This is a genomic window from Nitrincola alkalisediminis (assembly GCF_009821115.1).
GTDB lineage: Bacteria > Pseudomonadota > Gammaproteobacteria > Pseudomonadales > Balneatricaceae > Nitrincola > Nitrincola alkalisediminis.
The window spans coordinates 173,015-230,685 of record NZ_VYTY01000005.1 but is presented as its reverse complement, the minus strand read 5'-3'; the positions used below and the strand labels follow the sequence as shown (position 1 = coordinate 230,685).

General features: G+C 47.3%; 50 protein-coding genes and 2 tRNA genes (2 of these 52 running past the window's edge). 23 read left to right on the top strand and 29 right to left on the bottom strand.

All coding sequences use genetic code 11. From position 1 onward, the window contains the following. The 3 genes in view from F5971_RS10090 to F5971_RS10080 are tightly spaced (each overlapping or abutting the next) and all read right to left on the bottom strand, a layout consistent with a single transcriptional unit that may run on beyond the window. Positions 1-773: the 5' portion of a substrate-binding domain-containing protein gene (locus tag F5971_RS10090; protein WP_193494892.1), read on the bottom strand. The gene continues 184 nt to the left of window position 1, outside the view; only the first 773 of its 957 coding nucleotides appear in the window; its start codon is at positions 771-773; the stop codon falls past the left edge of the window. Next, on the bottom strand, positions 754-3,423 hold the full coding sequence (locus tag F5971_RS10085; RefSeq protein WP_051514654.1) for a PAS-domain containing protein: 2,670 nt from the start codon (positions 3,421-3,423) through the stop codon (positions 754-756). Before F5971_RS10085 ends, F5971_RS10090 begins: the two co-directional genes overlap by 20 nt. Beyond that, entirely contained in the window at positions 3,417-4,154 is a 738-nt protein-coding gene (locus F5971_RS10080) for a response regulator (protein WP_193494890.1), read from the bottom strand. Before F5971_RS10080 ends, F5971_RS10085 begins: the two co-directional genes overlap by 7 nt. A 208-nt stretch (positions 4,155-4,362) precedes the next feature. On the opposite strand from F5971_RS10080, the gene F5971_RS10075 reads away from it, so the two are divergent. The 3 genes from F5971_RS10075 (at position 4,363) to trmL (ending at position 8,806) form a co-directional block, all read left to right on the top strand. Further along, positions 4,363-5,337, top strand: a complete 975-nt coding sequence (locus tag F5971_RS10075) for a carbohydrate kinase family protein (protein ID WP_193494889.1) — start codon at positions 4,363-4,365, stop codon at positions 5,335-5,337. 262 nt (positions 5,338-5,599) lie between these two features. Next, complete coding sequence (locus F5971_RS10070) at positions 5,600-8,338, top strand: EAL domain-containing protein (protein ID WP_051514653.1); 2,739 nt, start codon at positions 5,600-5,602, stop codon at positions 8,336-8,338. A 3-nt stretch (positions 8,339-8,341) separates the two neighbouring features. Further along, positions 8,342-8,806: a tRNA (uridine(34)/cytosine(34)/5-carboxymethylaminomethyluridine(34)-2'-O)-methyltransferase TrmL gene (trmL, locus tag F5971_RS10065; protein ID WP_036514332.1), complete on the top strand. Its 465-nt coding sequence runs from the start codon at positions 8,342-8,344 to the stop codon at positions 8,804-8,806. A 41-nt stretch (positions 8,807-8,847) separates the two neighbouring features. Here the strand turns inward: trmL and F5971_RS10060 are convergent. The 3 genes from F5971_RS10060 to F5971_RS10050 all read right to left on the bottom strand — a co-directional run bounded on the left by F5971_RS10060 (position 8,848) and on the right by F5971_RS10050 (position 10,234). Beyond that, positions 8,848-8,934 (bottom strand) — tRNA-Leu (locus tag F5971_RS10060). Positions 8,935-8,975: 41 nt separating this feature from the next. Beyond that, positions 8,976-9,062 (bottom strand) — tRNA-Leu (locus F5971_RS10055). Positions 9,063-9,142: 80 nt separating this feature from the next. Further along, positions 9,143-10,234, bottom strand: a complete 1,092-nt coding sequence (locus F5971_RS10050; protein ID WP_193494888.1) for a zinc ABC transporter substrate-binding protein — start codon at positions 10,232-10,234, stop codon at positions 9,143-9,145. A gap of 71 nt (positions 10,235-10,305) precedes the next feature. Between F5971_RS10050 and F5971_RS10045 the strand changes: the two genes are divergently transcribed. The 4 genes from F5971_RS10045 to F5971_RS10030 are packed head-to-tail and all read left to right on the top strand — an operon-like array spanning position 10,306 to position 13,720. Next, complete coding sequence (locus tag F5971_RS10045; RefSeq protein ID WP_193494887.1) at positions 10,306-10,824, top strand: Fur family transcriptional regulator; 519 nt, start codon at positions 10,306-10,308, stop codon at positions 10,822-10,824. Further along, positions 10,808-11,596: a zinc ABC transporter ATP-binding protein ZnuC gene (znuC, locus tag F5971_RS10040; protein WP_223116308.1), complete on the top strand. Its 789-nt coding sequence runs from the start codon at positions 10,808-10,810 to the stop codon at positions 11,594-11,596. The genes F5971_RS10045 and znuC overlap by 17 nt, the downstream gene beginning before the upstream one ends. After that, entirely contained in the window at positions 11,589-12,383 is a 795-nt protein-coding gene (gene znuB / locus F5971_RS10035; protein ID WP_193494886.1) for a zinc ABC transporter permease subunit ZnuB, read from the top strand. Before znuC ends, znuB begins: the two co-directional genes overlap by 8 nt. After that, positions 12,380-13,720, top strand: a complete 1,341-nt coding sequence (locus F5971_RS10030) for an MATE family efflux transporter (protein WP_193494885.1) — start codon at positions 12,380-12,382, stop codon at positions 13,718-13,720. The genes znuB and F5971_RS10030 overlap by 4 nt, the downstream gene beginning before the upstream one ends. Positions 13,721-13,800: 80 nt before the next feature. Here F5971_RS10030 and F5971_RS10025 read toward each other — a convergent pair whose 3' ends face one another. Both F5971_RS10025 and prlC read right to left on the bottom strand, forming a co-directional pair. Then, positions 13,801-14,094, bottom strand: coding sequence for a YheV family putative zinc ribbon protein (locus F5971_RS10025; protein WP_036512699.1), 294 nt, complete (start codon positions 14,092-14,094; stop codon positions 13,801-13,803). Between the two features lie 4 nt (positions 14,095-14,098). Next, positions 14,099-16,135: an oligopeptidase A gene (prlC, locus tag F5971_RS10020; RefSeq protein WP_193494884.1), complete on the bottom strand. Its 2,037-nt coding sequence runs from the start codon at positions 16,133-16,135 to the stop codon at positions 14,099-14,101. Positions 16,136-16,239: 104 nt separating this feature from the next. Here prlC and F5971_RS10015 point away from each other — a divergent pair, with 104 nt between their 5' ends. Beyond that, complete coding sequence (locus F5971_RS10015; RefSeq protein WP_193494883.1) at positions 16,240-16,782, top strand: gamma carbonic anhydrase family protein; 543 nt, start codon at positions 16,240-16,242, stop codon at positions 16,780-16,782. 108 nt (positions 16,783-16,890) lie between these two features. On the opposite strand, the gene F5971_RS10010 is transcribed toward F5971_RS10015, so the two are convergent. From F5971_RS10010 to F5971_RS09960, 11 genes are all read right to left on the bottom strand, one after another. After that, on the bottom strand, positions 16,891-18,990 hold the full coding sequence (locus tag F5971_RS10010; RefSeq protein ID WP_193494882.1) for an ATP-binding protein: 2,100 nt from the start codon (positions 18,988-18,990) through the stop codon (positions 16,891-16,893). A 221-nt stretch (positions 18,991-19,211) separates the two neighbouring features. After that, positions 19,212-19,931 carry an LrgB family protein gene (locus tag F5971_RS10005; protein WP_193494881.1) on the bottom strand — a complete coding sequence of 240 codons (720 nt, stop codon included), beginning with the start codon at positions 19,929-19,931 and terminating at the stop codon, positions 19,212-19,214. Further along, positions 19,925-20,296, bottom strand: a complete 372-nt coding sequence (locus F5971_RS10000; protein WP_193494880.1) for a CidA/LrgA family protein — start codon at positions 20,294-20,296, stop codon at positions 19,925-19,927. Before F5971_RS10000 ends, F5971_RS10005 begins: the two co-directional genes overlap by 7 nt. A 9-nt stretch (positions 20,297-20,305) precedes the next feature. After that, positions 20,306-22,684 carry a Lon protease family protein gene (locus F5971_RS09995; protein ID WP_193494879.1) on the bottom strand — a complete coding sequence of 793 codons (2,379 nt, stop codon included), beginning with the start codon at positions 22,682-22,684 and terminating at the stop codon, positions 20,306-20,308. Between the two features lie 74 nt (positions 22,685-22,758). Beyond that, complete coding sequence (aroE, locus tag F5971_RS09990) at positions 22,759-23,601, bottom strand: shikimate dehydrogenase (RefSeq protein WP_193494878.1); 843 nt, start codon at positions 23,599-23,601, stop codon at positions 22,759-22,761. Beyond that, the gene (gene hemF, locus F5971_RS09985; protein WP_193494877.1) at positions 23,594-24,517 is read right to left on the bottom strand and encodes an oxygen-dependent coproporphyrinogen oxidase; all 924 of its coding nucleotides are present in this window, start codon (positions 24,515-24,517) and stop codon (positions 23,594-23,596) included. The genes aroE and hemF overlap by 8 nt, the downstream gene beginning before the upstream one ends. Before the next feature lie 26 nt (positions 24,518-24,543). Further along, the gene (tsaC, locus tag F5971_RS09980; protein WP_036512713.1) at positions 24,544-25,101 is read right to left on the bottom strand and encodes an L-threonylcarbamoyladenylate synthase type 1 TsaC; all 558 of its coding nucleotides are present in this window, start codon (positions 25,099-25,101) and stop codon (positions 24,544-24,546) included. A gap of 20 nt (positions 25,102-25,121) precedes the next feature. After that, a complete protein-coding gene (locus F5971_RS09975) occupies positions 25,122-26,246 on the bottom strand; it encodes a 5-(carboxyamino)imidazole ribonucleotide synthase (RefSeq protein ID WP_193494876.1) in 1,125 nt (374 codons plus the stop codon). A gap of 21 nt (positions 26,247-26,267) precedes the next feature. Next, the gene (gene purE, locus F5971_RS09970; RefSeq protein WP_036512715.1) at positions 26,268-26,756 is read right to left on the bottom strand and encodes a 5-(carboxyamino)imidazole ribonucleotide mutase; all 489 of its coding nucleotides are present in this window, start codon (positions 26,754-26,756) and stop codon (positions 26,268-26,270) included. A gap of 83 nt (positions 26,757-26,839) precedes the next feature. After that, positions 26,840-27,958, bottom strand: coding sequence for a DNA-processing protein DprA (gene dprA / locus F5971_RS09965; protein ID WP_193494875.1), 1,119 nt, complete (start codon positions 27,956-27,958; stop codon positions 26,840-26,842). 23 nt (positions 27,959-27,981) lie between these two features. Then, positions 27,982-29,013 (bottom strand): LysM peptidoglycan-binding domain-containing protein, encoded by a 1,032-nt coding sequence (locus F5971_RS09960; RefSeq protein ID WP_036512718.1) that lies wholly within the window; start codon positions 29,011-29,013, stop codon positions 27,982-27,984. Positions 29,014-29,175: 162 nt separating this feature from the next. Here F5971_RS09960 and def point away from each other — a divergent pair, with 162 nt between their 5' ends. The 3 genes from def to rsmB are packed head-to-tail and all read left to right on the top strand — an operon-like array spanning position 29,176 to position 31,951. Next, positions 29,176-29,694, top strand: coding sequence for a peptide deformylase (gene def / locus F5971_RS09955; protein WP_036512721.1), 519 nt, complete (start codon positions 29,176-29,178; stop codon positions 29,692-29,694). Next, on the top strand, positions 29,695-30,642 hold the full coding sequence (gene fmt / locus F5971_RS09950; protein WP_193494874.1) for a methionyl-tRNA formyltransferase: 948 nt from the start codon (positions 29,695-29,697) through the stop codon (positions 30,640-30,642). Between the two features lies 1 nt (position 30,643). Beyond that, a complete protein-coding gene (rsmB, locus tag F5971_RS09945; protein ID WP_193494873.1) occupies positions 30,644-31,951 on the top strand; it encodes a 16S rRNA (cytosine(967)-C(5))-methyltransferase RsmB in 1,308 nt (435 codons plus the stop codon). Between the two features lie 48 nt (positions 31,952-31,999). Here rsmB and F5971_RS09940 read toward each other — a convergent pair whose 3' ends face one another. Continuing rightward, on the bottom strand, positions 32,000-32,896 hold the full coding sequence (locus tag F5971_RS09940; RefSeq protein WP_036512727.1) for a lysophospholipid acyltransferase family protein: 897 nt from the start codon (positions 32,894-32,896) through the stop codon (positions 32,000-32,002). 150 nt (positions 32,897-33,046) lie between these two features. Here F5971_RS09940 and glyQ point away from each other — a divergent pair, with 150 nt between their 5' ends. Next, the gene (gene glyQ / locus F5971_RS09935; RefSeq protein WP_420329346.1) at positions 33,047-34,000 is read left to right on the top strand and encodes a glycine--tRNA ligase subunit alpha; all 954 of its coding nucleotides are present in this window, start codon (positions 33,047-33,049) and stop codon (positions 33,998-34,000) included. Beyond that, positions 34,000-36,045: a glycine--tRNA ligase subunit beta gene (glyS, locus tag F5971_RS09930; RefSeq protein ID WP_193494872.1), complete on the top strand. Its 2,046-nt coding sequence runs from the start codon at positions 34,000-34,002 to the stop codon at positions 36,043-36,045. Before glyQ ends, glyS begins: the two co-directional genes overlap by 1 nt. A gap of 77 nt (positions 36,046-36,122) precedes the next feature. Here the strand turns inward: glyS and F5971_RS09925 are convergent, their stop codons facing one another. Beyond that, positions 36,123-36,815 carry a P-loop NTPase family protein gene (locus F5971_RS09925; protein WP_036512736.1) on the bottom strand — a complete coding sequence of 231 codons (693 nt, stop codon included), beginning with the start codon at positions 36,813-36,815 and terminating at the stop codon, positions 36,123-36,125. 473 nt (positions 36,816-37,288) lie between these two features. Here F5971_RS09925 and F5971_RS09920 point away from each other — a divergent pair, with 473 nt between their 5' ends. Continuing rightward, on the top strand, positions 37,289-37,594 hold the full coding sequence (locus tag F5971_RS09920) for a type II toxin-antitoxin system TacA family antitoxin (RefSeq protein ID WP_051514535.1): 306 nt from the start codon (positions 37,289-37,291) through the stop codon (positions 37,592-37,594). Further along, the gene (locus tag F5971_RS09915; RefSeq protein WP_051514536.1) at positions 37,572-38,093 is read left to right on the top strand and encodes a GNAT family N-acetyltransferase; all 522 of its coding nucleotides are present in this window, start codon (positions 37,572-37,574) and stop codon (positions 38,091-38,093) included. Before F5971_RS09920 ends, F5971_RS09915 begins: the two co-directional genes overlap by 23 nt. Positions 38,094-38,440: 347 nt before the next feature. Here the strand turns inward: F5971_RS09915 and gyrB are convergent, their stop codons facing one another. The 4 genes from gyrB to dnaA are packed head-to-tail and all read right to left on the bottom strand — an operon-like array spanning position 38,441 to position 44,743. Next, a complete protein-coding gene (gene gyrB / locus F5971_RS09910) occupies positions 38,441-40,867 on the bottom strand; it encodes a DNA topoisomerase (ATP-hydrolyzing) subunit B (protein ID WP_036512739.1) in 2,427 nt (808 codons plus the stop codon). Between the two features lies 1 nt (position 40,868). Continuing rightward, entirely contained in the window at positions 40,869-41,972 is a 1,104-nt protein-coding gene (gene recF, locus F5971_RS09905) for a DNA replication/repair protein RecF (protein WP_193494871.1), read from the bottom strand. Between the two features lie 56 nt (positions 41,973-42,028). After that, positions 42,029-43,132, bottom strand: coding sequence for a DNA polymerase III subunit beta (dnaN, locus tag F5971_RS09900; protein ID WP_036512745.1), 1,104 nt, complete (start codon positions 43,130-43,132; stop codon positions 42,029-42,031). Between the two features lie 30 nt (positions 43,133-43,162). Continuing rightward, positions 43,163-44,743 (bottom strand): chromosomal replication initiator protein DnaA, encoded by a 1,581-nt coding sequence (gene dnaA / locus F5971_RS09895; RefSeq protein WP_036512747.1) that lies wholly within the window; start codon positions 44,741-44,743, stop codon positions 43,163-43,165. Between the two features lie 294 nt (positions 44,744-45,037). Between dnaA and rpmH the strand changes: the two genes are divergently transcribed. From rpmH to F5971_RS09870, 5 genes are all read left to right on the top strand, one after another. Continuing rightward, entirely contained in the window at positions 45,038-45,172 is a 135-nt protein-coding gene (gene rpmH, locus F5971_RS09890; protein WP_036512751.1) for a 50S ribosomal protein L34, read from the top strand. 24 nt (positions 45,173-45,196) lie between these two features. Beyond that, positions 45,197-45,571 carry a ribonuclease P protein component gene (gene rnpA / locus F5971_RS09885; protein ID WP_036512754.1) on the top strand — a complete coding sequence of 125 codons (375 nt, stop codon included), beginning with the start codon at positions 45,197-45,199 and terminating at the stop codon, positions 45,569-45,571. Positions 45,572-45,584: 13 nt separating this feature from the next. Beyond that, the gene (yidC, locus tag F5971_RS09880) at positions 45,585-47,255 is read left to right on the top strand and encodes a membrane protein insertase YidC (protein WP_036512756.1); all 1,671 of its coding nucleotides are present in this window, start codon (positions 45,585-45,587) and stop codon (positions 47,253-47,255) included. Positions 47,256-47,338: 83 nt separating this feature from the next. Next, complete coding sequence (mnmE, locus tag F5971_RS09875) at positions 47,339-48,706, top strand: tRNA uridine-5-carboxymethylaminomethyl(34) synthesis GTPase MnmE (RefSeq protein ID WP_193494870.1); 1,368 nt, start codon at positions 47,339-47,341, stop codon at positions 48,704-48,706. Positions 48,707-48,785: 79 nt separating this feature from the next. Continuing rightward, the gene (locus F5971_RS09870; protein ID WP_193494869.1) at positions 48,786-49,250 is read left to right on the top strand and encodes an EVE domain-containing protein; all 465 of its coding nucleotides are present in this window, start codon (positions 48,786-48,788) and stop codon (positions 49,248-49,250) included. Here F5971_RS09870 and F5971_RS09865 read toward each other — a convergent pair. The 3 genes from F5971_RS09865 to F5971_RS09855 all read right to left on the bottom strand — a co-directional run bounded on the left by F5971_RS09865 (position 49,233) and on the right by F5971_RS09855 (position 51,448). Further along, positions 49,233-50,078: an MOSC domain-containing protein gene (locus F5971_RS09865; RefSeq protein ID WP_193494868.1), complete on the bottom strand. Its 846-nt coding sequence runs from the start codon at positions 50,076-50,078 to the stop codon at positions 49,233-49,235. The two genes, F5971_RS09870 and F5971_RS09865, sit on opposite strands and share 18 nt — an antisense overlap. A gap of 8 nt (positions 50,079-50,086) precedes the next feature. Continuing rightward, the gene (locus F5971_RS09860; RefSeq protein ID WP_036512771.1) at positions 50,087-50,335 is read right to left on the bottom strand and encodes a GNAT family N-acetyltransferase; all 249 of its coding nucleotides are present in this window, start codon (positions 50,333-50,335) and stop codon (positions 50,087-50,089) included. A 78-nt stretch (positions 50,336-50,413) separates the two neighbouring features. Then, the gene (locus tag F5971_RS09855; protein WP_223116307.1) at positions 50,414-51,448 is read right to left on the bottom strand and encodes an NAD(P)H-dependent flavin oxidoreductase; all 1,035 of its coding nucleotides are present in this window, start codon (positions 51,446-51,448) and stop codon (positions 50,414-50,416) included. Positions 51,449-51,644: 196 nt separating this feature from the next. On the opposite strand from F5971_RS09855, the gene F5971_RS09850 reads away from it, so the two are divergent. Continuing rightward, positions 51,645-52,241 (top strand): LemA family protein, encoded by a 597-nt coding sequence (locus F5971_RS09850; RefSeq protein ID WP_193494867.1) that lies wholly within the window; start codon positions 51,645-51,647, stop codon positions 52,239-52,241. A gap of 29 nt (positions 52,242-52,270) precedes the next feature. Continuing rightward, positions 52,271-54,211: a M48 family metallopeptidase gene (locus F5971_RS09845; protein ID WP_193494866.1), complete on the top strand. Its 1,941-nt coding sequence runs from the start codon at positions 52,271-52,273 to the stop codon at positions 54,209-54,211. Between the two features lie 12 nt (positions 54,212-54,223). Here F5971_RS09845 and F5971_RS09840 read toward each other — a convergent pair whose 3' ends face one another. Then, complete coding sequence (locus F5971_RS09840) at positions 54,224-56,203, bottom strand: sigma-54-dependent Fis family transcriptional regulator (protein WP_193494865.1); 1,980 nt, start codon at positions 56,201-56,203, stop codon at positions 54,224-54,226. Positions 56,204-56,597: 394 nt separating this feature from the next. Between F5971_RS09840 and F5971_RS09835 the strand changes: the two genes are divergently transcribed. Next, a protein-coding gene (locus tag F5971_RS09835; protein ID WP_193494864.1) for an NAD(P)/FAD-dependent oxidoreductase crosses the window boundary here: on the top strand, positions 56,598-57,671 show its 5' portion. The gene runs 741 nt beyond the window's last position; 1,074 of the gene's 1,815 nt are visible here — the first part of the coding sequence; it begins with the start codon at positions 56,598-56,600; its stop codon lies beyond the right edge, outside the window.

Sequence of the window (57,671 nt, the reverse complement as noted above, 5' to 3'; positions counted from 1 at the left end):
CTGATAAAGCTGGGCGCACCGTCGACACTGGCAATCACAAAATCACGTTTGCCCGCTTGCTGGCCTGCCATTTCGGCGCCAAGGGCGGCTGGATCATTAATGCTGAAGACCCCTTGAATGTCAGGATATCGGGTCAGAACATGGGTCATGGTTTCCAATCCGCCTTCACGACTGCCGCCCGTGTTTAAGTCAGATGAAATCAGGCGAATGGCTGGGTACTGCGCTAAAGCCTGCTGACACCCCTCGACACGTTCTATAATCGACGAAACGGGTGGGCCGTTGAGTATCACCACGTCTCCTTGAAAGTTGAGATGCTGCGCTAACTGATCACAGGCAAGATGCCCTGCTTGATAATTGTGTGTCGTCACCGTCGCGTCCGCCCCCAAGGCTTTAACATCGACGGCAAGTACCGGGATACCTCGCGACTGCGCGCGATCGATAACCGCTTCAAACGCGTCAAACACAGCGGCGGACACTAAAATCATATCAACAGACTGCTCAATAAAGGACTCTATTTGCTGTGTCTGACGCTCAACATCATACGCACTGGAATAGAGCAGTGTTTCAACCTGATCGCTCTCAACCAATGCCTGTGCTTGCCGCTTTGCGCCTTGAGCCAATGCAGCAAAGTAGGGATTACCCAGATCTGACACCGAAATGCCCAAACGTAGGTACGCCAGTCTATCCAATGTTTCTGCCTGTACCCAAGAAGTCATAGACAGCAGGAATATACTCAGGATAAAAGGGCAGTGCCTAGTTTTCAGTCGGCTCATGATGCTCCTTAGGGTCACAGAAAATAAGTTGTGTGATGGCAGCCGCTAAGGCTTCTCGAGAATATGGCTTTGCGATAAACGCAACCTCCTCGGTTAAACCATAGCGTTGCTGTAATAAAAATGGGTGTAAGCCCGACGTCAGTAACACTGGAAGCTCTGGATAGAGCTGGGCTAAGTGTTGCTGCAAGGCAAGGCCATGCCATTGGCTACCCAAATTGATATCCGAAAAAACCAATGCCACGCTCTGATCAGATTGGAGTACAGATAGGGCCTGCTCAGCGCCTGTAACAGGCACAACACCATAGCCCAAACCTTCCAGCAGATCTTGCGACATTTGACCTACCTGCGGATCATCTTCAACCAAGAGTATTCTCTGACCTTGCCCCAACATTAACGGGCTCACCGTCTCTGGCTCCGTGGATGGATTGGGCAGCGCCATTTCGCAAGGCAGCAGAACATCCACCTCTGTCCCTTGCCCTACATGGCTGCGAATCTGGATATCGCCCTGAGACTGCTTCACAAAGCCATAGACCATACTTAACCCTAAGCCACTGCCTTCACCTATCTCCTTGGTGGTAAAAAAGGGCTCAAAGACGCGTCGAATCAAGGCGTCAGGAATACCACACCCCGTATCACGAACACAAATGCGGATGACCGCCTGTCGCTCGCCATTCAGCATGGCCAGCGGCTCATAGGTGGTTTCAAAGCAGAGCTGCCCACTCCCTTGCATGGCCGCACTGCTGTTAATCGACAAATTAAGCAAGGCATTTTCGAGCTGGCTAGGATCAACGGACACAAGAGCGGGATCAGCCTCCAATGCTAACTGCAAAGTAATGCCATCACCAACACTGTACTCTATTAGATCGAGCATACCCTCAATCAGGGCATTCACATCAACCACTTCTGGCTGTAGGTACTGCTTACGAGAAAAAGCTAAGAGTCGCTGGGTCAAATGACGCCCGCGATCTGCGGCCGCTAAGGCTCGGTGCGCATAAACAGCTGCAGGGCTGTCTGCAGCCAAGTGGTCGCCTAATAACTGGAGATTACCAAACATGGCGGCAAGTAGATTGTTAAAGTCATGCGCAACACCTCCTGTCAGTTGGCCAAGAACCTCCATTTTTTGAGATTGGCGTAACTGGGCCTCGATGGCTTTGCGCTCAGTTAGATCGGAGTAGAGTGTCACAAACCCACCTTCGGGCATGGGATTGCTTCTAAATTCAACCACCCGCCCACCTGGGAAATTGCGCTCAAAACGCTGGGTACTTTGTTGACGCAATTGATTCACTTCGTCTCGATTCAGCATGATTCCATTCAGCGCCCAACCTTCTTGAGCTTCGACAGATAAACGCGCATAAACCTCTTCAATTGACATGCCTTTATGCAACTCTTCTTCTGACAAGTCTAGCATGGCAGCGTATTGAGGATTCCAAGCAATTAAGCGGTTTTGCTGATCAAAGACGCTCAAGCCATCATTGATATGGTTGAAAATTGTTTCCAGCAGGTGTGACTGTTCCTGGAGATCTTGGCGCATGCTATCGATGGCGACTGCATTTTCCCGAAACACAGCAAAAGCACGCGCCAACTCACCCATTTCATCGCGACGTTCAATGGCTGGCGTCGGCAACAGAGTGTCACCCTTCGCAAGGCGCGACATAACCGCCGTCACACGCCCTAAACTCTCAGTGAGCTCACGCACAATCCAAATACCAGCCAACGCTGCGGTAAAACACAGCAAAGCAATCATTAAAATCCCTGTTTTACCTGAGTTCACCGCCAATCCCATGCGTTGACTTTGGTGCGTAATCTGCTGCTGAACTTGATCGACAAAGTCTTTCACTTCAAGACTTAACTGATTGGAAATCGCTCGGGTTGACGCCAGCAAAAAGGCACGACGCTGTTGTAGCTCGACCTGTTCAATGCGTTGTCTGAACAAATTTGAGTCAGCGATCCCTAAGGTTTTCAAATCAGAGACTAGGGTAGAGAGGGGACGGTGCACATCGTCGTGTTTAAACGAAAAAAACTGCGCTGAAAAGGTCGTCTCTAACTCTTCAATTGCTTCAATATCATCAAGATAGAGTGCTTGGTTCAGTTGGTCAAACAGCACGAATAATGTGAGAGACAAAGGCTCAATTGACGCGGACTGACTCAACACTTTCAGTTCGTCACGTAGCTGATTCAAGCTGTACTCGTATTGGCGCACATCCTCGCGCAAGAGTAAGTGTGCTCGGGTTAGACCCATTAATTCCGTGATGGTCAACTCAAGCTGATTTAACAAGGGCTGTAAATTGGGTGCCGCTTCCTCTAACTGAGGAATCTGTACAGATAAGTCCAACACTTGGTTAATTTTTTCTTCGAGCGAACGATTGAGCTCACTGAGCATAGAAGGGCTACTGGTATTGGCCACATAGGGCGCGACAGCGGCCAAATTTGCTGTGCGTTCGGCCAAGGCCAAGGACTGAAGAATCGTTGGCAATGCCTGCTGTTCAAACTCTTTGAAGGCCGTGTCTGTATTACTTAGCCCTGTCCAACCCACCAATGCCAGCAAGGTCGATGAGCTCGCTAAAATCACAAACGCAATCATCAGCCGAGAGCGCACGCCTAAACCTTGAAAGGGAGACGCTCGTCGCCAAGATGCCAGCGACATTAGCATTGTGTCACACTGGCGCAAAACATATAGCCGACACCTCGCTCTGTCTTAATGTAAGACGGCTGTCTTGGATTGGGCTCGATTTTTCGTCGTAGACGCAGGATGAGTACATCGATTGTTCGATCAAACACATCACTGTTAAAACCGCGTGTCGCCTCCAACAGTTGGTCGCGACTAAACGCTCGCTGCGGTGCGCGTACAAAGACCTCCAATAGCGCGTATTCCCCTTGTGTCAGGAGCTCTTGCTGACCGTCAGGTCGATAGAGCTGTCGGCTGGTCAGATCCAACACCCAATGCTCAAAACATACACGCTCATGGCTGTGTAAATCGTCTCGACGCGCAATGGGTGCACTCAGCTCGAGCGTGCGACGCAGCATCGCGCGCACTCGAGCGATGAGTTCACGATTATTAAAGGGCTTCATCAAAAAATCATCTGCGGCTAACTCTAGACCCAGAATACGATCTGTTTCATCGCCCTTGCCTGTTAGCATCATGATGGGAATACTCGATTTGGATCGAACCTCTTTAGCCAATTGAATACCGTCTTCACCGCGCAAACGCAGATCAAGAATGATAAGAGAGCAGGGGTTGTCCACTAAAGCTTGTCGCATTTCAGGGCCATTGGCCGCTTGCAGCACGCTGTAGCCATTCTCTTCGAGCAGGGACTGCAACAATTCACGCATTGGGGCTTCGTCATCTACGACTAAGACTCGCTGTCGTAATGGATCACTCATGGTGTGTCCTCTTATTTTTATTTCTGTAATAGCACATTCAAGGCAAAAAAGTATTTCAATTGTTACAAACATCTGTGGTTAGATTCATTTTCTATTTATTTGAACCTGTTTTAATAGCCGATTATTTGTCCCAGATCCCAATCTGTGCAACACGCTGCCAACAGAGCGTCCTAATAATAATGAATGATCATACGCAGAGGAGCACTTAATGTTAAAAGTGATAGCGTTTGGAGAGGCTTTAATCGATATGCTCTCGACCAACACCGATTCCGGAAACTTCGCGGGCCATGAAGCCTTTATTAAATTTCCAGGTGGAGCACCCGCAAACGTTGCCGCCGCCGTGGCCAAACTCGGTGGTGAGAGTTATTTTGCTGGGAAGGTGGGTCACGATATGTTCGGTGACTTTTTAGTCAAAACGCTAGCGGATTGTGGCGTTCACACCGATTACATGTTGCAAACACATGAGGCAAAGACCGCACTCGCGTTTGTATCTTTAGATGCTCAGGGCGAGCGAAGTTTTGAGTTCTATCGCTCCCCCTCTGCTGACTTGTTTTTTCAAGCAACCGATTTTGCCGACGCATGGTTTACAGATGCGGGTATTTTCCATTTTTGCTCTAACACCTTGACCCATGCCAATATTCGCCAAGCCACGTATGCTGGCATACAAAAAGCGCAGCAAGCGGGCTACCTCGTCAGCTTTGATGTCAATCTGCGCCATAACCTGTGGCCTGAAGGTGAAGATACCCGTAGCGCCGTCATGCAGTGCTTAGCCAACACAGATGTTATCAAGCTCTGTGCGGAGGAATTACATTTTCTGCGTGGGCAGCAAAGTGAAACTCTGTTTATCAACGAGCTGTTAGCATCAGGTCCAAGCTTAGTACTCATCACCGATGGCGGGCACCCCCTTAAATTCTACTCAGCTACGGCTCAGGGAGAACTTGCTCCGCCTAAAGTGAGCATGGTCGACAGTACCGCCGCTGGCGATGCTTTTATGGGCGGTTTTTTATATTCACTCGCCAAAGCGAACATAGACCGCCGCGAGTTTTTAAAGCTGACTAAAACACCCACTGCATTCAGTCCCATGCTGAACTTTGCGAATGCGTGCGGAGCATTCACGGTTACCCAAAAAGGGGCCATTAACAGCCTGCCAACTCTGTCCAATCTTGACGCGTTATTGTCATAAATCCTATCTAAACTTCAAGACAGCGTTCAATCTACTGAAAGGTGTTTGAACGCTAGCACTACGACTTACGTATAAAACAAACTAACGACGTAGGAAGGGCTGTTAATTCTGCCAAAATGGGTTAATATCCTTAAAAAAGCAGGGTAAAGGAGTACTGATTCATTCATCACAATTGGTAAACCAACGTTTTGAACTTACTCCATCTAACTCGTTGTTCAGTTCTTTCTTCTCTCCGGCTTGTTTCAAACAAGAGGCTCTCTTTATGAGCCAACGTGGCACACCGATCAAACACGCAGATCACCCCTCAACAAATCATGACCTCAGATACTCAACCCGTTTAGTGTTAATTTTTGGTCTGATCAGTATTTTTGCGTTTGGTCTTTCTGCGGCGTTCTCATTTCGTACGGCAGAAAAGCAACTGGAACAAGAGGTTCAGAAAAGTCTTGAGCAGAAACATCGCTCAATCGCTAGCGCGTTAAACAACCGCTTAGATTTATTGAATGCTTACCTGAAGGGGACAACATCCAATTTAGCGATTCTGTCTGAAAGTGCGGATGCACACTCCTTCGAATCCATGATCGACAATATGGCTCATCTATTCCAAGATTCAGAAACAGGTAGTGTCTTGGATATTTTTTTTCTGGTCAGCACTGAGCAAGAGGTCTTACTCAACGCCAACCATCCAAAGTATCGCCTTGAAACCTTCATCGACCAACTCAAATCGCCGATTCACTATACCCACCAATGGCACTTAATTCCAAACGATGAATTTTCGGTCCTCATCAAAGCGGCACCTATTTTTGATCCATTGACCATCGATTTAAAAGGTTATATGTATGTAGGGTTGGCCTTGCATGCCAGTCATCCTCTTATGTTATACCTGCTCGAACAAACTCAGACAAAGTCTCTGAGTTTAAGTACTCAGCAACGCAATCTACTGAGCAACCCTGTGGATAAAGCCAATCGATTTTCAATCATTGAAACACGCAAAGAAAATCATCAAACAGGGACTGATAATACTTGCTATCTTTTTCACGACCAACTTCACTTAAAAAATGTAGACACTGACATTTGGCTTGATATAGCCGTCGATAAAAGCCACTTCCAAGTCGCGGATCGTGAGTACTGGGAGTCCTTCATGCTGCTGTCGGGTGGCTTTATTTTCTTGTTAACCATGACTGGCTGGCTCTTTCAAACCAATAATCAGCGTGCGATCAACTACCTTATTGCCTACATAGAACGTATCCAAAGAGGAGGTCACGGACTGACCTTCAAGTCCACGGGTATCTACGAGTACAATAAGATCGGCTCTGCCATTCGCAATATGTTTGCCGACCTTCACATCGCCGCAACCGTTTTTGAATCCTCAGAAGGGATGATCGTCACTGATCGACACAAAACAATTCTGAGAGTCAATCAGGCCTTTACACAGATCACCGGGTTTGAAGCGACTGATGTGATTGGTCAATCGATCGAAGTGATTTACCCTTATCATGTTTATAGCTCGGTTTATGATCAACTTATCGAAGCCATGAACGAAGGTAAAGCTTGGCAAGGCGAAATCTGGAGCACTCGCAAAGAGGGTGAAGAGTATTTACTCTGGATTAACGTCTCTGCGGTTGAAAACAAGTCTGATCAAAGCGTTTTAAATTTTGTGATCACCCTCAGTGATATCACTCAACGTAAGGAATCTGAAAATAGAATTAAACAGCTGGCATTCTACGACCAGCTTACCCACTTGCCCAATCGTCAGCTATTAATGGATCGAGTGAAACAGGCACTGCTTAACAGCCAACGAAAACACTGTATTGGTGCCTTACTCTATATTGATTTAGATGATTTCAAGACCTTAAATGACACTCGTGGACATCATGCCGGAGATCAATTATTAAAAATGGTGTCTGAGCGTTTAATTAACTGCGTACGCAAAACCGACACCGTTTCCCGCATTGGCGGCGATGAGTTTATTATTCTACTGGAAGAGTTGGGCAGTTGCAGAGATTCGGCTTCCAATATGGCTGACCTCGTTAGTCAGAAAATACTCAGTAAGTTGTCCCAGCCTTTCTGGTTTGATGGCATTGAACACTTTAATACGCTTAGCATTGGTATCACCTTGTTTGATCAAGAAAATGCTGGGATTGATGATGTCTTCGCACAGGCCGATTTAGCCATGTATCAGGCAAAAGCGGCAGGGCGTAACACCCATCGTTTCTTTAATCCCGATATGCAAGCACGTGTCCACGAGCACGCCAGTTTGGCCAACGACATTAGACAGGGGATTCAACGCGGTGAATTTACCCTCGCGTATCAAATTCAAGTTAATCATCTGGGAAAAATGCTCGGCGCCGAGGCCCTATTACGCTGGCATCATCCAGAACGCGGCAACGTATCCCCAGTAGACTTTATTCCTGTGGCAGAGAAAACAGGCCTTATTCTTCCCTTGGGAGAGTGGGTACTGCATACGGCTTGTCAACAACTCGCGGAATGGCAACTCAATCCCGCCACTCAACACCTCACCCTTGCTATCAATATCAGTGCCAAGCAACTCCACCAACCCGAGTTTGTCAGCCAAGTCATTGCTATTGTTGAACAATATCAGATTAACCCAACGCGTATGAAGCTTGAAATCACCGAGAGTATGCTCTTGGTCGATATTGAAGACACGGTGGATAAAATGGTTCAGCTGCAAGCTCTTGGCATTAGCTTTTCACTGGATGATTTTGGCACTGGCTATTCATCCCTCATGTATTTAAAACGCCTACCGATTGATCAACTCAAAATCGATAAGTCCTTCGTCAAGGACATGTTAACGAACCTACAAGACTCAGATATTGCCAGAACCGTGGTATCCTTAGCGAATAGCATGAGTCTATCGGTCATTGCTGAGGGGGTCGAAACCGACGATCAACGGTCACTGCTCGCCAGTTACGGTTGTCTAGCCTACCAAGGTTATTTATTTGGCAAACCTGTCAGCGCCGATCAATTAATCAAGAGCGCATAATGCATGATGAACATCGTTCTCTTTGAACCTGAAATTCCACCCAATACGGGTAATATTATTCGTTTGTGTGCCAACACTGGCTGCCAACTCCACTTAATTCAACCACTTGGCTTCTCGATGGACGAAAAATCCTTACGCCGAGCGGGTCTGGACTATCATGAATTTGCAAAGATACAACTGTGGGATAATTACGAGCATTTCATGAACGTTGCTCAGCCTAAACGCCTCTTTGCTTTATCCACAAAGGGCACACACAATTACACCGAGACACAATTTGAATCTGACGATTTTTTTATTTTCGGCCCAGAGACGCGAGGACTACCGGCGGAGATTTTAAATCAATTTACGCCCGAAAACCTTCTGCGTTTACCAATGTTAGCGGGCAGCCGTAGTATGAATTTATCCAATTGCGTCGCGATTGTGGTATTCGAAGCTTGGAGACAACTTGGATTTGTTGGCGGAAGATAGGAAGATATTCGAAAAACAAGGAAAGGGTTATGTCTTCAAAATGGTGCAGATGGGGAGACTCGAACTCCCACGCCGGTGAAGGCACTAGCACCTGAAGCTAGCGTGTCTACCAATTCCACCACATCTGCAAGTATTTTGACTTTTGACCCGTGTTTGCACCCATTGTAGATGGTGCAGATGGGGAGACTCGAACTCCCACGCCGATGAAGGCACTAGCACCTGAAGCTAGCGTGTCTACCAATTCCACCACATCTGCGTCAAAAGTGGGGCGAATTATATCCGCCCGACCCCGTCTTGGGAAGACCCGACTGGAGAATATTTATACACAGAGTCCGGCTATCCGCGTGCTAAACACTCATGAAACGCCCCAGCGAGGCCTCTTAAATACTCAACATACGCCGTTGCTGAGGGTGTGATGTCCCTTGCTAAAGGGTCCAGAACCGCATGACCCACATCAAGACCACGAGTGATTGAGGTTACCACTGCGCTGGTAAACTGAGGCTCACTAAACACACAAGCCACTTCTCCTTCCTGAAGTTGATTGCGAATGGCCGTTAAATGACGAGCTCCGGGCTGACGCGCTGGATCAACCGTGAAATAGCCCAATTGATTTAACTGATAGTGATGTACAAAATGCCCATAGGCATCATGAAAAACATAAAACCCTTTATCTTTAACAGGGGTTAGTGTCGCACTTAATTCGGCATCTAACTGGCGAACATCTGCAGAAAAGCGTTCTAGGTTCGCCTTTAAAGCCGCTTCGTGATCAGGCATGATCGGCACGAGAGCATTGACCATCGTTTGTGCTATTTTGATTGCGTTCACTGGATCTAACCAAATATGTGCATCGTGATCATGGTCATGATGTTCTTCATGCTTGGCATGATCATGGTCGTGGCCGTGATGCTCTTCGTGCTTAGCATGATCATGGTCGTGGCCGTGATGCGCTTCGTGCTTGGCATGATCGTGGTCGTGGCCGTGATGTTCTTCGTGCTTGGCATGATCGTGGTCGTGGCCGTGATGCGCTTCGTGCTTGGCATGATCGTGGTCGTGGCCGTGATGCGCTTCGTGCTTGGCATGATCATGATCATGATCGTGGTCGTGGTCATCTGAATGATAAAGTGCGACAACCTGAGCGGACGTTCTTTCTAGAGGACGTGTTAAAAACTGCTCCATGTCAGGCCCTATCCAAAAAAACACGTCCGCTTGTGTCAACACTTGCATATCGGATGGCTTCAACGCATACGTATGAGGAGATGCATTTGAAGGCAGAAGCTGAACGGGCTCAACAATTCCATCGGTAACCGCAGTTGCGATCAAATGTATTGGCTTGATACTTGATACAATCGACTGAGCGGATACGGATGCTGAAAAAAACAATGCGGCGGCTAAGGGTAAAATACGGACGCAAGGAAATAGTTTTGGCATGATAGTATTTGATCCCAATTAAACTTTTTTAAAGTTATACTATAACATTGTTAATCGGAACTTAGGTGACCATGTCTAAAAAAAATCCGACATTTATTTGCCATCATGATCATCAACACTGCATTGACGATGCGCTGACATCCGCAAAACGTATTTGTAAAGATCGACAGCAACGTCTCACACCCATCCGAGAGTTAGTCTTACGTATGATCTGGTCAAGCCACAAACCCCTTGGGGCTTACGATCTTTTACCGAGCTTGGCCAATGCTGGTTTTAACTCGGCACCGCCAACCGTCTACCGCGCATTGGAGTTTTTACAAGAACTGGGCCTCGTGCATCGTTTAGCATCATTGAATGCATTTGTTGGCTGTGCTCATCCTGAAAAGGCACACTCAGGCCATTTTTTTATCTGCAAACAATGCCAACAAGCCCATGAAATCACATCATCTGACGTAAACTTAGCGCTAGAAACGCACGCTCAACAACTCGGTTTTTCAATTGAACAAGAAACCGTTGAAATACTGGGAACCTGTCCAGAATGCCAGTTAGCCAATCAAAAGAGTGAAGAACACAATGCCAATCCATCCTGACTTGGTTAGGCTTGAACAGGTCAGCGTTCGTTTCGGACGCCAAGAAACACTTAAAAACATTTCCTTATCCTTGCATGATAACTGTATTACCACGCTCATTGGGCCTAACGGAGCAGGTAAAACCACTCTGGTTAGGGTCGTGCTCGGTCTTATCAAGCCTACCTCTGGAAATCTATGGTGTACTCCTGGATTGAAAGTCGGCTACATGCCACAAAAGCTACAAATTGATAAAACCATGCCGCTGACCGTTAAACGTTTTTTAACCCTGGGGGCTCAAAACGCATCAGCAGCTGTCTTGGAAAAAACCCTGGATCAGGTGGGCGCACAACATCTCTTGATGCACTCATTCCATGATCTCTCCGGTGGTGAAACGCAACGAGTGATGCTGGCACGTGCATTGTTACGTGATCCCAAACTACTGGTCTTGGATGAGCCCGTTCAAGGAGTCGATGTGAATGGACAAACCGAGCTTTACGCGCTCATTACAGCCATCCGCGAACAACGCAAATGCGGTATTTTAATGATCTCTCACGATTTGCATTTGGTCATGTCATCGACGGATCACGTCATCTGCTTAAATCAGCACGTCTGCTGCTCAGGCCACCCTGCACGCGTTAGCAATGATCCTTCATTTATTGAGCTGTTTGGCCGCTCACAAGCGGATGCATTTGCGCTGTATAATCATCAACATGATCATTGTCACGATACGCACGGTGAAGTGATTATTGATCATCCCTCATTATCCGAAAAAGAGGTCACAACGCGTGCCTGATTTTTTATTACTGGCTCTATTCGGTGGGCTTGGTGTTGCCGCCATTACAGGTCCCTTAGGTGCGTTTGTTGTCTGGCGACGCATGGCCTATTTCGGTGACACCTTAGCGCACTCAGCGTTGATGGGCGTCGCGTTAGGGTTTTTGTTCAGTATTAACCTTAATTTAGCGGTTATGGTCTGCTGCGTATTGCTATCGATTCTACTTGTCGCGTTACAAAAGCAACACTGGGTTGCAACCGATACCTTACTGGGAATCATGGCGCACAGTGCTCTATCAATCGGCTTAGTCGCTGTATCCCTTCTCGACCATATTCGTATTGATTTGATGGAGTACTTATTTGGTGATTTATTGGCCATTGCTCCTACCGATCTGCTTTGGGTCTATGGTGGCGGGAGTGTTGTTCTGATACTCCTGTGGCGATTATGGAATCCATTATTGGCAATTACGATCAATGAAGAGCTAGCCAGAGTTGAAGGCGTCCCCGTCACACGGGTGCGGCTTCTCTTAATGTTAATGATCGCCATCGTGATTGCTGTCGCAATGAAACTGGTGGGTATTTTATTAATCACCTCTTTATTGATCATTCCTGCCGCTGCGGCGCGTAAGTTATCCACAACGCCTGAACAAATGGCTTGTATTGCTTCCGCTTTAGGAATGCTATCGGTCACTGGCGGGATATGGGCTTCCTGGACATTTGATACGCCAGCAGGTCCTTCGGTTGTCGTCACATCCTTACTTGTCTTTTTAATCCTATACACCTTACCTGCTCGCCGTTCATCTTCATGAAAACCTCATACCCGTATTGGCCAGATAAAGTGCTAAACAAGCAAGTTTGGCAACTTGCCTGGCCAATAATGCTATCGAACATGACCGTTCCTTTACTGGGTCTAGCAGATACCGCAATACTTGGTCACCTACCAGACCCTCGCTATTTAGCGGCAATTGCCGTTGCTGGCGTTCTGTTTTCGACCTTGTTTTGGGCGTTCGGTTTTTTACGCATGGGTACTACGGGCTTGGTTGCACAGGCGGTGGGACGTGACGATGGTTCATCAAACCGTACTACACTGGCGCAATCGCTTATTTTAGCCTTGGCCATTGCAAGTACGATTCTGTTGCTACAAGCCCCATTAATCCAGCTTGCATTGACACTTGCCGCCGCCAGTCCCGATGTAACAGAGCAAGCGTGGGCCTATGCCAATATTCGGATTTGGGGAGCACCTGCTGTCTTGTGCAATTATGTTTTACTGGGCTGGTTTGTTGGCAATCAAAACACTCGCATTCCTCTGCTTTTGTTAACGCTGACCAACCTCATTAATATTTTATTAAACCTCCTCTTTGTCTTAGGCTTTTCAATGAGGGCAGAAGGTGTGGCATTCGGTACTGTGATTGCCGAATACATTAGCTTGCTGCTTGGCTTGTTTTTCTGCCGACGGCATCTACGTTTAATACCAGGTCATTTTATCCTTGCCAAACTTCGATATTTAGCGGAATACACACAACTACTTAAGATTAATCGTTATTTATTTATTCGGACGCTGAGTCTATTGCTGTGTTTTGCTTTTTTTACCGCTCAGGGTTCCCGACAAGGTGCCGATGTCCTCGCCGCGAATGCCGTCTTACTGACCTTTCTCATGCTCATTTCAAATGCATTAGATGGATTTGCGCATGCAACTGAAGCACTCTCTGGGCGTATTTTAGGTGAGCGAAATACCATCCGATTTTACCAACTGGTGACAGCCACCGCGTTATGGTCATTGGCAAGTGCAGTACTGCTGACACTGGCATTTGGTGTCTTCGGCATTCCAATTATTCATTTACTGACCAATATTGCGAGCGTACGTGAGCTTGCTAGCCTGTATCTGCCTTGGCTGATCATCTTACCACTGGTAGGGGTTTGGGGGTTTTTACTGGATGGGATTTTTATTGGTACATCTCAAGCCAAAGCCATGCAAAATACCATGCTGGTCTCTGTGTTCTTTGTATTTTTTCCCGTTTGGTGGCTAACCCAAAGCTATGGCAATCATGGCTTATGGTCAGCCCTAGTCTGCCTATTTATCGCGCGCGCCCTGACGGGACTTTGGGTCTACCGTCAATTATGTCGACACAACCGCTGGGGGTTTTAACGAAGGTGACTGGGTAGAAAGGCTCCAAAAAAGAGGGGGCAAATCGGCCCCCCCAGTCATCACTCTCTGTCAAACAATCGTTAATGACGATTGTTCCCCTCATCAGCCGCCTTTTTCGGTTTCGTAAAAAACTTGATCGGCTGAGCTTTCACTTCCGGCTCTGACCTGATGCTCGCTGGCGTTTTTGTGTCGCCATTCACACGAGTATTCAGCTCAGAGGGTTCAGGACGCCCATCCAAACGAAGCGAATCGGCAAATCCACACTCAATGCACTCTCGATGCTCGCGTTCTTCATCGCGGTACATTCGAACACAATCCATTTTTCCACAGCGTGGACACACCGCACCTGCAATAAATCGCTTTATCTGACTCATGGCGTTACCTTGTAATCCCGTTATGGCGAAGAAGGGCATCGACACTCGGTTCCCGACCTCTAAACGCGACGAATAGATTCATCGGTTCGTCAGAGCCGCCTTTTTCCAATACCTGTGTTCTAAAATCAGCCCCCGCTTGACTGTTAAAAATCCCTTCTTCTTCAAAGCGAGAAAAGGCGTCAGCCGATAAAACTTCAGCCCACTTATAACTGTAATAGCCTGCAGCATAACCGCCGGAAAAGATGTGGCCAAAACTGTGTTGAAAGCGATTTTCAGCAGGGGGCAGCAAGACAGACACCTGTGATCTAACCTCATCCAAGAGAGTTTGTACCTCTGTAACACCTGGCTGATATTCGGAATGAAGACGGAAATCAAATAATGAGAACTCTAATTGACGCACCATCATCATACCCGCTTGAAAATGCTTAGCCGCTAGCATCTTGTCGAGCAACTCTTGCGGCAAGGCATCTCCCGTTTCGTAATGCCCTGACATCAAGGCTAGCCCTTCAGGCTCCCAACACCAATTCTCCATAAATTGGCTGGGTAGCTCGACAGCATCCCATGCCACACCATGAATACCACTGATATCGGAGTATTCCATTTTTGTCAGCATATGATGCAATCCATGACCAAACTCATGGAAGAGGGTGGTCACTTCATCATGGGTCAAGAGGGCAGGTTTATCGCCGACAGGCGGCGTAAAATTACAGACAAGATATGCCACTGGCAGCTGTATCGAGCCCTCTAAACGACGACGGCGGCCACGACAATCGCCCATCCAAGCGCCTCCCCGTTTATTCGCGCGCGCAAAGGGATCTAGATAACAGTAAGCAATGACCTCGCCCTGACGTGACACTTCAAAAAAGCGAACGTCCTTATGCCAAACCTCTGAATTGGGTTGTTCGGTTAATGTCACGCCAAACAAACGCTGCACTATCTCAAACAGTCCAGACAAAACCTTTGGTAAAGGGAAGTAGGGTTTCAGCATTTGCTGAGACACTTGGTAGCGCTGCTGCTTCAGCTTTTCAGCATAAAAACTGATATCCCATGGCATGAGCTCCGTGCAACCATCAAGTTCCTGTGCAAAGGCTTTTAACTCGGCTAAGTCTTGCTCCGCCACAGGTTTGCTGCGAATGGCGAGGTCTTCTAAAAACTGAATGACTTGCGCGGGCGAGTCCGCCATTTTGGTGGCTAAGGAGTAATCGGCATACGAGGCAAAGCCTAATAACGAGGCAAGCTCATGACGAAGCGTCAGAATCTCATTAATAATCTCGGTATTATCCCACTGACCAGCGGTAGGCCCTTGATCTGAGGCACGGGTCGAGTACGCGCGATATAGGGTTTCACGCAGCTTTGCATCCTCGGCATAGGTCATCACCGCGTAGTACGCAGGGAAGTCCAAGGTAATCACATAACCTTGTAAATCTCGACTGCTCGCTGCCGATTTTGCCGCCGCTATCGCATCTTCGGGTAAGCCCGCTAAGGACGCTATGTCATCGGTGGCATAATACCAGCCTTGTGTTGCATCCAGCACATTCTCAGAGAACTTGTTGGTCAGCTCAGACAGGCGCTTTTGAATCTCAGCGTAACGCACCTTGTCATCTCCCTCTAATGCAATGCCTGACAACTTAAAGTCTCTAAGCGCATTATCAATAACACGTTTTTGAATGGCATTGAGTGTTTGATACTCCTCACTCTCGGCTAAGCGTGCGTAGGCATAGAACAATGCCTTGTTTTGCCCCATTTCTGTCCAGTATTCAGAAAGCTTAGGTAAGCAGCGATTGTAGACTTCTCTTAATTCGTCAGAATTCATCACGCTGTTTAAATGCGATGCAACCGACCAGGCATTCGATAAACGATCCCCGGCTTCATCCAACGTCATCACCAACGATTGCCAATCATGTGCATCTGTCTTCGCCGTAATGTCTTCGATCAACAACCTGTTCTCGGCCAACAAATGATCAAGCGCTGGTTCTATATGTGACGCTTGAATGCTAGAGAAAGGCGGTAACTGATGCTGCTCTAATAACGGATTACTCATAACTCTGGATGCTCCAATTCGATGATCGCAAGAAGTGCGCATACACGATTTACTATACAATGAGGCAGGCTTTCTCGCTTTTCAACTCATTAAGGGTTTTTATTATGTCTATACGTACCTATCAGGGTATTACGCCCAAGATTGGAAAAAAAGTTTTTATTGACGCAACCGCCGTGATCATTGGTGACGTATCGATTGGCGATGATTCATCCATTTGGCCATTAGTGGTGATTCGCGGCGATATGCATCATATAAAGATTGGCGCAAAAACCAGTATTCAAGATGGGTCTGTATTGCATATCACGCATGCGGGACCTTTTAATCCCGACGGTTATCCATTAATTATCGGGGATGAAGTGACCGTGGGGCATCAAGCCATGTTGCATGGCTGCACCCTTGGCAATCGTATCTTGGTTGGCATGGGCAGCATGGTCATGGACGGCGCGGTTGTAGAGGATGAGGTGGTGATTGGAGCGGGCAGTCTGGTGCCGCCTGGCAAACGACTCGAGTCCGGTTTTTTATACGTGGGTCGTCCGGTGAAGCAAATCCGAGCACTCAGCGATCAAGAAAAGGCCTTTTTTTCCTACAGTGCACAGAATTACTCGCGTCTAAAAGATACCTATCTAGACGAACAGGAGCCTCGTTGATCAGGTGCTGGTTGAAACACTAAACACCATGCAATCGGTAAGAAAGGCGACGCAAACACCGCCGTCAGCTCCATCCCTGAGGATGAAAACACACTGGCGGCAGACTACTCAGAAACGCGCTTGGATATTAAACGCTCCCTCTTGAGCTTCTGGTAACCAGCGTAGCAAGGTTTGAGCTAAGTCATTTGCATTTAAAGGTTTTGTTAAATAATCACTCATTCCAGCAGCTAAACACTGTTCTTTATCCTCAAGAAAAGCTCCCGCTGTTAAGGCGATAATCGGTACCGGATTGAATCCCATCTCAGCTTCCCAAGACCGGATCCCCTGAGTCGCACCAAGACCATCTAATACAGGCATCTGAACATCCATTAATACTGCATTAAAAGGTTGCGTTGCCGTCATAACTTTTTCAATCGCGATTTGCCCGTTATCCGCCACACTAATATCAAGTCCTAGCTTTTTAAGCAGTATAGTCGCAACCATTTGATTCGTTTTATTATCTTCAACGAGTAAAATTCGACCTTCCAACCGAATACCCGCAGGATTGATCCCTTTATGGCTCATGTTAGTCTTTAATGGTGCTTGCTCAGCTTGATCAGTTAGAAGCGTTTCTTCCAAAACTTCCAGTTTTACCCTAAACCAGAAACGAGATCCTTTATTTTCTTCACTTTGGATACCGACTTCTCCATCCATCAGTTGAGCCAAACTTTTTACAATCGATAACCCAAGACCCGTACCACCAAACTGACGCGTACTAGAGTCATCCACTTGACTAAAAGGCCGAAACAATAAATTTTGTTTTTCCTCAGGAATCCCCATACCCGTATCGGCCACTGAAAACTCAACGACCGCCCAATTGTTTTCTCGACTGATTTCAGTCGCTTCAATCATCACATCACCGCTAAGCGTAAATTTTATGGCGTTATTCGTTAAATTAGACAACATTTGCTGCAAACGATTTGCATCGCCTTGATAGCGACGATCAACGGGACCTTTCCAAGCCGTAGACATGTTGAGACCTTTTGCATTGGCGTTACTAATAAATAACGCATAGATGCTTTGCAGTAAGTCTTCTGGTGCTAATACGTTTTTATGGAGTGTTTGATTACCTGACTCTACTTTCGAAAGATCAAGAATATCATTTAACAACACAAGCAGTGACTGCCCCGAGTGCAAGATGGTTCGGGCATAGTGATTCACTTCCTCATTTGTTGCTGGTTTATCTAACAAGAGTTGCGCCATTCCCAAAACTCCATTCATTGGTGTTCTAAGCTCATGACTCATGGTTGCTAAAAAACGACTTTTCGCTTGATTTGCCGCTTCAGCAGCTTCCAAGGCATGACTTAATTCTGCCGTACGTTGCTCCACTATTTCTTCTAAATGTTCGCGATTTCGAGCCAACTCATTGGATCTATTTTCTACAAGTACCATCATTCGATCAAAGGCAGCTGCCGTTTTAGCGACCTCATCCTCACCAACGACAGCCACTCGTTTGGTATAGTCACCGCTTTGTTCTACCTGAATAATCGTGTTGAATAAACTTGTCAGTGGGTTGGTGATGGAATAGACCAGACGTGCGAGAAAGAAGCTAACAAAAATCAATAACAAGGTGATAACTACCGCCAATACAATCTTTACCTGAGCAATAATATCTCTTGCATCTGTTAATGTTTGGTTCATTAGATAGCGCTGCCACTCTTTTTGATCAGCAATATACTCAAGCATACGATTGCGAGCAGGCACAATTTCACGTGTTAAAAGTGCATAGGCATCGGCAGTTTGTCCCGCTTTCGCCAACTCAACGATTTGTTGAGAAAGCTGCCAAAACACCGTATCAGCTTCACGAATGCTAGAGATGATATCTCTTCCTACATCCGTTGATAAATTCGCTTCCGTTTCATTAATCAAGCTGATTAAAGTCTGACGATCGTCGGCCACACGAACCAGAGTCGCCGACAGTTCTTGCTCATCATCAACAGAAAGTATGGCATGACGAGCTTCTAGTGAAATTTTAACTAATAGCAACTCAGCCCGTGTCATCCTGTCTACTTGGGGTTCAAACATTTCGATAATTTGCTCAGCATGTGATTGGACTTTATTAAGTGCAAGCCAACTTAACGCAGCTACACCGATCAAGAAAAAACCCAATAATGCAAAACCGAAGAGAAGTCTGAAGCGAATGGACAAGTTTGCAAAATATTTTTTCATAAGACGCCCAATGACGAAAATGACATTAAGTCAAATGCTTGAGCTGAAAGCGTATTAACGGGTTCAAAGAAGGCAATACGATGTCAGCTTTTCAAATCATCTTAGCACCAAAACCTCAAAGACACGTATCATTCACTGCAACCTTAATTGAACTCGATTAACCTGTTCTTGACGTTGTCAAAAACCACGATGAACCAACACGCTTTCTAGTCTGACACGGGTTAAAACACCAAACGCCATGCAATCGGTAAGAAAAGCGCCGTGAACACCGCCGTGAGTCCCATCCCTAAGGATGAAAACGCGCCAGCAGTCGGGCTTAACTCGAAGGCTCTAACCGTCCCGATGGCATGGCCATTAATGCCCAACGCAAAGCCAATTACACGGTGATCCTGAATATTCAGAATTTTAACCAAAACGGACACCCAAAAGGTTGCCATCACACCTGTAATCAACAGTCCACCCATTAGAACCGGGATTGAGCCGCCCAATTGCTCCGTAATACTAATGGCAATCGGTGCGGTCACGGATTTAGGAGCAAGGGAGGCCATGACTTCGGGGGTCGCGCCCGCCAGCCATGCCAGCAGCACAGAATACACGGCCGCCAATATTGCAGCCGGGGGGAGGGTGAAGAGTATAGGCTTCCACAGGGCACGAATATGATGCATTTGCTGATACAAGGGTATCCCAAGTGCAACGGTCGCTGGCCCCAAGAGCAACACCAACCAAGCAGCGCCTTGCTGATAGACTTCATAGTTAACGGACAACAAGACAAGCGTTAACACGACGATCAGCGCCGCAATTAAAATGCCCGGACACCAACTGGGCCGTCCCATCCATTGAAACACTTGGTTACCTGCAAAAAAGGCCAACAAGGTCAGCGCGATAGCCGCTATCGGCGTTTCGAACAGATGATTGGGTAAGGCTAGTAGGCTGTCTAACATGACCTATCCTCATCCTTTGTAGGCTCTTTGGGGGTAAAGCGCGACATCAGAATCAAGGTCGTGAGCACACTCAGAAACGTGCCGACCACTAACGCCGCAACAAACGCCAACCATTGATCAGCGTAACGCCCCGCCACAAAGAACACACCCACAACCCCTGGCATAATGAGCATGGCCAACACAGCAATCAGAGGCTGACTGGCAAGCGCAACATCCTCTTGCATGCGCCCACGCAACATGAACCAAAGCGTAATCAGCAGCATACCCGCGACCCCAGCTGAAATTGGAAGATTCAGCAGGGTCACCAGTGCATCGCCCGACAACAAAAACAATAATAGAATCAAAAACCCTTTAATGACGTGCACGTGTCAATCTCATGCTTTTGCCTTGGCCACTTCTCTTAAGCGTTTAACCACTTCGGCGTTAATGCTGCGTTGGGAAAAACTACCATCTGCTTTGAGTTGGCCGGCTTTACGCCCCATGAGCAACTCTAAGCACTCATCCACATTGCTAACGGCATAAATAGCAAAGTCTCCGTCAGCGACCGCTTTGACGACCTCTTTTTTTAACATTAAGTTACGCACATTCGCTTTCGGAATAATGACAGACTGTTTGCCCGTCAGACCCCGCATTTGGCAAAGTTTAAAGAAGCCCTCAATTTTTTCATTCACGCCCCCTATGGCTTGTACCTCACCATATTGGTTTATTGAACCCGTTGTTGCAAAAGACTGTCGGATCGGAATGTCCGTGAGCGCGGAAATTAAGGTGCAAATTTCGGCCAGCGATGCACTGTCACCATCGATATAACCGTAGGATTGTTCCATAGCGATACTCGCCGACAGGCTAATCGGGAACTGCCGTGCGTATTTATGCCCTAAGTACCCAGATAGAATCAGAACGCCTTTCGAATGAATCGGCTGTCCTAACGTGACCTCGCGCTCAATATCGACAATACCCTTACTGCCAGGATGCACCGTCACGGTAATTCTAGCAGGTGTACCAAACGCGACATCCCCGACTTGCAGAACGGTCAGGCCATTCGCGCACCCCACACTTTCACCATCGGTATCTATCAAAACTGTACGATTTAAAATCCCTTCAAGGATTTTTTCCGAAAGTCGACCCGTGCGCTTTTCTTTTGCTTGGAGCGCGGCTTCAACATGTGGGGCATTAATGAGTTCGTCCCCTTTTTGCTTGCGTCGAAAATCGGCTTCACATAACAAGTCCACCAATTCACCTATGTGTGCTGACAGCATCTCCTGGTCTTCGGCTAAGCGAGAACTGTGCTCAACCAAGCGTGCAACGGCTTCACGTTTAAGCGGAGCTAAACCTTCCTCTGTTGCAAGCGTCTTCATTAAACGTGCGTAATTACGAATACTGGAAGGGGTACGGCGCACATCTTCGTCGAAATCCACCACTACGCGAAACATCTTTTCAAAATCGTGGTCAAGTTCTTGCAGCAAGTAATAGGTATCACGTCCGCCCACCAGCACCACCTTCACATTCAACTTGATGGGCTGAGGGTTCAGCGTAATGGTACTGACGCCCGTGTATTCATTGATCGGATTTTCAATGCGTATTTCATGTGATTTAAGCGCACGCTTCAACGCACTGTACACAAACGGCTGCTCGATCAACTTTTCGGCTTCTAAAAGCAGATAACCGCCATTTGCACGATGCAAGGCACCGGGGCGAATGAGTTGATAATTGGTCACCAGCGCGCCCATTTCACTGTTGTACTCAACACGTCCAAACAAGTTCTCGTAACTTGGATGTGCCTCATACACAACCGGAGCACCTTTGGTTTTATGGTTATCCACCATTAAGTTGATGCCATAGTTTTCCTGAAAAAAGTTAATACGCATTTGATCGGTGCGGGTTTCCAGTGTGCCCCCTTCACCAGCAATATCAGACGCATTTTTAATCAAATCGCGTTCAATGTGCGTCAAGTAATTCACAACATTCGCTTGATGCACATAGCGCTCTTTAAGGCCCGCAAACAAAGGGGCTAAGGAACGTTGCGCCGTTTCTCGATCCAGCGCTTTGATCTGACCTGCCGCCTCACGCCGCCATTTCGGCAGTTCGGTTAAGGCTTCATTGAGCTCTTCTTCGAGGAAATCGATGTTTCGCTGAAAGGCTTCACGCTCATCTTCTGGCAATTGCGAAAATCCAGCCTCATCCATCGCTTGGCCTTCCGAGACGGGTGTAAAGCCGATGCTGCCCGCATCTCGATACACAGCAATACTAAACTCACGTGCTTTGCGCTCAACCGAATCCACTGCTTGGTCATAACGTCGAGTAAAATCACGCTCAATTCGACTCTTACTGCGTTGGTAACCTGGGCTTTCAAATGCGGCGGGCAAGTCCGTTAAAATACTTTCGAGAAGCGTATCAACATCTTTACGCAACTGCGCCGCCTTTCCTGCGGGCAACTCTAATATAACAGGGTAACGGGAATCAGATAAATTATTGAGGTAGCACCAGTCACTCGGCTTGGAGTTTTCTTTTTTAGCGTAATTCTTAAGATTTTCAATCGCAAACGAAAAACGACCCGTATGAGGGTTGCCCATCACAAATAGATTATAACCGGGCCGACGCATGCTAACGCCAAACTCCATCGCCTCAATGGCACGCTCCTGACCAAAAAAACCACTAAAATTCTCAAGGGTTTCAGTGGTTCGGAAAGGAAGGTCTTGGTGATCGCAGACCTTGTACAACTGATCGACGCTTAATGCTTGCATTGTCTCTGACATTATCAATATCCAGTACTCAACCTTGTTTAGCAAGGTTATAGCTCGTATTAAGCGTTTGATTCAAGCCCTGTTTATTATTGATGACTTAAACTTTGTCGCAATAGCTCAATAACCGGAGCCGTATCAGGTTTAACGCCGCGCCAAATTGAGAAGGACTCTGCCGCTTGTTCAACCAACATGCCAAGTCCATCAAACACACGCTCAGCTCCTTGTGAGCGTGCCCAGCGACAGAAGGCCGTTTGCGTGTTGGAATACATCATGTCATAACAGAGTGTGTGAGCACTCACTACACCATCTGGAACAGGCGGTACATCACCCTGGATACTGGCAGAGGTTCCATTAATGACAATGTCTACGCGAGGGCTTGGAGATAACGCCGCAAACTCACATGCGTCAACGCTAACGCCAGATTGTGCCAGTTCACTGAAGATGTCAGCCAGCTGTTTTGCTTTGGCAAAGGTTCGGTTCGCGATCACGATGGATGCACAACCGCTGTCCAACAAAGGTTTGATCACACCTCTAACAGCTCCACCCGCACCCAACACGACTAGGTGACGTCCTTTTAACGTTGCACCACAGTTATTTAATAAATCGTTTACCAAGCCTACGCCATCGGTATTGTCGGCATGCAGAAGGTTGTCCTGCATCCAAAGGGTATTGGCGGCACCGGCCAATTGCGCTGCCTCACTTAAGCGCTCAGCCATTTTCCAAGCCATTTCTTTGAACGGCAGTGTTACGTTCGTGCCTTTTCCACCTTCTGCAAAAAAGTGCTGAATGTCCTGTTCAAACCTATCCACATCCGACAGATGAGCCGAATACTCCAAACGTTGCTGCAACTGCTCAGCAAACAAGCGATGGATGGTCGGTGATTTACTATGGGAAATAGGGTTACCAAAGACGGCGTACTGATCAATCATTCTCTGTTTCCTCTGCCCAGTTTCGTGGCACTAAATACCGCTCATACAGGTTCGCCTCGGCGGTATCGTGCGCGGGTTTCCAGTCATAGCTCCAGCGGACCTCAGGTGGCAATGACATCAGGATCGATTCTGTTCGGCCACCGGACTGCAAACCAAACAGTGTGCCCCGATCATACACCAGATTAAATTCGACATAGCGCCCACGACGATGCAGTTGAAAGTCTCGTTCAACGTCGGAGTAGGGAAGGTGATGACGCTTTTTGACGATTGGCACATAGGCCTCAAGGTACGCATCACCGATGGCAGACATTAAAGCAAAACTGGTCTCAAAATCTGGCTCATTCAAGTCATCAAAAAAGAGTCCGCCGACACCGCGAGGCTCCCCTCTGTGTCGAAGGTAGAAATACTCATCGCACCAAGTCTTAAATTTTGGATAAATATCCGTACCAAAAGGATCGCACGCGGCTTTCGCCGTTTTATGCCAATGAATGCAGTCTTCATCAAAGCCATAATAAGGCGTGAGATCAAATCCGCCGCCAAACCACCAAACAGGCGCTTCACCGTCTTTCTCCGCAATAAAAAAGCGGACATTGGCATGTGAGGTGGGTACAAATGGGTTACGTGGATGAATGACTAAAGAAACACCCATCGCTTGAAAATTCCGTCCCGCCAACTCGGGCCGATGCGCTGTTGCTGAGGCGGGCAGCTTGTCACCAAACACATGAGAAAAATTCACGCCGCCTTTTTCAATAATCTGCCCATTTGCCTGTACGCGTGTCCGTCCACCACCACCCGCTTCACGGTTCCATTGGTCCTCAACGAATTTAACACCATCTAATATCTCGAGCTCTCGACAAATACGATCCTGAAGCGATAACAGATAGTCTTTTACACGTGCGATATCGGGCTGAGACACAAACATCCTCCGTAGTAAGTATTCACTTACATTCTAATAACTTTAAAATCTAGAATTGAACGTATGGTACTTGGCTTGTCTGCTCCGCCCGTTGCACCATTCAATATATAATCGACATTAGAGCCGAAGTAAGTCATTACTTTCATCTTATTTCTTGCTGGAAGAGCCGTTGACCGATTTGCAGAGGTTGAGACTACAGGCCCTCCCCAACGCTCACACAGCGACCTCACAAGTGAGTGATTGCTCACTCTCACAGCAACTGATGTATGTTGTCCTTTAATCCAGCGTGGAATACAATTTTTTGGATCAGGCAACAACCATGTATTCGGGCCAGGCCAGGTTGCATCCAATTCAGCACGCTGTGCCGATGATAGCCCATCCAACAAGGGTTGAATTTGCTCAATAGACGATGCAACCAGAATCAATCCTTTATGTTCAGGTCGGTGTTTAATCGCCAACAGGCGCTGTACAGCGGCCTCATTGTAAGGGTCACACCCTAACCCCCAAACAGCTTCCGTCGGGTAGGCGATAATCCCCCCTTGATGCATCACTTCACAGGCTTTTTGAATCTGCCAAGGCTTCATAATGACTCACCCTAATGCAATTAAAAACTGAATTCAGGAGCGGGCGCATCGGGCAATAACTGCGCGACCTGATCAACTTTGCGTTTTAAGTCATCAATACTATCGGCAACGAGATTGATATGTCCGAGTTTGCGACCCGCGCGCTCACTTTTACCATAGAGATGCAGATGGCTATCCTCTATTTTGAGGATATCATCGTAGTTACCATTTTTACCGATGATGTTAATCATACAGGTCAGCGCTTTTGCATGTGTCGAGCCCAAAGGCAAACCTTGAACTGCGCGCAAATGGTTTTCAAACTGGCTGGTCATCGATCCATTTTGAGTCCAGTGGCCAGAATTATGGACACGCGGAGCCATTTCGTTGGCAAGCAAGCGACCATCCGCCTGTTGGAACAGCTCCAGAGTTAAAACGCCTACATACTCCAGCTCATCAAGCAATGCATGAATGTAGTCCTCGGCCTGCGCTTGAGCCTCTTGGCTGAAATTGGGAACTGGCGCCAAGGAATAGCGTAAAATACCTTCAACATGATGATTTTCAGCAACAGGATAAAACACAACATCACCGGACTGACCTCGTACGGCAATAATTGATACTTCCCGAACAAAATCGACAAAGGCTTCAACGATTAAACGAGGGTGGCCAATACGCTGCCAAGCTGCAGTAGCCTCGCCAGGCCCCCTTAAGACCGCTTGTCCCTTGCCGTCATATCCCTCTGTGATTGACTTGGCAACAACAGCCTGCGCACCTGCGGCCATCAACTCTTGGCAGGCTTGCGCCAGCTCATCGGCTGAGTTAACCAGACGATAGTCAGCGACGGGAATACGCAATTGATCAAAGAGAGCCTTCTCGGCTTCTCTATTTTGGCAAACCTGCAAGGCCTTAACACTGGGAAACAAAGGCTTTTGCTCGGCAATGACTTTTACCAATGGTAAGGGCAGATGTTCAAACTCGTAGGTGACACAATCCACCTGTGCCAAAAAATCGGCTAGGGCGCTGTCAGCTTCACTATGGGTAAACAAACATCCTATATCAGCACTTGCATTTGAACTGGTATCCAAAAAGGAAAAACGACTCCCTAACGGATAACCTGCTAGCGCCAACATTTGGCCCAATTGACCTGCACCAAGAATACCGATTTTCATGTAAAACTCTCTCTTTACCGCTTAACCACGAGGGTCGGGATTGTCTATAACCGTTTGTGTTTGCTGTTGACGAAATGCAACGAGTGCTGCTTTAACTGCGGGATCGTGTAATGCCACAATTTGAGCAGCCATAATGCCTGCATTGGTCGCACCTGCTTTTCCAATCGCTAAAGTGCCGACAGGAATCCCGCCGGGCATTTGAACGATGGATAATAATGAATCCATGCCACTTAGGGCCTTCGATTCAACAGGCACACCTAAAACGGGCAAGGCCGTTTGTGATGCCACCATGCCGGGTAAATGCGCTGCACCACCGGCACCAGCAATAATCACTTGCAGACCGCGCGCATCAGCAGACTTAGCATATTCAAATAGTAAATCGGGTGTTCTGTGAGCAGACACAACTCGTGTTTCATACGCAACACCTAACTGGTCCAACATCGCAACGGCATGCTCCATTGTTGGCCAATCAGACTTGGATCCCATTATTACGCCCACTTTTGGTTGCATTGTTTTCGTCCTGTTAATAAGTTCTCAATCTGTAAAACAAGCCAAGCAGGATACCGCTAAAAGCCGTTCGGGAAAAGTCAAACCTAGGTAATTCCTGCCGAATCCGTTTGAATCAAATAGACGCCATCTTGTGTCACAAGACCCGCTAAAACCAATTCCATTATGACATTTTGCAGAGCCGAATACTGCATATTCGTTTTCTGCATCAAATCGTCAAACGTCATTTGATCGTAGGACAGTGTGTGTAGGACTGGCGCCCATTCGGGTTTGATGGAGATAGATACTCTAGGCTTTTCAGTGCTCTGGCTTTCACTTAAATAGCCCAACAATGCCCCCAAATGCTCAGTGATATGCTGTGTGGAATCCACCAAAGTGGCCCCTTGGCGGATTAACTCATGGCAACCTTTACTCATCGGATTGCTGATAGGTCCAGGAAGGGCGAATACCTCACGACCTTGCTCCATGGCCAAGCGTGCCGTAATCAGAGATCCACTGCGCGTTGCCGCTTCCACAACGAGTGTTCCAACGCTTAACCCACTAATAATTCGATTACGGCGAGGAAAGTGGGCACTCAATGGGGCAGATCCCGGCATCAACTCGGAGACTAAACACCCGCCGTTGTCTAGAATCTCACTCGCGAGGTTCGCATTGCTTTTAGGATACATTAACTCAGGACTCGTCCCCATCACCGCTAATGTAATGCCACCTGAGGACAAACACCCTTTATGTGCTTGAGTATCAATGCCCAAGGCTAAGCCACTGGTTATCGCAAAACCTGACTTCGCCAGTTCAGCGGCAAAATGATAGGCAAGACGTGCACCAGACTGACTTGGTTTGCGGCTACCAACCACCGCTAGCTGGGGTAAATACAGTGACGGTTTACGTCCTTTAAACCAGAGTACAGGGGGAGGATCAGGAAGGTTTTTGAGCAGAGGAGGATAATCTTCAGCACCAAGACAGACACATTCAATCTGATGTTGGTCCGCTTGGTCCTGTATGTGTTGCGCTTGATCTAACCAAAAACTTGCCGGCTTCTGGCGCAAGGCCATGGCCGTATCTGGACGTAATCGAATACCTTCCGGTAGATTTCCGTCTAAAAGATCACGTAAATTGACATCGAATTCTACAAGTCGCGAAAGCGTACCGGGGCCAAGCCCAGGTACGAGGAGTAACGCGATCCATTCCCTTGGATCTATCTTCATAATTCCCTCTGAGGGTTAAGCGTTTAAGGACGTGTTATTTCATCACCAATCGATATCGCATTCGTTGCGCGCATCACCAAGCCATAGCTTACTTTGTCGTATACTTTAAAAATCATCATAATACCGGCGCGCTCAGACGGTAACTGAATCACTTCATTGGTCACTGGGTCATTGAGCACTTCACCCTTACGGCGAATACTAAAGACATGGCCTGACTCTAAACCATCACGCTCACCTAAGTTCACAACAACAGCATCAAACTGGCCAATATACCCCACTCCTTGAAGCACATCGATGATCAAACCATCTGTATCAAAAGGTGCTGGTTTAGGGTAAAACACAGATTGAACGCGGGTGGTCTCGGATGGAAGCAAACGGTAACCCGCGCGAACCTCTTCAGTCGTGCCTAATAAGCGCAGCGTGGTAATGTCATTCTCAGTTCCGGTGATCCGTGCATCTGCAACCTTGAACAGTTCGTAACCTAAAAACTCACCCGTAACTGGATCGATATACTCCGTGGATGGGCGATATAGAATCTGCTGCGCATCCTCACTCAACAGCTCACCGCGAATATAGACACGATCCCCTGCACCCGAAACCAAGCGACGATTGTCACCCGCTACAACATAGGGTGCGTTCGATAAAACATCATCATCTGCCACACGGTTATCATTAAGGAAGCTGACAATATCCTTTAAAGGAATGGCTGGCACCGCCTGATCTAAGGCCGTTTCACGAATTTGGGGGGAGAGTTTACGCACGCCGGGGGTGAGTCCTAACCTTGGACGACCATCAACCCACGTCAGATACACGGTATCACCTGGATAGATTAAGTGCGGATTTTGTATTTGAGGATTCACCCCCCAAATTTCAGGCCACTGCCAAGGTTGGTCCAAAAATCGACCCGATATTCCCCATAGTGTGTCGCCTCTCACTACGGTGTATTCGGTTGGGTGTCCCTCTCTCAGCTGAAGTGGTGCTTCGTTGCGTTGAGCCTGTGCATTACCGGTTAGAATACAGGCAGCTGCCAGTAATCCTATTAGCAGTTGTTTCATTTGCAGTTCCCTATGATGAGACACCTTCGAACACCTTTTCTATCTGTGACGCAGGCATCATAACAATGCATTCAATTGAGTATTCAGTATAATATGACTTATACGCATTGGCGTCACCTATCTGACGACATTATATAGACACTTTATGAAAGTTTGAGACCTATGGCTATATTAACAATTCTTGAATTTCCTGACCCTCGGCTCCGGACAATTGCAACCCCTGTCGAGCAGGTTGACGATTCCGTTCGTCAGATTATAGACGATATGTTCGAAACCATGTACGACGCTCCCGGTATCGGCTTAGCGGCGTCACAAGTCAACATCCATAAACAGATTGTAGTGATTGATATTTCGGAAGACAAATCTGAACCCTTGGTGCTCATTAATCCGAGTTTTAAGGTGGTTGACCCCGAGCTTGAAGAGATGCAAGAGGGTTGCTTGTCCGTGCCTGGCTTTTATGAAACGGTCAAACGCCCAAATAAAATTGAAGTCACGTCATTGGATCGCGAGGGTAACCCACAAAACTTCATTGCTGAAGATCTGTTGGCGGTTTGTATTCAGCACGAGCTAGACCACTTGAACGGAAAACTGTTTGTTGATTATTTATCGACCCTGAAGCGCAATCGAATTCGCTCCAAGCTTGAAAAAAAACATAAGTTAGAACAAATGGATAATGCCTGAATGACAGCTCCCTTGCGTATTATTTTTGCAGGCACGCCGGAGTTTGCCGCCACGAGCCTCGCCAGCTTGCTCAAGACCTCGCATGACATTGTTGCAGTCTATACTCAACCGGATCGTCCGGCAGGCCGAGGTCGAAAGTTAACCGCAAGCCCTGTTAAACAATTGGCACTTGAGCATAACCTGCCAGTGATTCAGCCTCTTTCTTTAAAAACCGAAAGTGCTCAAGCTGAGTTGGCGGACTTTAATGCCGATCTGATGATTGTCGTAGCCTACGGTCTTATTCTTCCCAAAATCGTGTTAGACACCCCTCGGTTTGGTTGCATCAATGTGCATGCATCCCTACTGCCCAGATGGCGTGGTGCCGCACCTATTCACCGCGCCTTATTGGCTGGGGATCAGGAAACCGGCATTACCATCATGCAGATGGATGTCGGCCTGGATACTGGCAACATGCTGTGCAAATCAACAACGCCCATCTATGACACAGACACCAGTCAGTCGTTACATGACCGTTTAGCGGCGCTCGGCGCTGAGACCTTACTCCAGTCATTAGATCAGCTGGCCGAAGGCTCATGGATAGGCGAAGTTCAAGATGAAGCGCTCGCCTGTTACGCCGAAAAACTGCAAAAAGAAGAGGGGCGTTTAGACTGGACACAATCGGCTGTGCACTTGGCGCGTCACGTTCGAGGTCTAAATCCTTGGCCCGTGGCCTGGTGTCAGCTCGACGACCAGATCCTTCGTGTATGGGATGCTCAGGCGATTGATACCTATGCACCCCATGCTGAACCGGGCACGCTAGTGGCAATAACAAAAGAACAGTTAATCATTGCAGCAGGTGAGGGCGCGCTTGCGCTTAACACCATCCAACTACCCGGACACAAAGCGCAACCCGTATCCGCTTTATTAAACGGTAAACATCCTTTCTTACTTCAGCAGAGATTTTATTAATTTGAAGAATGTTCGTGAAGCAGCGGCAATTGTCATCAGCCACCTCATTCAGCAGCAGGGGTCACTATCGACCCTTCTCTCTGATCAGTTTGAGGCGATTCCTGAAAGAGACAAAGCGCTGCTGCAACAACTTTGCTATGGAACGGCTCGCGATTACTATCGACTCTATGCCTTGGCAGGCCAGTTCTTAAAGCAACCCTGTGACCAAACAGATACAGATGTTCTTGCATTGGTGTTACTGGGCTTGTATCAGCTGCGTGACATGCGTATTCCTGCCCATGCAGCCATCAGTGAAACCGTCTCGGCAATCAGCGCACTGGGTAAACCTTGGGCCAAGGGCTTGATCAATGCCATCTTACGTCGCTATCAGCGAGAGGGGGCTGACATTGAGAAAACACTGGCACTTAACGATGCGTCCTATCAGTTTAACCATCCTACGTGGATGATCGAAAAGCTCCGCCATAACTGGCCGGAGCACTGGCAAAGCCTATTGCAAAACAATGATGTTAAAGGTCCACTTTGCCTCAGGATCAACGCACTGAGATCATCCATGGATCAGTGGGATGCGCAGGCGCAAGCCCATAGTATCGCTTATCAATCGGGGCGTTTTAGTGAGCATGCGATCTATCTTGAGGAAGCCACCGATGTTCATCTGATCCCAGGGTTTGATGAAGGGCTTCTGAGCATTCAGGATGAAGCTGCCCAGTTAGCGTCACCGTTATTAATGCTCGCGCCTGGACAACGCGTCTTAGACGCCTGTGCGGCACCGGGTGGTAAGCTTTGCCATTTACTCGAATCTGAGGCCGAATTATCAGATGTCATCGCTCTGGAGCTTAACGAAGGCCGCATAGACCGGATATATCAAAACCTAGAGCGTTTAGGCTTACAAACCCGCTGTCAGGTTTTGCAAGCGGATGCATCAAGCCTGGACTGGTGGGATGGGCAACTCTTCGATCGCATTTTGCTGGATACTCCTTGCAGTGGCACGGGCGTCATTCGACGCAATCCCGACATAAAGATTTTAAGGCAGAATGAAAATATCCTGCATCTGGCTAAGTTGCAGTTGGATATTTTGGAAAATCTTTGGCAAGTTCTGAAAGTGGATGGTGTGCTGGTTTACGCAACCTGCTCAGTTTTCCCACAAGAGAATGAGCGCATTATCGAGCGCTTTTGCAAACTGCACAGTGATGCACATCACGATCCCATCGAAGCCGAGTGGGGGATTGAAAGACCCTATGGAAGACAACTCTTTCCGCAGACAGCAGGCCATGATGGTTTTTTCTACGCGCGCTTAATTAAAAAGGCGTAATGGCTGACGCTCGGGGTGTAAAGTCCCGAGCAAGCTGTAGCGTTCAATTTATTGGTAAATATCCACTTCACCTTCCGGCCGTGAACTAAAGCGTTTGTATTCCCATTGATACTGCCAAGGCGCCTGTCGTACACAGTGCTCAACCGTTCGATTCATTGCCGCAGCGGCAACGGATACGTCTTTTTGATTGATATCTGGGTCTCCCTCATAAAAATAAATCTCAAAGCCCTGTGCATCTGGCAGACGCTTAGCAAAACCACATACCACACTCGCACCGGTTTGCGCCGCCAACTGGGGTAGGAGCTTCATCGTAAGGGCAGGCGAGTTAAAAAATGGAACGTAGACACCACTTTCTAGATCCGGCTCTTGATCCGGCAAAATACCCACCATTTCTCCACGCTTCAACGCCTTCATAACCATCCTCACGCCCTGCACATTCGCAGGCGCCATCCGTGAACCTAGACGTGCTCGCATACGTTTAATCAGCTTATCCATAGCGGGTTGTTTAGGTGGCTTATACATGGCGGTGAAACTGTACTTATTGGATAGGTATAAATTTAACACTTCCCAATTGCCTAGATGCGGTGCTATAAAAATAACGCCTTTGCCCTTCGCTAACGCATTTGTAATGAGTTCTTCATGGTGTATCTTGACGATCTTCTTCAAGGTTCGCTGGGGTGGCCATAGCCAAGACATGCCCATTTCAGACACAGACTTACCTGTTTCAATCAGACTGGCTTGCACGGCCGCCTGACGCTCAACATCGCTCAATTCAGGAAAGCAGTGCGCAATATTACTCTGCGTAAATCGGTACCATTTATTTTTATCCCCTTGTCGATAAAAATAACGTCCTAGTCGTATCCCCAAGCACTGAGCCCAAGACAACGGCAACAGCGCCATTAATCCCAGAAAACTGATGGCCAAAATACTCTTAATTTTCTTCACGGCATAATCCTGTATTTTTTCATTGCAAAAGTATACCTCTTCGTAAGGGTCGACTAAACCAAGATAATGACCTTAGATAGACGCTTAGCGCTTCATGTTGATGTATAATTTGGCCTTTATTTTGATCAATTAATAGCTAAGGTGATTCTCGTGACTGACAAGGCGACTCCAGACGTTAGCACATTTCAGGGGCTTATCCTCGCATTGCAGCAATACTGGGGCGACCAGGGTTGTGTTCTGGTGCAGCCTCTGGATCTTGAAGTAGGGGCCGGAACCTTCCATCCCGCTACCTTTTTACGTGCCATTGGCCCTGAGTATTGGCGTTCGGCCTATGTACAACCCAGTCGACGTCCTACGGACGGTCGCTATGGTGAAAACCCAAATCGACTTCAACATTACTATCAGTTTCAGGTGGTGATGAAGCCCTCACCTGATAACTTTCAGGATCTTTTTTTAGGATCCTTGATGCACATAGGCTTAGACCCCAGCGTTCATGACATTCGCTTTGTTGAGGATAACTGGGAATCACCAACACTCGGTGCGTGGGGCCTGGGTTGGGAGATTTGGTTAAACGGCATGGAAGTGACCCAATTCACCTATTTCCAGCAAGCCGGTGGCTTGGAATGTTACCCCGTCACAGGTGAGTTAACCTACGGCTTAGAGCGTATCGCCATGTACCTTCAGGAAGTGGACAGTGTCTATGATCTGATCTGGGCCAAGCAACCTGACGGCAGTGTTGTTACCTACGGTGATGTGTATCATCAAAATGAAGTCGAGATGTCGACGTACAATTTTGAACACGCTGATGTTCCTCAACTTTTCCTCAACTTCGACCACTATGAAAAAGAGTGCCTAAAGTTGCTTGAGGCGTCGCTTCCTTTACCCGCGTACGAAATGGTATTAAAAGCCTCTCATACCTTTAACCTGCTCGATTCACGCCATGCGATATCCGTCACGGAGCGTCAGCGCTTTATTCTTCGAGTGCGCACACTTGCCCGAAATGTTGCCCACGCGTACTTTGATAAACGTCGAGCATTAGGCTTCCCCTTGGCACCTGAAGCCTTGCGTCTAGAAGTGTTATCGGCTTATGAGGAGTCTAAATAATGGTTGATCAACAAGATTTTCTCGTTGAATTAGGAACAGAAGAGCTGCCTCCCAAGGCACTTAAAACTCTATCCAATGCGTTTTTAGCTGGCATCGAAAGTGGTTTACAGCAAAATGCCATTCAATATGATTCAGCACGCGCCTATGCATCTCCTCGCCGTTTAGCTGTGATTGTATCGGGTTTAAGCACCCAGCAACCGGACCGTGTTTTTGAAAAGCGCGGTCCCGCCACTTCAGCTCCTGAAAAAGCCGTTCAGGGTTTTGCTGGGTCCTGCGGTGTAACCCTTGCCGAACTTGAGACCATGGAGGTTGGGAAGGGGACGTATTATGTGTATCGTGGCACTGAAGCCGGAAAGCAAACACAAGATCTGTTACCTGAAATTGTGGCCCAGTCACTCAACGCGCTGCCCATTCCAAAACGGATGCGCTGGGGCGCACGTCGTACTGAGTTTGTAAGACCCGTTCATTGGCTGGTCATGTTGATGGGTGACCAAGTCATCCCCTGTGAAATTCTCGGCTTAACCTCCGGCAATACAACCCGCGGGCATCGCTTCCACTTTAATCAAACAATTGAACTTGCGTCAGCGGCTGAGTACGAAGCCAAACTGCTGAGCCCAGGTAAAGTCATTGTTGATTTTGATCGCCGTATGCAGACCATTGAAGCGCGAGTTCTGGCTGAAGCTCGGAAACTCAATGCAAGAGTTGTCATTGATCCCAGCTTACTGGAAGAGGTGGCGGCACTGAATGAGTGGCCAGTCGCACTGACAGGACGTTTTGAAGAGCGTTTTCTTGATGTGCCTTCAGAGGCATTAATCTCGTCAATGAAAGCCAACCAGAAGTACTTCCATTTGGTGGATACAAACAACCAACTGCTTCCGTACTTCATTACAGTGGCCAACATTGAATCCAACGATCCAGCTCAGATTATTTCCGGTAATGAAAAGGTTATTCGCCCGCGCTTAGCGGATGCCGCTTTCTTCTTTAACCAAGATAAGCAGCACCCACTCATTTCTCGTACCGAGAAGCTGAAAAGCATCGTCTTCCAACATGACCTGGGCACGGTCTTTGAAAAGACACAGCGTATTGAGACGTTAGCTACAGCGATTTCTGAACGCATTGGTGGCAACCCTGCGTTTGCAGCACGTGCGGCTCAGTTATCAAAGTGTGATTTAATGACCGATATGGTTTTTGAGTTCACCGAGTTGCAAGGGCTCATGGGCTATCATTATGCACTGCATGATGGCGAGCCAGCCGAGGTTGCCAGCGCCTTGAACGAGCAGTATATGCCACGCTTCTCTGGTGACGAACTGCCGCACACACGTACAGGCATTGCCTTAGCCTTAGCGGATCGTTTAGACACGCTGACAGGCTTATTTGGCATCAATCAGCCACCCACAGGTTCTAAAGATCCATTTGCCTTGCGTCGGCAGTCACTCGGCATTCTTAGAATCATCATCGAGCATCAGCTGGATTTAGACCTAGTTGAATTAACCAACCTAGCGGCAAGTCAATATGGCCAGCTTCCTGGCCAAGCGGATGTCGCTCAGCGTGTAGTTGATTTCATGCTAGATCGTTTTAAAGCCTGGTACGATGAGCAAGCGATTTCGGCTGAGATCTACTTATCCGTCCATGCTTTACGGCCCACACAGCCACTCGATTTTGATAAACGTATTCAGGCTGTTGCTGCATTTACTCAGCTGCCAGAAGCAAAAGACCTTGCTGCAGCGAATAAGCGCGTATCAAATATTTTATCTAAGCAGGGCACTAGCGATGCTGAGGTTAACGAAAACCTGCTTGTCGAGGTTGCAGAGAAGACTCTCTATCAACTGATGTCTGAAATCGAGCCTGACGTTAATCACTTGTTTTCGACGGGTGCCTATACGGAAGCCATGCAGCGTTTAGCAAAACTGAATGACCCAATCAATCAGTTCTTTGATGATGTGATGGTAATGGCCGAAGATGAAGCGCTGCGTTTGAATCGTCTTGCGCTCCTCTCCAAGCTACGTAAACTCTTCTTGGGCGTTGCAGATATTTCTTTGCTCTAACCCTCTATATGCTCCACAAAAAAACCGTATCAACTGATACGGTTTTTTTTGCTTCACGTGAAGCATTTCAGATCATTTTAAACTGACTTGGACTCAAGCGCAGAGTTCAATGCGGCATAGGCTTTTTTCAACCACACTTTCACACGTTGACGTTCCATAATACCAAGATGGTTTTCACCTTCTTTAATATTGGCTGCACCCCAAAAACTGAAGGAGGAGTGTTCAATTTTGCGCATGGTCGCTGCATGTAAGCAGGGCAGCTCAATCGAGGTCGCCTTAGTTAAGTCACTTGTTAGAAAGGCATCAACCTTTGAAAAATCAGAACCTCTGCCCAAATTTTTGACTACGACACACTTCAACTGATCAGAGTAACGTTGACTGAATGCTTTTAATAACGACAAGGAATCCAGACCATCATCCACCACATACCATGCCAGCAATTCAATATTTAACTCTTCGCAAAGTTCCGCCACACCATTCTCGTTCATCCAAAGGTCAAGAAATCGTTCACTCTGAGCTGGCAAGTCAATTAGGACATCAACATCCTTTTCAACAACCGTTTCAATAATCTGGTCGGCACCTTCAAAATCGTCCAACACAATACGCCGTGTAGACTGTCCGTACGACCGCGTTAAGGTTGCATGGGACTGATCGGCATCCATACCGATAAAAGGCATAGCATTATCCAAAAAATACTGCGACAGTAAGCGCGAAAGAACCGATTTACCAACTCCGCCTTTCTCTCCGCCAACAAAATGAACACGACGCATATCGATCTCCTAAAGAGCATAAATTCATTAATGGGGCAGGTCTAATCATATTATTAGTATATGAAGGTTAGTGTACAAAGAAATGGCTATAGATGCAGAATTAATTTTCGGCATCTTAGCTAAATCTAGAATGAAGCTCTTATGATCGAGGCAATATGAAGGGGGAAGGGATTAAGATAATGTCAAAGCTGGAAACTAACACACCCGAATAGAATAAAGATCTATCTGTGCAGATAAAACCCGTTTGTCGACTCACAAATAGAGTGAAATTAATCGAGAACGTTTTTCACCGATCAGGTAAATAACCACCTTAGCGATCTTTTTAATCTTGTGTGCCTATATAGCACACACCCTTGACAACTTGGATTCGTATGCCATAATGACACACAATGCTGATTAATATGATTAACCCTAGTGAATGACAGCATTCGCCACTTATGGCGAAAAACTAAGACCAAAAATAGGAGAAAACAATGACCGTCGTAGCACCAAAGGACGCAAGGCTAGTTGCACGTGTTTCGCAGGATGTTCAGGAATTTGTAAAAAATGCTGCGGATCTGTCTGGTGCAACACTGTCTCAATTTATCGTAGAGGCCGTAACAACCAAGGCCCGATCGGTTTACGAAAGTGAGCATAGCATTCGCCTCTCAATGCAGGGAGCAGAAACTGTTTTTGCCGCTCTAGACAATCCGCCACCAATCAATAGCAAACTTTTGGCCGCTGCCAAAACGTTTAACGAAAAAGGTGGTTTTAAATATGCTGAAGACAGTGCAACTTGATAAGAAACAACACGACCGTAACAACTTTGATTGCGGTGTTGAAGCTTTAAACGTCTACCTAGCGAAACATGCCAGCAGTTCAGATCAACGCTCACTGACTAAAACGTTTGTTCTCGTTGATTCTGAACAACCTAAGAGAGTCATCGGTTTTTATACACTGGCTTATGCAACTGTATCTGTACGAGATGGCTTTCCTCGACTCAAAAACTATCCTCACCCCGTGCCAGCCTTAAAGCTAGCTCGTATGGCTGTAGATAAAAATTTCAAAAACCATCGCTTCGGTGAACAGCTGCTACTTGAATGCATTAGAAAAACAGCACTTGCTGCTCAACCTGATAGTCCTGCAGCAGTAATAGGACTCTTTGTTGACGCGAAAGAAGATACTGTTGATTTTTACAAACAATATGGCTTTATCGAAGCTAGCTGCGAAAACACACACAGCCTCTACCTCCCCATAAAGACTTGCGAGAAGACAGCTTTAGCCATGGAAAACGGTTAAACGTGAAAATTGATCAGGCTTGTGATCCACCTGATCGCAGTCGTCTTCGCCTGATAATCGCTTTCGAGGAAAGAGTTAAGCAGACTCTATCCATTCAACAGGGGTATTGGAGGAGAGTTGAATGATCTGAGAATGAATGGAGCTCATCGATGCTGAGAAATAACTGCTGAATAGACACAAAAAATCCGATTAAAAAGCTTAATCGGATTTTCTGAGGCTATTTAACTAAATGCATTTCTTAAGTGAACAGCATTAGCCATTCGACTGTTTTTTTTATTCCGGTTTCATTTTATACGAAACGCCATTTCACTATAGAAAGCGTTTTACTTCAAATGAGATCTGATAGCTTAAACATCCAAGTTAGAAACATTCAGCGCATTATGCTCAATAAACGCTCTACGGGGCTCAACATCATCACCCATCAATGTCGCGAATAGCTGGTCAGCTGCAATTGCATCATCAATGGTAACCTGCAGCATGCGTCTTGCATCGGGGTCCATGGTGGTTTCCCAGAGTTGATCTGGGTTCATTTCACCCAATCCTTTGTAACGCTGAATCGAGTTTCCTTTACGAGAGATTTCCAACAACCACTTGATACCATCGCCCAAGTTTCTTAGGGGATACTTACGTTCGCCACGCTGCAAGAAAGCGCCTTCTTCTAGCAAGGCTTGCATCTCGGCACCTAACTCGGCAATTGCCTTGTAATCTCTTGATCTAAAGAAGTCTTGGTCAAATGTATAACGCGTATCCACACCGTGCTGCGTCAAAATCACTTGAGGAATAAACTGGCTATGCTCGCGGTCTTCAATGACTGAGCAGCCGTACCAAGCAGAGCTTGAACTCACGTAGTCCATTAAGTAGGTCGACAGGGTATCTACCCATGCTTGGACTGCTTCACGTGAAGCAAGTGAATCAACGCTCAGCTGCGGCAAATACAGCAACTGTGATAAAACTGAACTCGGATACACACGACTGATACGTGCAATAAGCGACTCAACATGACGATAACGTGAGATCAAAGACTCCAGTGCTGCACCGAGAATTGGAGGCGCTTCAGCACTTGGGAACAGGGATGTGCCATCTAAAGCACCTTGGAGAAGGTACTGTTCCAGTGCGGCTTCATCTTTTAGGTATTGCTCTTGCTTACCTTTCTTCACTTTATACAAAGGTGGCTGAGCAATGTAGATATGCCCGCGCTCGATGATGGATGGCATTTGACGGAAGAAAAAGGTCAAGAGCAGGGTGCGGATATGCGAACCATCGACGTCAGCATCTGTCATGATAATGATGCTGTGATAACGCAATTTATCGGCATTAAACTCTTCACGACCTATCCCACAGCCTAACGCCGTGATCAAGGTACCCACTTCAGTTGAGGTCAGCATCTTATCAAAACGTGCTTTTTCAACATTCAAGATTTTACCTTTGAGTGGCAAAATAGCTTGTGTACGGCGGTCACGACCTTGCTTAGCAGAACCACCCGCCGAGTCACCCTCCACAAGGTAGAGTTCAGACAACGCAGGGTCTTTTTCTTGGCAGTCAGCCAATTTACCAGGCAAGCCTGCGATATCCAACGCACCTTTACGACGCGTCATTTCACGCGCCTTGCGGGCAGCCTCACGCGCACGTGCTGCATCAATCATTTTAGACACGATGGCTTTGGCATCTGAAGGGCTCTCCAACAGATAATCAGACAAGTGCTGTGCCATCAGCTGTTCAACCGCCGTCTTCACTTCAGATGAAACCAGTTTATCTTTGGTTTGCGAGGAGAACTTTGGATCAGGCACTTTAACCGAAATGATGGCATTTAAGCCTTCACGGCTATCATCACCCGTGGTTGCCACTTTGCCGTTTTTATTCAGCTGCTCAGACTCAATGTAGTTGTTTAAACAACGTGTCAGCGATGCTCTAAAGCCCGACAGGTGAGTCCCGCCATCACGCTGAGGAATGTTGTTTGCAAAACAGTGAATGCTCTCCTGGAAACCGTCATTCCACTGCATGGCTACTTCAACACCCACACCGTTCTCATGCATGGCATTAAAATGAAATACAGAGTTAACCGTGGATTTATTCTGGTTGAGATAGGCAACAAAAGACGCAAGGCCCCCTTCGTATTCGAAAATCTCTTCGCGGCCTGCACGCTCATCTTTTAAGCGGATACGAACACCCGAATTTAGAAAAGACAGCTCACGCAAACGCTTTGCCAAGATATCAAATTGGAAGTGGATATTGCTAAACGTTTCTTCAGACGGCTTGAAGCGAACAATCGTTCCTGTGGAATCTGTTTCACCTACGATTTTCAAAGGCGCTTGTGGCACACCGTGGTGATAGATCTGCTCATGCACCTTACCATCACGACGTATGGACAGTTTAAGCTCACTGGAGAGCGCATTTACAACGGATACACCCACACCATGCAAACCACCCGACACCTTGTAAGTATTGTCATCAAACTTACCGCCGGCGTGCAAAACAGTCATAATCACTTCAGCGGCTGAAACACCTTCACCTTCGTGAATGTCCGTTGGAATACCACGACCATTGTCGGCAACAGAGACGCTTTCATCCGGATGGATAATTACCGTCACTTCAGAACAGTAACCCGCCAGCGCTTCGTCAATTCCATTATCAACTAACTCAAACACCATATGATGAAGGCCACTGCCATCATCGGTATCACCGATATACATACCCGGGCGTTTTCTAACCGCATCAAGCCCTTTTAGGACTTTAATACTAGTTGAGTCATAACTATTATGGTTTTCACCACTCATTTTAATCTCCTAGCGCAACCTTGTGCGATAACCGTCCAGAATCCAGATGAAAGAGCGACAGATCGATATCCGCAGCCCAAAATTGCGTCATAGTGTCAGGATCGACACAGGTTATAAAACATTGATCCAAACTTTGACTGATAAAATCACAGAATAAACGACAGTGTTTATCATCAAGCTCAGAAGGCAAATCATCGAATAAATAAATACAGGGGCGATTCGAATATCGACGATACAGGGATCCTTGTGCCAACTTCAGGGCGCTGACAACCAGTTTCTTCTGACCACGTGATAGGATATCAGCCGCATTCTTCTGCTCCAGGCGAAAACGCAAATCAGCTCTCTGTGGCCCCAAATGTGTGAAGCCATGCTGTAGATCACGAGCAAAGTTTTCTTCAAGCATATCAGCCAACGCACGCTTGCGATCCCAGCCAGCCGAAAAGCCAAGTCGTATTGGAACGTCACCTAATAAAACAGACAGAATCTGCTCGAACTCAGGAATCAGCGCTTGAATGTATCGGTCTCGAAGATCCGTTAGGGCTTGCCCTTGCTCGACAAATTCTCGGTTCCACACCTGCATTTGTACTGGGTCTATCTTACCATATTTCAGCAATGAATTCCGTTGTTTCAGCGCACGTTTAAAGCTCCTCCAGCGCGTAATAAACGCTGACTCAGAGTGAAAACAACCCCAATCCAAAAACTGTCGGCGTACCGTGGGACTTCCGTCTAGTAACTCAAAGGTACCTGAGTGAATTACTTGCACTGGCAACAATGCGGCCAGCTCTGCCGAGTCGAGCGTACGACCATCGTAACGCGCTTTAACACCGCCTTGATCGTCACGCTCAACACCTAGCGCCGACAAGCGCTGCTCAGAAAATGGATCAATACGCGCAAACACCAGAGCGTGATGAGCCCCTTGAGACATTAGATGACGAAACTGGCTGGTGCGAAAAGAACGTGTGGTGGCTAGAAAATGAATGGCCTCCAAGACACTGGTTTTACCACTGCCATTCGCACCATACAGAATATTAACACGAGAGACAGGTGTTAAATCAGCCTGACTTAAATTGCGGATATTCGTAATTTTAATTCGTTTTAGGGTCATTGATGAGATCATAACGAGCGACTGCAGGTATCAGTCGCTCGCTGTCAGACGGTTAGCTACATGCGCATCGGCATTACAACATACATAGCATCGGTTTCATCAAACCCTTGGATCAATGCACTGCTATTGGAATCCGATAAGTTAAAACGTACAACGTCAGTATTCAGAATTGACAAGACATCTAGAAGGTAATTGACGTTAAACCCTATCTCGATACTTTGCCCCTCAAAATCAACGGACAAAGACTCTTCCGCTTCTTCCTGCTCAGGGTTGTTTGCCGACACTTGCAGCAAGCCGTCATTGATGTTTAAACGCACGCCACGATACTTCTCATTGGATAAAATCGCGATACGCGTAAATACCTGACGTAACTCCAAACGATCACCCAGCAGCGTTTTATCACTGTTACGCGGAATAACGCGGTTGTAATCCGGAAACTTGCCATCTACGAGTTTAGAGGTAAAAGTGAAATCTCCGACAACGGCACGAATGTGGTTTGCACCAATCACCAACTGAACGGGGGTGTCACCACCTTGCAATAAGCGAGCAAGTTCAAGAATACCTTTTCTTGGCACAATGATTTGGTGGAACAGTGTCGAATCCACATCAACCGCCGCAGAACAGGTCGCTAGTCGATGGCCATCTGTGGAGACAGCTCGAAGCAGACCGTCTTTAACTTCCAACAGCATTCCGTTCAAATAATAACGAACGTCCTGTTGCGCCATAGAAAAGCCAGTTCGCTCAATAAGATGACGCAAGGATGATTGAGGCAACGAAAGGGTTAAGGCTTCAGGGCTGTCTTCAACATTTGGAAAGTCAGCCGCTGGCAAGGTCGACAAAGAGAATCGACTGCGACCCGAACGTAACGACGCCTTCGCACCATCACACTCGATCTCGATGCGCGCATCGTCGGCTAAGGACTTACAGATATCCATCAGTTTTCGAGCAGGAAGTGTAACAGCTCCCGGTTCAACCACTTCGGCAACAGGAATCCGAGCCACTAGCTCGACTTCTAAATCGGTACCGGTCAAGGACAATTGGCCTTGATCCGCAACCAATAGGACATTTGACAGTACCGGCATTGTCTGACGGCGCTCTACGACACCTGCCACTAACTGAAGTGGCTTTATTAGTGCTTCTCTGGAAATAACGAATCTCATGGCTGTCTTACCTTAGTCAGGATCCGGACGCTACGCCGTCAGGTGACGCAGCAGGTTTTTATAATCTTCACTGATGTCAGCATCGGTTTCCCTAAGCTCTTTGATTTTACGACACGCATGAAGAACGGTTGTATGGTCTCGTCCACCAAAAGCATTCCCAATTTCGGGAAGACTATGGTTCGTCAACTCTTTCGAAATGCTCATTGCAACTTGACGAGGCCTAGCCACTGAACGACTTCTACGCTTGGATAGAAGGTCAGCGATCTTAATCTTATAGTACTCAGCGACCACTCTCTGAATATTATCAATGCTGACTTGCTTATCCTGTAAGGCCAACAAGTCTTTTAAAGACTCTTTAATGAAAGGTGTTGATATAGTGCTACCGGTGAAGTGAGCATTCGCTATCACTCGCTTAAGCGCACCTTCAAGCTCTCTTACATTAGAGCGTATCTTTTGTGCGAGAAAAAACGCAGAATCATGGGGTAACTGAATCCTCGCTTCCTGCGCCTTTTTCATCAAAATTGCAACACGTGTCTCAAGCTCGGGTGGCTCAATTGGAACCGTTAGCCCCCAGCCAAAACGCGATTTAAGACGCTCTTCAACACCACTAATTTCTTTTGGGTAACGATCACTGGTTAAAATTAATTGCTGACCGCCCTCCAAAAGCGCATTGAAGGTGTGAAAAAACTCTTCTTGTGAACGCTCCTTGCCAGCAAAGAATTGAATATCATCGATTAGCAACGCATCAACAGATCGATAATAACGCTTAAAATCATTAAAGGCATTTAATTGTAAGGCTTTTACCATATCCGCGACGAAACGCTCAGAGTGCAAATAAAGAATCCGAGCATTTGGATTGCGACGCAGCATCTCACAACCCACGGCATGCATTAAGTGTGTTTTACCTAAGCCAACACCGCCATATATAAAGAGAGGGTTGTAGCCACCACCAGGGTTGTCAGCAACCTGTTGCGCCGCGGCCAGTGCCAACTGGTTCGATTTACCTTGAACAAATGCCTGAAACGTAAATGCCGGATTAAGGTTTGATTGATGCTTGACACCACCTTCGACATCGACTTTGCGCGGTTTACGTTTACGCGTATCTTCTGCGGGCAGCATTTCGAGCTCAAGTTGAGGCTCAGGCATGGCTTGCATATCCGAAGCGGATTCAGAACCAACAGAAGGTATATCGTATGACGTCGTTGACAAAGACTCACTATAGTGAGCCTCCTGAGCGGGCACATACACCGGATCATTTGACAAGACTGTCGGCGTCACAGGTGCGGGACTTCTTGCATCCGTTGTTTGAGCAACTGGCACTGATGCTACTGGATTCGACGGTCTTAGCAAAGGCTGCGCGGAGCCAGACTGAGCAATTTCAATCATCACTTCAGCACTAATGCTACCGGTCAAATGGCTAAAGGCTTGCCTGATATGACTTAAGTACTTATCGCTCACCCAATCTTTAACAAAACGGTTAGGCGCCAATAAGACGAGAAGATCGGTTTGACACTGAGCTAATCTAAGTGGCCTAATCCAGGTATTGTACTGCTGAGCCGGAAACTCATCCCGCAGACTGGACAGGCAGCGCTCCCATAACTCGTCAGACATGAATAACCTCTGTCAACACACATTAACCCATCGATAATAAACGTCTATTCTATCGGTTCATCGTAAACTTATCCACAATGAATCGCACCCTCAACCCTGACAGAGCAAGAATTAAATAAAATAACAAAGTATTTGCAAGCACAAGCAAGGGCGAATATAATCTCGCGTCTGATTTTTTATATAAAACGTGGCAACTAACGTGGAAAACCGTGGTAAACGTGCAAATAACGCGCGCGGCAACCCTAAATCACGTAGCTAACACGTAAGAGCTCTCACGTAAGCAGGACTGGTGCAATGAAAAGAACATTTCAACCTAGCGTTTTAAAGCGCGCTCGTACACATGGTTTCCGTGCTCGCATGGCAACAAAAAACGGCCGTCAGGTTTTAAACCGTCGCCGTGCTAAAGGCCGCAAAAGTCTGACTGTTTAATTCAGTTCAGCGGTTTTCGACTCAATGGCCGAATTCGGATACCCCCGTCAGTTACGTTTGTTAACTGGCGGGGACTTCAAACAGGTATTCGACAGAGCCAGTCTAAAAGTATCAGACCCCTCTCTGTTGATCCTTGCGAATCCAAATCAGCTTGGTCACCCACGCATCGGCTTCGTTATTTCAAAAAAAAATGTACGCCGGGCTGTTAAACGTAACCGCATTAGACGTATTATTCGCGAATCCTTTCGACTCCAGCAACATGATTTACCAGCAATTGATATGGTAATCCTTGCTCGCAAGGGATTGGATACCCTCTCTAATGAAGAGATTGTAGCCTTAATTAACCGAAGCTGGTCAAAGCTGAAACGAAAAGCTTCTAACGTCCTTAAAGAAAACTAATGGTTTAATCGCGATGGATGTACAGCGAGTCATATTATTATCCGTATTGTCAGTGCTAACGTACTTCCTGTTTCTCCAGTGGAATCAGGACTACAATCAACCTGTTGCGCAAGAAATCAGTAGCAGTCCTGTGGTTGCACGTTCAGCATCTGATCTCCCTTCGGCTGAGTCAGTGTCCGCTGATATTCCAGCGGTTGTGACGAATGAACCCACTTCTATAGCGTCCGAACAGGCAACGTCACAAGCGTCTGTCATTAGCGTTATTACCGACGTCCTGGACATTCGTATTGATGCCAGAGGCGGCGATATCATTTATGCAGCCTTGCCAGAGCACAAAGCCCAATTAAACTCTCCGCAATCGTTTGTACTTTTAGAGCAAAATGCAAATCGAACCTACGTTGCACAGAGTGGCTTAGTGGGTCGAGACGGCCCTGATGGGCGTGCTGAAGGACGCCCTCTATACCGTTCGCCACAAGCTGAATACAGCTTAGATGATAATGATACGCTTGTCGTTGACTTGCTTTACACCACCGAGACTGGTGTTGAAATCATCAAACGCTATTCTTTTGAGCGCGGAAGTTACCGTGTAGGCATGCGCTACATTGTGAATAACCCGTCAGAAGAGGCGTTCAGAGCAACACTCTTCGGACAGTTAAAGCGCGACCGTAGTGCAGATCCAACCAGTTCAACGTCAATTGGTATGGCGTCCTACTTAGGCGCAGTCTTCTCAACTGAAGACAATAACTACCAAAAAGTCTCATTCAGTGACATGGACAAAGGTAACTTCCAGCGTACCAGTAACAGCGGTTGGGTTGCATTTAGCCAACATTACTTTGTATCTGCGTGGGTACCTGAAGCTGGTCAAGAGATCGCTTTCCAAACACGTCGTGCAAATAATGAATACATTGCTGGTTTCCTCGCCCCTACGTTTGAAGTGGCACCTGGTGCATCATTTGAATCCAGTGCAACCTTGTTTGTTGGTCCTAAGGATCAAAAACAACTTGAAGCAACAGCGCCTAATTTAAAGCTGACTGTTGATTACGGTTGGCTCTGGTGGATTGCTTACCCTCTCTACTGGTTACTAACGACTATTCAGAGCTTTGTAGGAAACTGGGGTCTAGCAATTATTGGGATCACCATCGTTGTTAAAGCAGCACTCTTTCACTTGAATGCAAAAGCCTTCCGCTCTATGGCCAAAATGCGCAAATTTGGTCCTGAAATGATGCGCATGAAAGAGCTTTACGGTGATGATCGTCAAAAAATGTCTCAGGAAATGATGAAGCTCTACAAAAAAGAGCAGATTAATCCCCTAGGCGGCTGTCTACCTATATTGGCTCAAATGCCTGTGTTCATTGCACTCTACTGGGTGTTGATGGAATCCGTTGAACTGCGTCATGCACCTTTCTTCGGATACATCCAAGATTTATCGGTAATGGATCCTTATTTCATTCTGCCGATTTTGATGGGTGTGACCATGTTCTTGCAACAAAAGCTGAACCCGACACCACCGGACCCAATGCAAGCGAAGATTATGAAAATGCTTCCTATAGTTTTCACTTTCTTCTTCTTGTGGTTCCCTGCAGGTTTGGTATTGTACTGGTTAGTGAACAACATTTTGTCGATTGCTCAACAATGGTACATTACGAAGCAAATCGAGAAAGAAGACGTCAAAAAAGCGGCCTAGTGCTAGCTGAAAACACAAGAGGCTCCTTCGGGAGCCTTTTTGTTGTATAACGTTACATGTGATCCCTGACTTGGAGTTTATTCATGCCACACTACACACAGGATACGATTGCTGCTCAAGCCACTGCACCCGGTAAAGGTGGCGTTGGGATTATCCGAGTATCAGGACCCGACTGTCTCAAGATTGCTGAAACGCTTTTGAAGTTAATCCCTAAGCCACGCTATGCGCATTATGGAGACTTCTTTTCCAGGGATGGAAGGGTGATCGATCAAGGCATTGCTCTGTATTTTCCAGGTCCAAACTCATTTACAGGAGAGGATGTTCTGGAGTTTCAAGCACATGGCGGTCCAGTCGTTATGGATTTTATTTTACAAAATGTGATCGCACTGGGCGCTCGCGCTGCAAGGCCGGGAGAGTTTAGTGAACGGGCTTTCCTCAATGACAAACTAGATCTTGCCCAAGCCGAAGCCATTTCCGACCTGATCAACAGCACGTCCGAGCAAGCCGCACGTTGTGCACTTCGCTCACTGCAAGGCGAGTTTTCCAAGCGCATTCATCAACTGGTTGAGCGGCTGATTCAGCTGAGAATTTATGTCGAAGCAGCCATCGATTTCCCAGAAGAAGAAATCGATTTTCTGGCGGATGGCAAAGTCCAAAGTGATCTTATCCACATTATGCAGGATCTAAAAGATGTGCAGAAAGAGGCCCATCAAGGCAGTCTGATGCGCGAGGGTATGAATGTGGTCATTGCAGGCAAGCCCAATGCGGGAAAATCAAGTTTACTCAATGCACTAGCAGGCCGTGAAACAGCCATTGTCACCGATATTGCCGGCACAACCCGAGATGTGCTGCGCGAACATATCCACATTGACGGCATGCCACTGCATATTATCGACACTGCGGGTTTACGCGATGCCCCCGATACTGTGGAGCAAATTGGAATCAACAGGGCATGGGAAGAAATACATAAGGCTGACCGCATTTTAATGGTGGTGGACTCCAGCGAAACACGTGCGCACACACCTGAGGAAATCTGGCCAGAATTTGTTGCCCAACTAACGCACACCACGCATATTACCGTAATACGCAATAAGATTGATCTACAAGCAGAGAAACCGGAACTCATTAGTAACAGTGAGTACTCACTGATTTCTATTTCAGCCAAACAAGGGGAGGGAATAGACTTATTGAGAGAGCACCTGAAAACCTGCATGGGATTTAGCAGCACAACGGAAGGTGGCTTTATGGCTCGCCGTCGACACCTTGATGCGTTAGATAGGGCTCAACAACAGTTAGAGAAGGGCTTAGAGCAGCTGCAAGGCTTTAGTGCTGGTGAACTGCTGGCCGAAGATTTACGCGCTGCACAGCAGAGTTTAGGGGAGATTACAGGGGAAGTTACACCCGATGATTTACTTGGGCGTATTTTTTCGAGTTTTTGTATTGGGAAGTGAAATAGTAAAGCCGTGCAAATCGACAATATGACACTTAACACTTTCTACATTCTGAATTCTGACACTCTAGGCACTTAAAATGAACTACTGGCTTGCAAAAACAGAACCGGATGAATGCAGTATCTACGACTTTGCCAACCTACCCACAACCGCTCTGCGCTGGGACGGTGTTCGTAACTATCAAGCCCGTAATTATTTAGCCGACATGCAACTCGCCGATAGGGTGTTGGTGTATCATTCAAGCTGCAAACAGATAGGGGTGGCAGGTATCGTAGAAGTGACCAAAACAGCCTATCCAGATCCCACGCAGTTTGACCCGGCATCTGTTTATTACGACCCCAAAAGCACGAAAACCACACCTCGATGGCAAGCCGTCGATATGCGCTTTGTTGAGGTGTTTAACGAGGTCTTACCCTTAAAGAGCCTAAAGACTCTGCCTGAACTAAACGACTGCCCCTTGGTTAAACCCGGCAGTCGTTTATCGGTTATACCGCTGTCTAGCCGCATGTTCGATGCGATCATCGCCTCAGCTTCGCGGCGCTGAAGGGGCTTTCAACTCAGGTGCGGCTTTGTGAGAAAGCACCTCCACAGATGCTCCTTTGGTAATCAGGCCAGGTTTAATGACCACTAGGTTTTGACCAAAAATAGCGCCGCCGGACGCTAAACGTCGATATTGGCTTAAGGTGCGCAAAGGCTCCTGCAACGTATTAAAGGTTTCGGCCCCCACGGGTAATGTAATCAACTTACAACGCTCACAAGGTGAATGAACGGAAAACTCGGCTTCACCGATCTTTACATGCAACCACTGATCCTCTGCAAATGGCAGATTCCCCGTGATCACAAGATTAGGCCGAAACTGATGTATATCAAATGAAGCAGGGCAACGTTCTTGCAACCATTCATGAGACGCTTCAGTGGCCAGAAGTAGGGGATAGCCATCGGCAAAACTGACTTCAGATGTTTCGACATCCTTCACAGGGCGATGCGTCAACTCACCGAAATACACCAACCGACAGTCAATCTGCAAAAACTCACTCAACCATTGGTCGGCTTCATCGCTGCACTTTTGTGCAGAAACAACTTGTCCCCAGACCTTAACCTCGACATAGGTCTCTGAAAACTCATTAATCACTAACGATAGGCTGTCTTTATCCACAGCCGAAAGCACTAAACCCGTCTCAGTAGGCGTCGCCAACAAACGTGTTAATTTAGGATACTTACGCGCTGTGATAAACAGGCCGTCTTTATCCACTAGCATATAACGGCGATCTGCATTAAGACCTTTATAGTCAGCCCATGCACGGTCAATGCTGAGCGGTGCGCAGGATTTAACTGGATATATCACGATATCACTTACAAACAGACTCGACACAGTGCCCCCTATTTAGCAGTCCTTTTAATAAACCTATCCACATACCAACAGCTCGCAGAGAGTTGATACTCATTTGATCGTGCCCATTCTAAACCTGCATAGACCAGTGTTTCTGCAATTTTTCGTCCTCGCAGCTCATTGGGTACATAAGTACGTGTGAAATCAACCGATGTCCCAGTGACGTCATATTCCAAGACGGACTCTAGGTTGTCTTCAACCCAGACAAACCGATTTTTTTCAGGTTGATGTTTGACCATTTTAATCACCTCAATTAAAAACAGGGAAAGGTTGAGTCTCTAGGCTATTCGGATAACCCAACTTACCCCCATCGGCTGTCAATCGCCCGCTAACCAGTGAGTCAGTTCACCCGCAGCAATTTCTTGGCAACCCTTCACATTTTGCCCCGCCCAAAGTGGACTAAAGTCAGCATTGTTAAGCGCTTCAGATGCGGCACGAAGAGGTGCTATCGCCGTGCTCGCCAAAGGAAAGGCAGGGGGCAATGACGATAAAGGACCCAGTTCACGCATGATTCGATTCACGATGCCACGTGCAGGTCGTCCTGAAAATAGACGTGTCAGAGCCGTATGATCAGCCGCTGAGCTTTTTAAAGCTTTCCGATGCACCGATGTCGTTTTGGCCTCAGGACAGAGCAAATAGGCTGTCCCAATTTGAACACCGGCTGCACCCAAGGTCAAAGCCGCACGAACCGCTTTGGGACTTGCAATTCCACCTGCCGCAATAATGGGAGTCGATGTATGCTCAAGCAGTTGTGGAAGCAACGCAAATAGGCCTTTTTGCTCTGTCACATCATCGGTTAGAAACATCGCGCGATGCCCACCCGCTTCTAACCCCTGTGCGATGATGGCATCAACCCCTCTGGCTTGTAACCAAATTGCCTCCTCTAAGGTTGTCGCGGAGGATATAATTTTTCCTCCCCAGCCTCGGATACGGTTAAGCAATTGCTCATTTGGCAGACCAAAATGAAAGCTCACCACTTCTGGTTCAAACTCACTTAAGACATCACAGGCTTGAGCATCAAAAGGCCGACGCCCTAGCACCTCAGGAATGGCATCAGGGTCTAACCCTAACTCAACGTAATAGGGACGCAACGCTAAACGCCAACGCGCTTCGTGTTCTGCATCGGGGATAGGGGCTTGATGACAGAAAAAATTCACATTAATAGGTGACGTTGTTGCCATCCGAATCCTGTGAAGCTCCTGTTGAATCAACTCAGGCGATAACATCGCACAGGGCAACCCTCCTAATCCACCCGCTTGTGCCACGGCGATGGCCAGTTCACTGCCTTGAACGCCGGCCATCGGCGCTTGTAGAATCGGGTGTTTGATACCAAATAGCTCAGTTACCTTCACATTCAGATCCTCTTTGAGTCAGGATGTCTATTCACTCTAAACCTTAATCTTCACGTTCACATGCTCTTATACTCTTTCAACCGCTAAGAGTACAATTAGCACTTCATCTGAACTCTTTAAACTTTTACAATCAGGCAGGCATCAAACATAATTCACGCTAGACTTAGTGCAATCAACTTATCAAAGGGTTTTGAATATGGATATTTCATCAATCATTATTATTGCCGTTATCGCACTGCTTGTGTTCTACACCATCGGCATCTTCAACCGCTTAGTTGCCCTGAAAAACCGTTTCGAAAATGCGTTTGCGCAAATAGAAGTCCAGTTAAAACGTCGTTACGATCTGATCCCCAACTTAGTCGAGACAGCAAAGGGGTATATGAAGCATGAACGCGAAACGCTTGAAGCCGTTATTTCTGCCCGAAATACAGCCTTAGCCAGCTTACAAGCCGCCGCTGCCAATCCAGGGAGTGCCGCCGCACTTACTCAGCTTATGAGCTCAGAAGGCGCATTAAAAAGTGCCCTTGGCAGCTTAAACATCACAATGGAAGCTTATCCTGATTTAAAAGCATCTGAAAACATGCGCCAATTGTCTGAAGAGCTGATAAGCACTGAAAATAAAGTGTCTTTCTCGCGCCAAGCCTTCAACGATGCCGTCATGGCCTACAACACCTATAAGCAAAGTTTTCCACAGACCTTATTGGCAGCCACGTTTGGCCATGCGGCAGATGCATCCTTACTCGTTTTCGAAGACAGTGTTGCCATCCAAGCCGCTCCTAAAGTCTCTTTTTAAAAGCCAAATACGCAGGGTGAGGGTGTGTTATGAACTTCTTTGAGCACCAGGAACGTGCCAAACGTAAAACACTGCAACTGGTCTTTTTATTTGCGCTTGGCGTCGGCAGTCTGATTATCAGTTTAACACTGGTCATCGGATTGCTGATGTTCTTTGCAGAAGGCGGAACAGGGGAAGCCTTATCCCAAGCTTCCAACACGCCTTCCTCATTGCCGAGTCTTTTATCACCAGAAAACCTTCAATTACTGATCACCCTAACCATTGCCGTGATCGGCGTTATTGCTTTAGGCAGCCTGTTCCGGCGTGCGCAATTAACAAAAGGTGGGCAAGCCATTGCCGAAGCAATGGGAGGGCGTTTACTCAATACAGCAACGCTCAATAGCGAAGAACAACGCATTCTCAATATCGTAGAGGAAATGGCGTTGGCATCGGGTATTCCTGTGCCGCCTGTGTACCTAATCGAAGACGATGCAATTAATGCGTTTGCGGCAGGGTACCGTCCCCAAGATGCAGTGATTGGCATTACCCGTGGCTCTATACAACTCCTGACACGGGATGAATTACAAGGCGTCGTCGCCCACGAGTTTAGCCATATCCTTCACGGCGACATGCGTCTTAACATCCGTTTAATTTCAATGCTATATGGCATTTTACTGATCGGTATGATTGGCCGATTTATTGTGCGTTCTCTACGATATCGTCCCATCGCACGCACTTCCAATAAGAATAACAGTGTCGCTTTCTTGATGGTGTTGGGACTGGGGTTGATGATCGTGGGTTTTGCAGGTTCATTTTTTGGGAATTTAATCAAAGCTGCCGTTAGTCGCCAGCGTGAATTTCTTGCCGATGCCTCGGCGGTTCAATACACCCGTAACCCTCTGGGGATTTCCGGCGCTTTAAAGAAAATAGGGGGCCATGTTGCCGGATCAAGTTTTAATAATCCGCGCGCAGAAGAATTCAGCCATATGTTTTTTAGCCAACATCTCAGCAATGGCTTTAGTGACTGGTTCTCGACACATCCTCCTTTAGAAGATCGCATCAAGCGTGTTGAGCCACGATGGACTGGGTCATTTACGACACCCACTCACATCACTACTGACGATACTCGGCCCTTATCCACCTTAACCACCGCTGGTTTTGTCTCCACACCCCAGCCCCAAAATTTCAGTGCTCAAATCGCACTGAATCAAGCCATGGCAGGGATGGCAGACCCAACACCGGAACACCTTGCGTATGCTAGACGGATACTGGACACCTTAGATCCAGAACTGTTAAACGCGGCTCATGAGCCTTTCTCAGCAAGAGCGCTTATCTATGGTTTATTGATGAGCCAAGACAAAGGGATACAAGAGCAACAACTCGATCAGTTACAAAAAGCGGCGCATCCCGATACCTTCAAAGCCTTAAACGCGTATTTACCCAAATTGCTGTCTTTGGCGGCAGAGTTCAGATTACCCCTCGTAGAAATCAGCCTACCCGCACTAAAACAGCTCTCGGATGCGCAATATGAAACCTTTAAAACCTGCTTGGAACTCTTAATTGCCGCAGATAAACGTACCTCGCTGTTCGAATGGTCAATCAAAACCATCGTGACTCGCCACATTCGAGGTGTACCACGCTCGGCAAAGCGCTATTTACCAACAGAAACACGTGCTGAAATCAGTCGACTCGTCTGTTTGATCGCTAAAGTTGGCCATAAAAATGATGAGGATGCTGAAGCCGCGTTCCATCAAGCGATGCAAAGCCTTAATTTTCCCATGCGTTATCAACCTGACGCACGGCCAAAATTAAAACAGCTTGAGCTGGACTTAGAAAAACTTTCACATTTACGTCCGTTGGATAAACCCGCCATCCTTCGTGCCTTAGTGATCTGCGCCAGTCATGATGATGTGATAACCACCGCAGAGGCGGAGCTATTAAGGGCCATCGCCGAGTGTTTAGACTGCCCTCTGCCTCCTTTACTCGTCTAGTTGTTTTAACTGTTACGCATCTTTAGGCATCGGTATGTTCAGTTTTTTAATACGCCGATAAACCGTTGGGCGTGACACCCCCAGTTGGTTGGCCACCGCCGATATATTCCAGCGCTGGTGACGTAATAGGCTCAACAGCCGTTCTTGCTCTGAGTTTTTCGCATAGTGTTGCGTATGACTGTCGATGGTTTCACTTAAACAATCTGAAGTCGTGTGGTTCGTGCCCATGAATGCAGGCCACTCTGGCGGATGCATGGTAATGTCTTTGGGTAAATGGTGAACGGTAATTTCATCGCCCTCACAAATGGCTTCGGCAAAGGTCAAGGCATTCACCAGTTGTCTTATGTTCCCGGGCCATGCATAAGCCAGTAATGCACTCACAGCATCCGCACGCAATCGCACAGTCGGGTTAATCTGCTTCATCAAGGTTTGAATAAGATACTGCTTATCTGCGCGAGCTTTCAACGAGGGCAATGTCAGTGTCGCACCGTTGAGTCGATAGTATAAATCTTCACGAAAACGACCTTCAGCTATCAGTTTTTGAAGATTGCAGTGAGTCGCCGCCAATACTCGAATATCAACATCAACGGGCTCTAGCGCCCCTAAAGGCATGACGTGTCCTTCGGCTAACACGCGGAGTAAGCGCGTTTGCAAGGGTAAAGGCATGTCACCAATTTCATCTAAAAAGAGCGTGCCACCATTGGCCTGCTGAATCAGCCCTTTCGCACCTTTTGCACGCCCGCCTGTAAACGTGCCCGGCGCATAACCAAACAACTCACTTTCAATCAGTGATTCAGGAATCGCCGCACAATTAACGGCCATAAAAGGATGTTTTGCTCGAAGACTCGAGGCATGAATGGCCTGCGCCAGCACCTCTTTACCTGTGCCAGTCTCGCCCAGAATAAGTACGCTTACCTCTTTGTTGCGTAAGCGCTTGGCAAGACTCAGGGTTTGACGCATCGCGGGGTCATCCGCACACAAGCAGTCCAACTCAGGTACCGACTCTTCTTGCTGAATACGACTTGATAAAGGATTAAGTCGACTGGACATTCGTGATTTAGGTTCAATAAGGGTGCCAAACAGCGTTTGCTGTGTACCCAGCACTCGAAACGCACGCGTCCCGTCATTGCACTGGTTAATGGCTAAAATATCTTGCCATTGGCACTCAAGCAGCTCCGGTAAAAAAAGTGTCGGCTGATCCAGTTTCTGCAACTGAGCCAGCAAGTCTCGAGCGATGGTGTTCGCCGCTAAAACATGACCTTCTTCATCCAGAGCAAACAACAACTGCCCACTCACTTGCACTAACTCTCGCGATTGATCGCATTTGAACACTAAATGATGGCGATAACGTCTTAAAAAATAGACGTCTTCTATCAAGCGTGCGTAGAGCTGAGTCAGATGCAATGCGAAATTTTGGCTTTCCGGCGTACGTGAAGAGTTTAAGGCCGAAATATCCAGAACGGCTAAAAGTTGTCCCGATGGGTCTTTGATCGGGGCGGCGGTGCAGGTTAAACGAATATGGGAGCTGTCGAAATGATCAACCCGATGACAAGTCAGTGCTTTTTGCTCTTGGATACAGGTGCCCACCGCAGACGTGCCAGCATATTGCTCACTCCAATCTGCACCCAAATACAATCCTGCCTTATGTAAACGCTCATCGCGTCGATCACCTAAAAACTGAACGGTAATCCCTCGATAGTCACTCAACAGCAACACATACCCAAGGCTTGCAACCTGAGCATACAATTGTTCAACACCGGCGCGTGCCACATTCAAAAACTCATCGACAGAGTCCTGATGCTCACGCAGGGTTTGGTGCGTGACGATCCGGGCAGGTCTCGGTTGGGAAGGATCTAAGCCATAATCGCTCAAACATCGTTTCCACGAGCGTCCAATCATCTCGTGGGTGGGTGAATAGCTTTTAGATACCGATTGATAACCACCATAGCTAAGTATCGTGTCAATATGACGACGCTGACTTGAGATACTCATATGTCCCTCATTCACGACTGTTATTTTTATTTCAGGGCCTTTTCGAGTTTACTCCCGTACACCTAGGCTTTCTATACTTCTTTAGCGCCTTAATTTGACCGCGTTACACCTGTAAAACTTCGGACAGATTCGCGTTACAGATGCAACGACAGTCCGTTACAGGTGTAAAGCTAGGGAAGGACGAATGCCTGGACTCACATACAGACCAAGCTTCGAATGTAGTTTTTATTTCAATATAAATCATATAGATACAATTAAATTCCACACCGTACATAGACTCTGGCACGCTTGCTGCTCTATCTCTCTTATCAACATTGCTCAGGAACACCTGATCTAAGCGCAAACGTTGGTGTTAACGCAGTTACAAAAACAATAGTCTGCACTGGAGAGATTTATGACACATACCTCACTCACCCCAACCCATGAACCTACACTTGCGGCTGCCGCGTGGATCGAAAAATTATCCACAGCCCTAAGCTCTAACACACCGACCGAAGCCGCTCAATTATTTGAAGAAGAGGGGCATTGGCGAGACCTAGTCGCGTTTACTTGGAATATTAAAACACTCTCAGGCCGAGCCGCCATCCGTGACATGATTGCGGCAACTCAAGCAACAGCTACCCCGAGTAATTGGCGTCTGGAAGAGGATGCTACCGAAGCCAATGGAGTCGTTGAAGCCTGGATCTCCTTTGAAACAAAAGTGGCAAAAGGGCGAGGCTATCTACGATTGCGCAATGGCCTTGCATGGACATTTTTAACCACCATGGTTGAGTTAAAAGACTACCCAGAAAAACGCAATAAATTACGCCCGAAAGGTGCAGAACATGGCGCGAGTAAGAGTCGCCAAACCTGGTTAGAAAAACGTCAGCATGAAGAGGCAACACTTGGCTATAGCGAGCAACCTTACTGTCTAATCATAGGGGGTGGTCAAGGTGGTATCGGCTTAGGCGCTCGGCTTCGCCAGCTTGATGTCCCGACCATTATTATTGATGCCTTGCCGAAGCCCGGCGATACCTGGCGCAATCGCTACAAATCTCTCTCGCTGCACGATCCCATTTGGTATGACCACATGCCGTATATCCCTTTTCCTGAAAACTGGCCCGTCTTTACTCCAAAAGACAAAATCGGTGATTGGTTGGAAATGTACACCAAAGTCATGGAGTTGAATTACTGGGGCTCCACACGCTGCACCCAAGCAAAATTCGATGAGGAAAGACAAGAATGGACAGTCGAAGTTGATCGAGACGGTGAAAAACTGACGCTTCACCCCAAACAACTGGTTTTAGCAACAGGTATGTCGGGCATTCCAAATATCCCCAACATACCGGGCATGGACAGTTTTGAAGGGGAGCAACATCACTCCAGTCAACATCCCGGTGGCGAGGCTTACAAAGGGAAAAAATGCATAGTTCTTGGTGCCAACAACTCAGCTCACGATATCTGCTGTGCGCTTTGGGAAAACGACGCC

What these genes read in the sequence shown, in the direction of transcription:
- glyS (WP_193494872.1), top strand. Translation starts at nt 34,000, where the DNA reads ATGGTTGATCAACAAGATTTTCTCGTTGAATTAGGAACAGAAGAGCTG.
- recF (WP_193494871.1), bottom strand. Translation starts at nt 41,972, where the DNA reads ATGACCCTAAAACGAATTAAAATTACGAATATCCGCAATTTAAGTCAG.
- purE (WP_036512715.1), bottom strand. Translation starts at nt 26,756, where the DNA reads ATGCAACCAAAAGTGGGCGTAATAATGGGATCCAAGTCTGATTGGCCA.
- F5971_RS10030 (WP_193494885.1), top strand. Translation starts at nt 12,380, where the DNA reads ATGAAAACCTCATACCCGTATTGGCCAGATAAAGTGCTAAACAAGCAA.
- F5971_RS09925 (WP_036512736.1), bottom strand. Translation starts at nt 36,815, where the DNA reads ATGCGTCGTGTTCATTTTGTTGGCGGAGAGAAAGGCGGAGTTGGTAAA.
- prlC (WP_193494884.1), bottom strand. Translation starts at nt 16,135, where the DNA reads ATGAGTAATCCGTTATTAGAGCAGCATCAGTTACCGCCTTTCTCTAGC.
- F5971_RS09840 (WP_193494865.1), bottom strand. Translation starts at nt 56,203, where the DNA reads ATGAGTATCTCAAGTCAGCGTCGTCATATTGACACGATACTTAGCTAT.
- gyrB (WP_036512739.1), bottom strand. Translation starts at nt 40,867, where the DNA reads ATGAGTGGTGAAAACCATAATAGTTATGACTCAACTAGTATTAAAGTC.
- F5971_RS10070 (WP_051514653.1), top strand. Translation starts at nt 5,600, where the DNA reads ATGAGCCAACGTGGCACACCGATCAAACACGCAGATCACCCCTCAACA.
- F5971_RS10085 (WP_051514654.1), bottom strand. Translation starts at nt 3,423, where the DNA reads ATGCTAATGTCGCTGGCATCTTGGCGACGAGCGTCTCCCTTTCAAGGT.
- F5971_RS10010 (WP_193494882.1), bottom strand. Translation starts at nt 18,990, where the DNA reads ATGAAAAAATATTTTGCAAACTTGTCCATTCGCTTCAGACTTCTCTTC.
- yidC (WP_036512756.1), top strand. Translation starts at nt 45,585, where the DNA reads ATGGATGTACAGCGAGTCATATTATTATCCGTATTGTCAGTGCTAACG.
- dprA (WP_193494875.1), bottom strand. Translation starts at nt 27,958, where the DNA reads ATGAAGATAGATCCAAGGGAATGGATCGCGTTACTCCTCGTACCTGGG.
- F5971_RS09975 (WP_193494876.1), bottom strand. Translation starts at nt 26,246, where the DNA reads ATGAAAATCGGTATTCTTGGTGCAGGTCAATTGGGCCAAATGTTGGCG.
- rnpA (WP_036512754.1), top strand. Translation starts at nt 45,197, where the DNA reads ATGGCCGAATTCGGATACCCCCGTCAGTTACGTTTGTTAACTGGCGGG.
- F5971_RS09845 (WP_193494866.1), top strand. Translation starts at nt 52,271, where the DNA reads ATGAACTTCTTTGAGCACCAGGAACGTGCCAAACGTAAAACACTGCAA.
- F5971_RS09995 (WP_193494879.1), bottom strand. Translation starts at nt 22,684, where the DNA reads ATGTCAGAGACAATGCAAGCATTAAGCGTCGATCAGTTGTACAAGGTC.
- F5971_RS10025 (WP_036512699.1), bottom strand. Translation starts at nt 14,094, where the DNA reads ATGAGTCAGATAAAGCGATTTATTGCAGGTGCGGTGTGTCCACGCTGT.
- F5971_RS09915 (WP_051514536.1), top strand. Translation starts at nt 37,572, where the DNA reads ATGCTGAAGACAGTGCAACTTGATAAGAAACAACACGACCGTAACAAC.
- aroE (WP_193494878.1), bottom strand. Translation starts at nt 23,601, where the DNA reads ATGATTGATCAGTACGCCGTCTTTGGTAACCCTATTTCCCATAGTAAA.
- F5971_RS09960 (WP_036512718.1), bottom strand. Translation starts at nt 29,013, where the DNA reads ATGAAACAACTGCTAATAGGATTACTGGCAGCTGCCTGTATTCTAACC.
- F5971_RS10050 (WP_193494888.1), bottom strand. Translation starts at nt 10,234, where the DNA reads ATGCCAAAACTATTTCCTTGCGTCCGTATTTTACCCTTAGCCGCCGCA.
- dnaA (WP_036512747.1), bottom strand. Translation starts at nt 44,743, where the DNA reads ATGTCTGACGAGTTATGGGAGCGCTGCCTGTCCAGTCTGCGGGATGAG.
- fmt (WP_193494874.1), top strand. Translation starts at nt 29,695, where the DNA reads ATGACAGCTCCCTTGCGTATTATTTTTGCAGGCACGCCGGAGTTTGCC.
- tsaC (WP_036512713.1), bottom strand. Translation starts at nt 25,101, where the DNA reads ATGAAGCCTTGGCAGATTCAAAAAGCCTGTGAAGTGATGCATCAAGGG.
- F5971_RS10080 (WP_193494890.1), bottom strand. Translation starts at nt 4,154, where the DNA reads ATGAGTGATCCATTACGACAGCGAGTCTTAGTCGTAGATGACGAAGCC.
- mnmE (WP_193494870.1), top strand. Translation starts at nt 47,339, where the DNA reads ATGCCACACTACACACAGGATACGATTGCTGCTCAAGCCACTGCACCC.
- F5971_RS10075 (WP_193494889.1), top strand. Translation starts at nt 4,363, where the DNA reads ATGTTAAAAGTGATAGCGTTTGGAGAGGCTTTAATCGATATGCTCTCG.
- rpmH (WP_036512751.1), top strand. Translation starts at nt 45,038, where the DNA reads ATGAAAAGAACATTTCAACCTAGCGTTTTAAAGCGCGCTCGTACACAT.
- F5971_RS10015 (WP_193494883.1), top strand. Translation starts at nt 16,240, where the DNA reads ATGTCTATACGTACCTATCAGGGTATTACGCCCAAGATTGGAAAAAAA.
- znuC (WP_223116308.1), top strand. Translation starts at nt 10,808, where the DNA reads ATGCCAATCCATCCTGACTTGGTTAGGCTTGAACAGGTCAGCGTTCGT.
- F5971_RS09850 (WP_193494867.1), top strand. Translation starts at nt 51,645, where the DNA reads ATGGATATTTCATCAATCATTATTATTGCCGTTATCGCACTGCTTGTG.
- F5971_RS09870 (WP_193494869.1), top strand. Translation starts at nt 48,786, where the DNA reads ATGAACTACTGGCTTGCAAAAACAGAACCGGATGAATGCAGTATCTAC.
- def (WP_036512721.1), top strand. Translation starts at nt 29,176, where the DNA reads ATGGCTATATTAACAATTCTTGAATTTCCTGACCCTCGGCTCCGGACA.
- dnaN (WP_036512745.1), bottom strand. Translation starts at nt 43,132, where the DNA reads ATGAGATTCGTTATTTCCAGAGAAGCACTAATAAAGCCACTTCAGTTA.
- F5971_RS09920 (WP_051514535.1), top strand. Translation starts at nt 37,289, where the DNA reads ATGACCGTCGTAGCACCAAAGGACGCAAGGCTAGTTGCACGTGTTTCG.
- F5971_RS09860 (WP_036512771.1), bottom strand. Translation starts at nt 50,335, where the DNA reads ATGGTCAAACATCAACCTGAAAAAAATCGGTTTGTCTGGGTTGAAGAC.
- trmL (WP_036514332.1), top strand. Translation starts at nt 8,342, where the DNA reads ATGATGAACATCGTTCTCTTTGAACCTGAAATTCCACCCAATACGGGT.
- F5971_RS10045 (WP_193494887.1), top strand. Translation starts at nt 10,306, where the DNA reads ATGTCTAAAAAAAATCCGACATTTATTTGCCATCATGATCATCAACAC.
- F5971_RS10005 (WP_193494881.1), bottom strand. Translation starts at nt 19,931, where the DNA reads ATGTTAGACAGCCTACTAGCCTTACCCAATCATCTGTTCGAAACGCCG.